General features: G+C 35.6%; 59 protein-coding genes, 9 tRNA genes and 1 riboswitch (2 of these 69 running past the window's edge). Of the genes, 18 read left to right on the forward strand and 50 right to left on the reverse strand.

The window, feature by feature from the left end; all coding sequences use genetic code 11:
- From LMD38_RS24720 to LMD38_RS24765, 10 genes are all read right to left on the reverse strand, one after another.
- Positions 1-51, reverse strand: a tRNA-Arg gene (locus tag LMD38_RS24720) (it extends 26 nt beyond the left edge of the window).
- Positions 52-148: 97 nt separating this feature from the next.
- Positions 149-231, reverse strand: a tRNA-Leu gene (locus LMD38_RS24725).
- Between the two features lie 16 nt (positions 232-247).
- A tRNA-Lys gene (locus LMD38_RS24730) sits at positions 248-320 on the reverse strand.
- A gap of 5 nt (positions 321-325) precedes the next feature.
- A tRNA-Gln gene (locus LMD38_RS24735) sits at positions 326-400 on the reverse strand.
- A gap of 87 nt (positions 401-487) precedes the next feature.
- Positions 488-563 (reverse strand) — tRNA-Asp (locus LMD38_RS24740).
- Between the two features lie 46 nt (positions 564-609).
- A tRNA-Val gene (locus LMD38_RS24745) sits at positions 610-685 on the reverse strand.
- Positions 686-689: 4 nt separating this feature from the next.
- Positions 690-764: transfer RNA gene (locus tag LMD38_RS24750), tRNA-Glu, on the reverse strand.
- An 8-nt stretch (positions 765-772) separates the two neighbouring features.
- Positions 773-863 (reverse strand) — tRNA-Ser (locus LMD38_RS24755).
- 3 nt (positions 864-866) lie between these two features.
- A tRNA-Asn gene (locus LMD38_RS24760) sits at positions 867-941 on the reverse strand.
- Between the two features lie 114 nt (positions 942-1,055).
- Positions 1,056-1,514, reverse strand: coding sequence for a SprT family protein (locus LMD38_RS24765; RefSeq protein ID WP_000344243.1), 459 nt, complete (start codon positions 1,512-1,514; stop codon positions 1,056-1,058).
- Between the two features lie 195 nt (positions 1,515-1,709).
- Here LMD38_RS24765 and cmpA point away from each other — a divergent pair, with 195 nt between their 5' ends.
- On the forward strand, positions 1,710-1,826 hold the full coding sequence (gene cmpA, locus LMD38_RS24770) for a cortex morphogenetic protein CmpA (protein ID WP_001143642.1): 117 nt from the start codon (positions 1,710-1,712) through the stop codon (positions 1,824-1,826).
- Between the two features lie 57 nt (positions 1,827-1,883).
- Here the strand turns inward: cmpA and LMD38_RS24775 are convergent, their stop codons facing one another.
- From LMD38_RS24775 to acpS, 6 genes are all read right to left on the reverse strand, one after another.
- Positions 1,884-4,052, reverse strand: a complete 2,169-nt coding sequence (locus LMD38_RS24775; RefSeq protein WP_061183209.1) for a Tex family protein — start codon at positions 4,050-4,052, stop codon at positions 1,884-1,886.
- 67 nt (positions 4,053-4,119) lie between these two features.
- Positions 4,120-4,470: a type II toxin-antitoxin system endoribonuclease NdoA gene (gene ndoA / locus LMD38_RS24780; RefSeq protein ID WP_000635963.1), complete on the reverse strand. Its 351-nt coding sequence runs from the start codon at positions 4,468-4,470 to the stop codon at positions 4,120-4,122.
- Positions 4,471-4,474: 4 nt separating this feature from the next.
- A complete protein-coding gene (locus LMD38_RS24785; RefSeq protein ID WP_000004570.1) occupies positions 4,475-4,762 on the reverse strand; it encodes an antitoxin EndoAI in 288 nt (95 codons plus the stop codon).
- Between the two features lie 299 nt (positions 4,763-5,061).
- Positions 5,062-6,231 carry an alanine racemase gene (alr, locus tag LMD38_RS24790; protein WP_000390608.1) on the reverse strand — a complete coding sequence of 390 codons (1,170 nt, stop codon included), beginning with the start codon at positions 6,229-6,231 and terminating at the stop codon, positions 5,062-5,064.
- A gap of 118 nt (positions 6,232-6,349) precedes the next feature.
- On the reverse strand, positions 6,350-7,300 hold the full coding sequence (locus tag LMD38_RS24795; RefSeq protein WP_029141035.1) for a LolA family protein: 951 nt from the start codon (positions 7,298-7,300) through the stop codon (positions 6,350-6,352).
- 156 nt (positions 7,301-7,456) lie between these two features.
- The gene (acpS, locus tag LMD38_RS24800; RefSeq protein ID WP_000635037.1) at positions 7,457-7,816 is read right to left on the reverse strand and encodes a holo-ACP synthase; all 360 of its coding nucleotides are present in this window, start codon (positions 7,814-7,816) and stop codon (positions 7,457-7,459) included.
- A gap of 92 nt (positions 7,817-7,908) precedes the next feature.
- Between acpS and LMD38_RS24805 the strand changes: the two genes are divergently transcribed.
- Positions 7,909-8,481, forward strand: coding sequence for a rhomboid family intramembrane serine protease (locus LMD38_RS24805; RefSeq protein WP_016716299.1), 573 nt, complete (start codon positions 7,909-7,911; stop codon positions 8,479-8,481).
- Here LMD38_RS24805 and uvsE read toward each other — a convergent pair.
- From uvsE to LMD38_RS24875, 14 genes are all read right to left on the reverse strand, one after another.
- Entirely contained in the window at positions 8,474-9,436 is a 963-nt protein-coding gene (uvsE, locus tag LMD38_RS24810; RefSeq protein ID WP_074585871.1) for a UV DNA damage repair endonuclease UvsE, read from the reverse strand. The two genes, LMD38_RS24805 and uvsE, sit on opposite strands and share 8 nt — an antisense overlap.
- 95 nt (positions 9,437-9,531) lie before the next feature.
- The gene (locus tag LMD38_RS24815) at positions 9,532-11,109 is read right to left on the reverse strand and encodes a degradosome RNA helicase CshA (protein ID WP_000206582.1); all 1,578 of its coding nucleotides are present in this window, start codon (positions 11,107-11,109) and stop codon (positions 9,532-9,534) included.
- Between the two features lie 305 nt (positions 11,110-11,414).
- Positions 11,415-12,791 (reverse strand): UDP-N-acetylmuramoyl-tripeptide--D-alanyl-D-alanine ligase, encoded by a 1,377-nt coding sequence (gene murF, locus LMD38_RS24820; protein WP_000610682.1) that lies wholly within the window; start codon positions 12,789-12,791, stop codon positions 11,415-11,417.
- 61 nt (positions 12,792-12,852) lie between these two features.
- Positions 12,853-13,938, reverse strand: coding sequence for a D-alanine--D-alanine ligase (locus tag LMD38_RS24825; protein WP_000161446.1), 1,086 nt, complete (start codon positions 13,936-13,938; stop codon positions 12,853-12,855).
- A 234-nt stretch (positions 13,939-14,172) separates the two neighbouring features.
- Entirely contained in the window at positions 14,173-15,444 is a 1,272-nt protein-coding gene (locus LMD38_RS24830; protein WP_208755175.1) for an MDR family MFS transporter, read from the reverse strand.
- Positions 15,445-15,552: 108 nt separating this feature from the next.
- Positions 15,553-16,968 (reverse strand): branched-chain amino acid transporter BcaP, encoded by a 1,416-nt coding sequence (locus LMD38_RS24835; protein WP_000809368.1) that lies wholly within the window; start codon positions 16,966-16,968, stop codon positions 15,553-15,555.
- Between the two features lie 232 nt (positions 16,969-17,200).
- Complete coding sequence (locus LMD38_RS24840) at positions 17,201-18,373, reverse strand: homogentisate 1,2-dioxygenase (RefSeq protein WP_000499917.1); 1,173 nt, start codon at positions 18,371-18,373, stop codon at positions 17,201-17,203.
- Positions 18,339-19,295 carry a fumarylacetoacetate hydrolase family protein gene (locus LMD38_RS24845; RefSeq protein ID WP_016716296.1) on the reverse strand — a complete coding sequence of 319 codons (957 nt, stop codon included), beginning with the start codon at positions 19,293-19,295 and terminating at the stop codon, positions 18,339-18,341. Before LMD38_RS24845 ends, LMD38_RS24840 begins: the two co-directional genes overlap by 35 nt.
- A 66-nt stretch (positions 19,296-19,361) precedes the next feature.
- Positions 19,362-20,480 carry a 4-hydroxyphenylpyruvate dioxygenase gene (gene hppD, locus LMD38_RS24850; RefSeq protein WP_000810913.1) on the reverse strand — a complete coding sequence of 373 codons (1,119 nt, stop codon included), beginning with the start codon at positions 20,478-20,480 and terminating at the stop codon, positions 19,362-19,364.
- A 309-nt stretch (positions 20,481-20,789) separates the two neighbouring features.
- Positions 20,790-20,900 carry a DUF3948 family protein gene (locus LMD38_RS24855; RefSeq protein WP_001083700.1) on the reverse strand — a complete coding sequence of 37 codons (111 nt, stop codon included), beginning with the start codon at positions 20,898-20,900 and terminating at the stop codon, positions 20,790-20,792.
- Positions 20,901-20,942: 42 nt separating this feature from the next.
- The gene (locus LMD38_RS24860; protein ID WP_000664237.1) at positions 20,943-21,050 is read right to left on the reverse strand and encodes a DUF3948 family protein; all 108 of its coding nucleotides are present in this window, start codon (positions 21,048-21,050) and stop codon (positions 20,943-20,945) included.
- Between the two features lie 42 nt (positions 21,051-21,092).
- Entirely contained in the window at positions 21,093-21,209 is a 117-nt protein-coding gene (locus LMD38_RS24865) for a DUF3948 family protein (RefSeq protein WP_000661718.1), read from the reverse strand.
- A 35-nt stretch (positions 21,210-21,244) separates the two neighbouring features.
- Positions 21,245-21,352, reverse strand: coding sequence for a DUF3948 family protein (locus LMD38_RS24870; RefSeq protein WP_000664237.1), 108 nt, complete (start codon positions 21,350-21,352; stop codon positions 21,245-21,247).
- A gap of 41 nt (positions 21,353-21,393) precedes the next feature.
- A complete protein-coding gene (locus LMD38_RS24875) occupies positions 21,394-21,501 on the reverse strand; it encodes a DUF3948 family protein (protein WP_000664237.1) in 108 nt (35 codons plus the stop codon).
- A gap of 449 nt (positions 21,502-21,950) precedes the next feature.
- Between LMD38_RS24875 and LMD38_RS24880 the strand changes: the two genes are divergently transcribed.
- Entirely contained in the window at positions 21,951-22,823 is an 873-nt protein-coding gene (locus tag LMD38_RS24880; protein WP_029141034.1) for a Cof-type HAD-IIB family hydrolase, read from the forward strand.
- A 39-nt stretch (positions 22,824-22,862) separates the two neighbouring features.
- Here LMD38_RS24880 and LMD38_RS24885 read toward each other — a convergent pair whose 3' ends face one another.
- The 6 genes from LMD38_RS24885 to LMD38_RS24910 all read right to left on the reverse strand — a co-directional run bounded on the left by LMD38_RS24885 (position 22,863) and on the right by LMD38_RS24910 (position 30,483).
- Positions 22,863-23,828 carry an ABC transporter ATP-binding protein gene (locus LMD38_RS24885; RefSeq protein WP_016716293.1) on the reverse strand — a complete coding sequence of 322 codons (966 nt, stop codon included), beginning with the start codon at positions 23,826-23,828 and terminating at the stop codon, positions 22,863-22,865.
- Positions 23,825-24,805: an ABC transporter ATP-binding protein gene (locus LMD38_RS24890; RefSeq protein WP_227585575.1), complete on the reverse strand. Its 981-nt coding sequence runs from the start codon at positions 24,803-24,805 to the stop codon at positions 23,825-23,827. Before LMD38_RS24890 ends, LMD38_RS24885 begins: the two co-directional genes overlap by 4 nt.
- Before the next feature lie 10 nt (positions 24,806-24,815).
- The gene (opp4C, locus tag LMD38_RS24895) at positions 24,816-25,739 is read right to left on the reverse strand and encodes an oligopeptide ABC transporter permease (RefSeq protein WP_061183213.1); all 924 of its coding nucleotides are present in this window, start codon (positions 25,737-25,739) and stop codon (positions 24,816-24,818) included.
- A gap of 14 nt (positions 25,740-25,753) precedes the next feature.
- On the reverse strand, positions 25,754-26,710 hold the full coding sequence (locus LMD38_RS24900) for an ABC transporter permease (protein WP_000860737.1): 957 nt from the start codon (positions 26,708-26,710) through the stop codon (positions 25,754-25,756).
- 103 nt (positions 26,711-26,813) lie between these two features.
- Entirely contained in the window at positions 26,814-28,541 is a 1,728-nt protein-coding gene (locus tag LMD38_RS24905) for an ABC transporter substrate-binding protein (RefSeq protein ID WP_061183214.1), read from the reverse strand.
- Positions 28,542-28,779: 238 nt separating this feature from the next.
- A complete protein-coding gene (locus tag LMD38_RS24910) occupies positions 28,780-30,483 on the reverse strand; it encodes an ABC transporter substrate-binding protein (RefSeq protein WP_061183215.1) in 1,704 nt (567 codons plus the stop codon).
- Between the two features lie 237 nt (positions 30,484-30,720).
- Here LMD38_RS24910 and LMD38_RS24915 point away from each other — a divergent pair, with 237 nt between their 5' ends.
- Positions 30,721-30,918 carry a hypothetical protein gene (locus LMD38_RS24915; protein WP_016716287.1) on the forward strand — a complete coding sequence of 66 codons (198 nt, stop codon included), beginning with the start codon at positions 30,721-30,723 and terminating at the stop codon, positions 30,916-30,918.
- Positions 30,919-31,162: 244 nt separating this feature from the next.
- Here the strand turns inward: LMD38_RS24915 and abc-f are convergent, their stop codons facing one another.
- Both abc-f and LMD38_RS24925 read right to left on the reverse strand, forming a co-directional pair.
- Positions 31,163-33,043, reverse strand: a complete 1,881-nt coding sequence (abc-f, locus tag LMD38_RS24920) for a ribosomal protection-like ABC-F family protein (protein ID WP_016716286.1) — start codon at positions 33,041-33,043, stop codon at positions 31,163-31,165.
- A 124-nt stretch (positions 33,044-33,167) separates the two neighbouring features.
- Positions 33,168-33,302 (reverse strand): RAxF-45 family protein, encoded by a 135-nt coding sequence (locus LMD38_RS24925; protein ID WP_000830641.1) that lies wholly within the window; start codon positions 33,300-33,302, stop codon positions 33,168-33,170.
- A 419-nt stretch (positions 33,303-33,721) separates the two neighbouring features.
- Between LMD38_RS24925 and LMD38_RS24930 the strand changes: the two genes are divergently transcribed.
- The gene (locus LMD38_RS24930; RefSeq protein ID WP_003266122.1) at positions 33,722-33,850 is read left to right on the forward strand and encodes a hypothetical protein; all 129 of its coding nucleotides are present in this window, start codon (positions 33,722-33,724) and stop codon (positions 33,848-33,850) included.
- Between the two features lie 134 nt (positions 33,851-33,984).
- Positions 33,985-34,779, forward strand: coding sequence for a DUF4931 domain-containing protein (locus LMD38_RS24935; protein WP_073530332.1), 795 nt, complete (start codon positions 33,985-33,987; stop codon positions 34,777-34,779).
- A gap of 11 nt (positions 34,780-34,790) precedes the next feature.
- Here the strand turns inward: LMD38_RS24935 and LMD38_RS24940 are convergent, their stop codons facing one another.
- Positions 34,791-35,324 carry a transglycosylase SLT domain-containing protein gene (locus LMD38_RS24940; protein ID WP_000713259.1) on the reverse strand — a complete coding sequence of 178 codons (534 nt, stop codon included), beginning with the start codon at positions 35,322-35,324 and terminating at the stop codon, positions 34,791-34,793.
- A gap of 250 nt (positions 35,325-35,574) precedes the next feature.
- On the opposite strand from LMD38_RS24940, the gene LMD38_RS24945 reads away from it, so the two are divergent.
- Positions 35,575-37,224: a DUF2334 domain-containing protein gene (locus tag LMD38_RS24945; RefSeq protein ID WP_073530333.1), complete on the forward strand. Its 1,650-nt coding sequence runs from the start codon at positions 35,575-35,577 to the stop codon at positions 37,222-37,224.
- A 34-nt stretch (positions 37,225-37,258) separates the two neighbouring features.
- On the opposite strand, the gene LMD38_RS24950 is transcribed toward LMD38_RS24945, so the two are convergent.
- The 6 genes from LMD38_RS24950 to LMD38_RS24975 form a co-directional block, all read right to left on the reverse strand.
- Positions 37,259-38,764: a DL-endopeptidase inhibitor IseA family protein gene (locus LMD38_RS24950; protein WP_142238303.1), complete on the reverse strand. Its 1,506-nt coding sequence runs from the start codon at positions 38,762-38,764 to the stop codon at positions 37,259-37,261.
- Positions 38,765-38,977: 213 nt separating this feature from the next.
- Complete coding sequence (locus LMD38_RS24955) at positions 38,978-39,775, reverse strand: TatD family hydrolase (RefSeq protein WP_061183218.1); 798 nt, start codon at positions 39,773-39,775, stop codon at positions 38,978-38,980.
- A 744-nt stretch (positions 39,776-40,519) separates the two neighbouring features.
- Positions 40,520-40,876 carry a YxeA family protein gene (locus tag LMD38_RS24960; protein WP_000728419.1) on the reverse strand — a complete coding sequence of 119 codons (357 nt, stop codon included), beginning with the start codon at positions 40,874-40,876 and terminating at the stop codon, positions 40,520-40,522.
- A 139-nt stretch (positions 40,877-41,015) separates the two neighbouring features.
- Positions 41,016-41,852, reverse strand: coding sequence for a YitT family protein (locus LMD38_RS24965; protein WP_000248047.1), 837 nt, complete (start codon positions 41,850-41,852; stop codon positions 41,016-41,018).
- Positions 41,853-41,970: 118 nt separating this feature from the next.
- The gene (locus LMD38_RS24970) at positions 41,971-42,300 is read right to left on the reverse strand and encodes a PH domain-containing protein (RefSeq protein WP_061183219.1); all 330 of its coding nucleotides are present in this window, start codon (positions 42,298-42,300) and stop codon (positions 41,971-41,973) included.
- Between the two features lie 148 nt (positions 42,301-42,448).
- Positions 42,449-43,426, reverse strand: a complete 978-nt coding sequence (locus LMD38_RS24975) for a LacI family DNA-binding transcriptional regulator (protein WP_001273929.1) — start codon at positions 43,424-43,426, stop codon at positions 42,449-42,451.
- Positions 43,427-43,731: 305 nt separating this feature from the next.
- Between LMD38_RS24975 and LMD38_RS24980 the strand changes: the two genes are divergently transcribed.
- Positions 43,732-43,827, forward strand: a complete 96-nt coding sequence (locus LMD38_RS24980) for a DUF3948 family protein (RefSeq protein ID WP_001060004.1) — start codon at positions 43,732-43,734, stop codon at positions 43,825-43,827.
- 62 nt (positions 43,828-43,889) lie between these two features.
- Here the strand turns inward: LMD38_RS24980 and LMD38_RS24985 are convergent, their stop codons facing one another.
- Complete coding sequence (locus LMD38_RS24985; RefSeq protein ID WP_000277773.1) at positions 43,890-44,495, reverse strand: lysophospholipid acyltransferase family protein; 606 nt, start codon at positions 44,493-44,495, stop codon at positions 43,890-43,892.
- 336 nt (positions 44,496-44,831) lie between these two features.
- On the opposite strand from LMD38_RS24985, the gene LMD38_RS24990 reads away from it, so the two are divergent.
- Positions 44,832-44,927, forward strand: a complete 96-nt coding sequence (locus LMD38_RS24990) for a DUF3948 family protein (protein ID WP_001060004.1) — start codon at positions 44,832-44,834, stop codon at positions 44,925-44,927.
- Positions 44,928-44,987: 60 nt separating this feature from the next.
- On the opposite strand, the gene LMD38_RS24995 is transcribed toward LMD38_RS24990, so the two are convergent.
- Positions 44,988-45,128: a YrzO family protein gene (locus LMD38_RS24995; protein WP_000894067.1), complete on the reverse strand. Its 141-nt coding sequence runs from the start codon at positions 45,126-45,128 to the stop codon at positions 44,988-44,990.
- Positions 45,129-45,149: 21 nt separating this feature from the next.
- The gene (locus LMD38_RS25000) at positions 45,150-46,118 is read right to left on the reverse strand and encodes a DMT family transporter (protein WP_016716280.1); all 969 of its coding nucleotides are present in this window, start codon (positions 46,116-46,118) and stop codon (positions 45,150-45,152) included.
- 127 nt (positions 46,119-46,245) lie between these two features.
- Here LMD38_RS25000 and LMD38_RS25005 point away from each other — a divergent pair, with 127 nt between their 5' ends.
- Positions 46,246-47,112: a LysR family transcriptional regulator gene (locus LMD38_RS25005; protein WP_000423054.1), complete on the forward strand. Its 867-nt coding sequence runs from the start codon at positions 46,246-46,248 to the stop codon at positions 47,110-47,112.
- Positions 47,113-47,367: 255 nt separating this feature from the next.
- Positions 47,368-47,469: a DUF3948 family protein gene (locus LMD38_RS25010; RefSeq protein ID WP_001060014.1), complete on the forward strand. Its 102-nt coding sequence runs from the start codon at positions 47,368-47,370 to the stop codon at positions 47,467-47,469.
- 215 nt (positions 47,470-47,684) lie between these two features.
- On the opposite strand, the gene LMD38_RS25015 is transcribed toward LMD38_RS25010, so the two are convergent.
- Positions 47,685-48,632 (reverse strand): substrate-binding domain-containing protein, encoded by a 948-nt coding sequence (locus LMD38_RS25015; RefSeq protein WP_016716277.1) that lies wholly within the window; start codon positions 48,630-48,632, stop codon positions 47,685-47,687.
- 134 nt (positions 48,633-48,766) lie between these two features.
- Here LMD38_RS25015 and modA point away from each other — a divergent pair, with 134 nt between their 5' ends.
- From modA to LMD38_RS25030, 3 genes are all read left to right on the forward strand, one after another.
- Entirely contained in the window at positions 48,767-49,573 is an 807-nt protein-coding gene (modA, locus tag LMD38_RS25020; RefSeq protein WP_016716276.1) for a molybdate ABC transporter substrate-binding protein, read from the forward strand.
- Between the two features lie 5 nt (positions 49,574-49,578).
- Positions 49,579-50,253 carry a molybdate ABC transporter permease subunit gene (modB, locus tag LMD38_RS25025; RefSeq protein ID WP_016716275.1) on the forward strand — a complete coding sequence of 225 codons (675 nt, stop codon included), beginning with the start codon at positions 49,579-49,581 and terminating at the stop codon, positions 50,251-50,253.
- A 301-nt stretch (positions 50,254-50,554) separates the two neighbouring features.
- The gene (locus LMD38_RS25030; RefSeq protein ID WP_000353544.1) at positions 50,555-51,406 is read left to right on the forward strand and encodes a GRP family sugar transporter; all 852 of its coding nucleotides are present in this window, start codon (positions 50,555-50,557) and stop codon (positions 51,404-51,406) included.
- A 67-nt stretch (positions 51,407-51,473) separates the two neighbouring features.
- Here LMD38_RS25030 and pnuC read toward each other — a convergent pair whose 3' ends face one another.
- Entirely contained in the window at positions 51,474-52,124 is a 651-nt protein-coding gene (gene pnuC, locus LMD38_RS25035; RefSeq protein WP_016716274.1) for a nicotinamide riboside transporter PnuC, read from the reverse strand.
- Positions 52,125-52,311: 187 nt separating this feature from the next.
- Here pnuC and proC point away from each other — a divergent pair, with 187 nt between their 5' ends.
- From proC to LMD38_RS25055, 4 genes are all read left to right on the forward strand, one after another.
- Positions 52,312-53,115: a pyrroline-5-carboxylate reductase gene (gene proC, locus LMD38_RS25040; protein WP_016716273.1), complete on the forward strand. Its 804-nt coding sequence runs from the start codon at positions 52,312-52,314 to the stop codon at positions 53,113-53,115.
- A gap of 1 nt (position 53,116) precedes the next feature.
- The gene (locus LMD38_RS25045) at positions 53,117-53,950 is read left to right on the forward strand and encodes an aldo/keto reductase (RefSeq protein ID WP_000060176.1); all 834 of its coding nucleotides are present in this window, start codon (positions 53,117-53,119) and stop codon (positions 53,948-53,950) included.
- A gap of 151 nt (positions 53,951-54,101) precedes the next feature.
- Positions 54,102-54,209, forward strand: a riboswitch (SAM riboswitch).
- Positions 54,210-54,341: 132 nt separating this feature from the next.
- Positions 54,342-55,982: a peptide ABC transporter substrate-binding protein gene (locus LMD38_RS25050; RefSeq protein WP_000726477.1), complete on the forward strand. Its 1,641-nt coding sequence runs from the start codon at positions 54,342-54,344 to the stop codon at positions 55,980-55,982.
- Positions 55,983-56,368: 386 nt separating this feature from the next.
- Positions 56,369-57,671, forward strand: the 5' portion of a protein-coding gene (locus LMD38_RS25055) for a peptide ABC transporter substrate-binding protein (RefSeq protein ID WP_227585576.1). Its footprint extends 338 nt past the window's final position; the window shows 1,303 of its 1,641 coding nt (coding positions 1-1,303); the start codon lies at positions 56,369-56,371; the stop codon falls past the right edge of the window.

Below are 57,671 nucleotides of genomic sequence, written 5' to 3' on the forward strand. Positions count from 1 at the left end.
CTAACCTCTTGATCCGTAGTCAAACGCTCTATCCAATTGAGCTACGGGCGCTTATTCATGATGTTTTTTCGTCGTTGTATTTTGGCGACTCAATTATCTTATCATACTACATTTTCAAATGCAAGTACTTTTTTAAAAAGATTTTTGATGCGGCCGAGAGGACTTGAACCTCCACGGGGTTTCCCCCACTAGGCCCTCAACCTAGCGCGTCTGCCGTTCCGCCACGACCGCGCGGAAAAAACAAAAGTGAGCCATGAAGGACTCGAACCTTCGACCCTCTGATTAAAAGTCAGATGCTCTACCAACTGAGCTAATGGCTCGTAAATGGCTGGGCTAGCTGGATTCGAACCAGCGCATGACGGAGTCAAAGTCCGTTGCCTTACCGCTTGGCTATAGCCCATCGAAATACTTATCTTATTTTCAAAGACAAATGTTATTGTACCATAATGACCAATAAAAAACAACTGCCAATTAGCAGAAGTTAAAATGGCGGTCCCGACCGGGGTCGAACCGGCGATCTCCTGCGTGACAGGCAGGCATGTTAACCACTACACCACGGGACCATTTAATCTTTACATTAATGTCATTTTACTTTTCATTATAATATTATGGTGGAGGATGACGGGATCGAACCGCCGACCCCCTGCTTGTAAGGCAGGTGCTCTCCCAGCTGAGCTAATCCTCCGAAGTGGTGACCCGTACGGGATTCGAACCCGTGTTACCGCCGTGAAAGGGCGGTGTCTTAACCACTTGACCAACGGGCCAATATGAATGGCAGAGAAGAAGGGATTCGAACCCTCGCACCGCGTTCGCGATCTACTCCCTTAGCAGGGGAGCCCCTTGAGCCACTTGGGTACTTCTCTGTATGGCTCCGCAGGTAGGACTCGAACCTACGACCGATCGGTTAACAGCCGATAGCTCTACCACTGAGCTACTGCGGAATAATAAAGACAATTTGTATCTTATAAAAATTCTCATCGTAAGTCAAGAAGTTTTTTCACAACATCTTGTACAAACGTGACATGTTTATAATATACTGGATTGCGTTTTCACTGTCAAGATGTTTTCTTTATCAAGATTAGTTTCCCTTTACACTTTCCGCAGACATATCTTTTTGTATTAATTTGACGTCTTCTTACATATTGAAGTGAGCATCCCATACATTCATACATATAAACCTTTTTTTCCTTCTCTTCATTCATCATTCGTTTACAAAACCGCGGCGCATCAACTGCCTTTAACAGTTCGCGAAAATCCTTATCCCGGTGCTTATACCCTCTTCCTGTAATATGTAAGTGATAATGACAAAGTTCATGTTTAACAATTCCAACTAATTCTTCTTTCCCATACATTTCGTAATATCGATAATTCAGTTCAATATTGTGTGTATTCAATAGATAACGTCCACCAGTTGTACGCAACCTACTATTAAACAGTGCCTTATGTAAAAACGGCATTCCGAAATATTGTAGCGATACTTCTTCCACTAGCCGCTGTATTTCTTGCTCATCCATTTTCATTCCTCCTAAACAAAAAAATATTTTTACACTTTTCTCCTCTCTTATACATATATTAAATAGTACATATACCCATCCTCATTCAAGAAGCGTGGTTTCTAAAAACATAGCAAAAATAGAAATCCACTCACCAACCTCTCATCAATAGTACTTTACATTTATGAGAGTAGGATTAAACAAGGAGGGATTCCTATGCCTACATGGCTCAAAAAACAAATGCAACGCGCATATTTTGAAAAAAACCGGTATCAAATTAAATTACTAAATGAATGCTGGTTTTATTATAGCAAAATCCATCAAAGTTCCTAATCCATTACACGTTTTATCCTATAAAAAAAGAGCAGTTTCATCTGCTCTCTTCTCTTACTATTCAATCGGCAACATAGATAATGCAACGCGACCTTTTTTCGTATCAATATCATCTACCCATACTTTGACGATTTGTCCGACAGATACAACATCTAACGGATGCTTCACGTATTGTTTGCTTAGTTTAGAAATATGTACTAAACCATCTTGTTTCACACCTACATCAACAAAAGCACCGAAATCAACAACGTTACGAACTGTTCCTTCCAGTTCCATACCACGTTTTAAATCTTCTAATTTCAAAATCCCTTTTTTCAGAAGCGGTTTAGGCAACTCATCCCTCATGTCTCGCTCTGGACTAATGAGTGCATCTATAATATCAACTAATGTTGGTTCTCCAACTCCCGTTTCTTGCGACAACTTAGAAATCTCTACTTCTTCTAAACTCTTTTGTAATTGCGGTTGCCCTACGTCATCTTTTGATAATCCTAGACTCTTCAATAACAATTCAACATTTTTATATTGTTCTGGATGAATACCTGTACGATCTAACGGATTTGCCCCTTCTAATATACGTAAGAAACCTATACATTGTTCATATGTCTTCGCGCCTAGACGTGGTATTTTCTTTAAGTCTGTTCGTTTTGTAAATTTCCCTTCTTCTTCACGCTTTGCTACAATATTTTTCGCAACAGTTTTTGATAAACCCGAAACATATTGCAACAACGCAACTGAAGCTGTATTTACATTCACACCGACTTGGTTAACTGCCGTCTCTACTACAAACGTTAATGATTCATTTAATCTTTTTTGAGATACATCATGTTGGTATTGTCCAACCCCAACTGATTTCGGATCAATCTTTACAAGTTCAGCAAGTGGATCTTGCAGACGTCTACCGATAGAAACCGCACTTCTTTCTTCAACCTGTAAATCTGGGAATTCCTCACGTGCTAAATCAGAAGCCGAATACACACTCGCACCAGCTTCGTTTACAATAATATAGAAGACTTCTCGTTTCACATTTTGTAATACATCAACTATAAATTCTTCCGATTCTCTAGAAGCTGTACCATTCCCAATTGCAATCATTTCAACTCGATATTTATCTATAATAGAAAGAACTTTCGCTTTTGCATCTTCATATTTACGCACTGGTGGATGCGGATAAATAACATCAATATATAGAACTTTCCCCGTATCGTCTACGATAGCTAATTTACAACCCGTTCTATATGCAGGGTCTACAGCTAACACAACCTTTCCTTTCATTGGAGGCTGTAATAATAAATTACGTAAGTTCTCAGAGAAAATATGTATCGCTTGTTCCTCAGCTGTTTCTGTTAATTCTTTTCGAATCTCCCTTTCAATAGAGGGTTGAATTAATCGTTTATAACCATCCTCTATTGCTAATTTTACATACTGTGCACTTTTTGAATCGTTATCACGAATTACTTTCTTATATAAGAAAGTTACTATCTCATCTACTGGTGGAACAACAGAAACTCTCAATATATCTTCTTTCTCACCTCGATTCATCGCTAATACGCGATGCGGCACGACTTTCTGCAACGGTTCTTCATAGCTGTAATACATTTCATATATATTTTTTTCATCTTTCTCTTCATCTTTTACAGCCGAAGACATAACACCTTTTCTAAAAGTCACGTTCCGAATCCAACTACGATATACCGCTTCATCTGAAACGATTTCTGCAATAATGTCTTGAGCACCTTGCAATGCTTCTTCTGCAGATTGCACTTCTTTCTCGGCATTTATAAACTCTATTGCCTTCTGATTCGGATCTTCTTTCGTATATAACAATAACCATTCAGCTAATGGCTCTAATCCTTTTTCTTTTGCAATCGTTGCTTTCGTTCTTCTCTTCTCTTTATACGGACGATATAAATCTTCTACTTCTTGCAACTTTGTAGCTTTCACAATTTGCTGACGTAATTCTCCTGTCAGTTTCCCCTTCTCATCAATAAGACGAAGAACCTCTTCTTTCCTATCTTCAAGCTGCATCATATATTGCCATCTCTCTAAAATCGTACGAATTTGCACCTCATCTAAAGAGCCTGTCCATTCTTTTCGGTAACGAGCAATAAATGGAACTGTGTTACCTTCTTCTGTTAATTGAATAACATGACGAACTTGCTTTTCGGTAAAGCCTAATTCCTTCACTAACATTTTCATTAACGCTTGTCGATTATCTACCATTTCCATATACAACCGCAACCTCCTCTATAATAAAAAAAGTTGCCCTTCAAAGAGAGCAACTTAAACTGCCGATTTAAAAATCTATTAGTCCTAAACTAATTTGTAGCGCTTCATCTACACGAATCATCATCACTTCATCTAAGTGAGTGATTTTGTCCGTTAAGCGCTGCTTATCGATTGTTCGAATCTGCTCAAGTAAAATAACAGAATCTCTCTCAAAACCGTACTTTTTCGCATCAATTTCCACATGAGTGGGTAATTTCGCTTTTTGAATCTGTGCAGTAATAGCCGCTACAATCACCGTTGGACTAAAACGATTTCCGATGTCATTTTGAATGACAAGAACCGGACGAACGCCTCCTTGCTCAGAACCAACAACTGGGGAAAGGTCTGCAAAATACACGTCGCCGCGTTTTACAATCAAAATATTACCCCCCGCTAACTAAGCGTTCTACTGTATGAGCTGCTTCATACTCTGCTAAGAAAGCTTCAGATGCAATACCAAGATTAATTTTTCCCATTTCAATGTACCCACGTCGCATTGATTCATGTTGGTAGCGTTTCTTCGTCTTATGTTGACGCAATAACAGTTGTGTTGCCTGGCAAATTAGTTCATGGCGATTCTTATTCTCTTGTTTTCCAATTCCGTCCAATTCCGTTACCATTTGCTTTGGCAACCGAACCACGATTTCAGTAGTTACACTTGATTCGGACACAAAAATACACCTCCACCGTCAACTACACACCCAAATATATATATGACACCTATTGTAATAATACCATTGTATGGAGCCTGTTGCAAAGACTTCCTTATTCCTTGCTTATGTTTTCCAATTCACAAACAAAACATTCATATTCTTTTATTTTTTATCTCATTACAACAAGAAACGGAAGAGTTTCCACGTTAAATTATGTTAAAAGTAATGATAAGTAAAAAGCTTCTCGTCAAAAAACGAACTTATTCTTAGCCACCGAAAAGTCCTCTCACATGACAAGAAGCAAATCATACTACATTCTATATATCATTCAAATAATTGATTACTTCCACAACTTTACCGTTCCGTATAAATATTCTCGGCACACGGAAACTAATCGTTGTAATAATTTCATAATTAATAGTCCCTGAATATTCCGCAACCTCTGTAGCGCTAATATATTCATCTCCTTGCCTTCCAATGAGTGTAACTTTCGTGCCAAGTGGCACTTCACAAGGAAGGTGAATCATGAATTGATCCATTGTTACTCGCCCTACAATCGGTACCCTTTTACCATTTACAAGCACTTCAAATCCTTGTAATCTTCTAAGCCAGCCATCTGCATAACCAATTGCAACAGTCGCAATCCATTCTTCAGTTTTCGTTCGATAAGTGACGTTATAACTAATTCCATCCCCTTTAATCACCTGTTTAATATGAGCAACTTTCGTATGCAATGATAGCGCTGGTTCTAATTTAAACGGTAAAAAAGGGCGTATTTCTACAGATGGAGATAACCCATACATCGCAATGCCAATTCGTACTGCATTAAATGTAATCCCTTGAAAACGTAGCGTTGCAGCACTATTAGCTGTATGAACAAACTTAGGATCCACTCCGAATTCTTTCAACCAACTTAACTGCTCCAAAAATGTGTTATATTGCTTATCAAAGTAAGAAGTCTCCACCTCATCTGCCGTTGCAAAATGCGTATAAACTCCTTCCAATTCTAAGAATGGTGCACCTTCTAAGCTTTTTAAAAATCCTTTTAATTCTTTACGTTCACGTATTCCAATTCTCCCCATACCACTATCGAAATTAATATGGTATTTCATCGTAGACGAACCATCCCAAAGTTTGATTGCTTCATCTACCCATTCCTTTTGAAAAACAGTTAATGCTACATCATTTTCAGCAGCTACATTTATATCACGAGGAGGAGAAGGACCTAACACTAAAATCGGCGCAGTAATACCAGCTCTTCGAAGCACTAAAGCTTCATCTAAGAACGCAACTGCTAACCTTGTCGCCCCCGCTTCTAATGCTGTTTTAGCCACCGGTACATAATCGTGCCCATATGCATTCCCTTTAACTACGGCAAAAATTTCTACACCACTTGGGATAAATTCTTTAATATGTGTAACATTGTTATAAATCGCATCTAAATCCACTTCCACCCAAGTGTCACGGTAAAATGGCGCTTCTTCCATAAACACACTTCCTTATACACGATATGCGAAGCTTATTCTTTTATATGCTTCTTTTATGAAATCCACCCTTCAAACTAAGAAAAGACGTGGTGCACATATATCACCACGTCTAAGAAGTTTACTTCACTTGCTTCTCTGTAACTGAACGAGCAACCATTAACAGCTCCTTCGGCTCTAAACCTTTAGACACGAGCATATATTCTACTCCGTTATGCGACCACGTTAAAGAGTCTTTCGTCAATGCTCCAATTGTAAAGCCAAGATCAACCAATTCTCCGCTCACACTTATCGCTGACGAAGCCTCTGCAACTTTTGCCTTTTCTTGTATTAAAGTAAAGGATTTCTTACTTCCAGTGTATGTGAGTATCGCACGCTTGCCACTGTCTGTCTTCAACTCTTTTTCATCTTTCAAAGTCATACCTTGCGGCGTATCACGCGGATACAAAATAGCAAATGGTTTGTCTTCTTTCGCTGTCGTTTGAACATCTACTTGCGCTCTAGACATATTTTGTTTCGTATCAAATGCACCTTTATCAAATTTCGCATCAAATTTCACTTTAGAGAAATCTACTTTCACAAGAACATTTTGATCATTATCCATTAACTTCACCGAAACTGGTGTTAAATCACTTTTCTTCAATGTAATCTCTTGTTTCGGCAACATGTTTTGGTGTTGATAATTTGTTTTTGTTTTAAAGATATAATACTTATCTGTTTTTTCAAAAGTAAGGTTTTTCTTATCCTGCAAAATATCCCTCACAAGGGATTCGTATAAATAAGCCTGGCTACTATTTTGCGGCCAATCACTTTGGAAACGGAAACTCTTATTAAGCGCTGGTGTTAATACAAATACACCTTCTTCATTCCTTAAAATAATTTGACTTTGATCTTTTTTCGCATTCTGCAAATTCACACGATAAAAAGAAGGTTCCTTATGCCATATTTCTACCTTATACTCCTGAGGCTCATTCCCTGTTTTAATAGATAATTTCGCTTCAGCTTGATAGCTTTTCAACCCTTTTACTTTCGCCTCTAAATCTCTCACAACATCATCTTGTTTCTTTTCCATACAACCGGCCAACACAAAAACGGTTAATAAACCGACAAGAACTAAAAACAGACGCCTTTTCATCACTTCAGCCCCTTTGCCCCTATAAATGAATGGAAGATGTACCTTCCTTATCGCTACCACAAATATATGAGACAAAGATATAAAATATGCAGACTAGCGTGACGAGCTTTCTAAAACAACTTGAGCAACAGCAAATTCCTTACTATGACTAATTGATAAATGAACAATATGCTCTGTACTTGTAATAAGAATCGGCTTACCTCTATCATCATTTCTTACTTCAATATCTAAAAAACTCACTTCTTTCCCGATACCAGTCCCTACCGCTTTGGAATACGCCTCTTTCGCTGCAAATCTTCCAGCTACAAACTCTGTAAGGCGACTTCCCTTCAGCCCCTTAGCAACATTACGTTCACTTTCAGTTAAAATACGTTCCATAAATTTAAGCTTTCCATCTATCATTTTTTCAATTCGATTCAATTCAATAATATCGATTCCAATCCCTACAATCATTTCAAAATCCCCTTCTTCTATTTAGCTTTCTTTTTTCATATTGTAAGAATAACAGAGAATCTTTCTGATGCAAAAGGAGTGATACTCACAACATGCTAATACCATCCGCCCGCATTTCCTTACAACCAATCACCATCGCTTTACTTCTCATACAATTAATCATGATTATATTAGGTGATTTTCCCCTCTTTCCTATGGCAGCTTCTAATGAATATATCGCTAAAGGAGAATGGTGGCGTCTCCTAACTTCCCTGCTCGTACATGTAGACTTACAACATTTTCTTTTTAATAGTATTTGTTTATTCGTGCTTGGCTCTTCTATTGAAAAACAACTAGGGCACTTGTCTTTCATCATTATTTTTTTCCTTTCTGGCATTCTCGGAAATATGTCCTCTTATCTTATTATGCCTCATGAATATATTCATGCCGGGGCATCTGGTGGCATTTTCGGATTGCTAGGCGCACAGTTATTTCTATTGTATAGCCGATATCGTTCTTCCAATCCAAGAGACATCGCTATTTTTTCAATTATGATATGTATATTGCTACTATTCACTTTCTTCAATCCCTCTGCCAACCCTATCAGCCATTTAACAGGATTGATCATTGGTGGTATTTGCACTCCTCTATTAATAAAAAAACTCGATGGTGCAGAGCTCATTTAATATAAAAGCTCGCACCATCGACAATTTCCACATCTGTTTGTTCACTTAAATCTCTCATGAGTTGAAATAAAGACTCATCCTTCTTCTTCGCTTCAATCATACAATCAATTTGCGGAACACTTCCTTTTATCTTTTTTAAAAAAGATAAAAAAGTATCTACATTAATAAAGTCCGCATGTGCCCTTGGGTCTTTTCCCTCTTTAGGACTAGAAATGTGCATTTTCACCGGTAACAAAGACGATTCCCACGTATGTACAACACGCGCCCAATCTTCATGCCAATCTTCTCGATCATGATTCATCATATGATGATGTAAATCAAATACAACGGGAATGTCCAACTTTTCTCCTAAATATAATGTGTCCTCGAGCGTAAAAGTTGTATCATCATTTTCTAACATAATCATTTCCTGAATACCTCTTGGGACGTTAGACCAATTCTCTATAAAACGCTCTAATGCGAGCTCTTTATCTTTATATCCGCCACCAACATGCATTACACATCGTTGCTTATGCTCAATTCCCATACCTTTTAATAATTTTCTATGCATTTGTAATGTCTTGACAGATTGTTTAAAAATATTCTCCTCGGGTGAATTAAGTACAACAAAATGATCTGGATGAAAATCAATACGCATATTCATTCGAATAGCGTAATCACCTAGCACTTTTAAATTTTCTTTTAAGGGACGAATGTAGTTCCACTCTAACAACTCCTCATGATTCGCTAAAGGAATCAACTTAGAACTAAGTCGAAAAAAGGATATATCATGGCCTTTGTTATGTTTTAATAACCGTAAGCAATTTTCCAAATTCGAATTAGCAATTCTTTCAAGTTTACGAATCGCCGCTTCCCGATCATCTATTTTTTGAAACTGCGCGTACGTCATCGTTTGAGATGGGGATGCGTTTTTCAAATGTACACTCATCGCAACATACCCAAGTCTTACAAGCATGTAGCACCTCATTTCTACACAAGTTATTATGTAGTATGTACAATTACAGAAATAAAAAAAGAGAATGCCGGAAAAGGGCATTCTCTTTTTTACTATTAAGCTTGTGGCTTACGGCTATGATGTTTTCTTTCGCCGCGTCCGTTTGAAGATCCTGGGCGACCTTGACCTTCTCCACGACGACCACGGTTGCCGCCATCACGATTGCGATCACGGTTACCGTCACGATTACGACCATCACGATTGCGGTCACGGTTACGACCATCGCCACCGCGTCCATCACGACTACGATTACGGTTACCATCACGGTATCCGCCTCCGTTACCGCCGCGTTTTTTAGAACCGCCACCTCTTGCAACAACTGGTGGTTCTGATGTTAAAGCGATTGGAGTTGTATCTGGCTCTTTTGTCATCATTTTTAAAGCAGCAGCTACTACTGTTACAGAGTCGTTCTCTTCTAACATTTCTTCCGCAATACGCTTGTAGTATGCTAAGTTTTCATTTTCAATTGTGTTTTGAAGTTTTTCAGCGATTAAACGTTGTTGACCTTCTAGTGCCTCGTCAAGTGTTGGTGCATCCATGCGGTCCATTTTACGTTTTGTTGTACGCTCGATATTTTTTAATTGTCCAGATTCACGTGGTGTTACAAATAGCATTGCAATACCTTTTTTACCTGCACGACCAGTACGGCCAATACGGTGAACGTATGATTCTGGATCTTGTGGAATATCGAAGTTGTATACGTGTGTTACACCTGAAATATCAAGACCACGCGCAGCAACGTCTGTTGCAACAAGAACTTCAATAGAACCTTCTTTGAACTTACGTAATACAGACATACGTTTCGCCTGAGTTAAATCACCGTGGATACCTTCCGCAGCATAACCACGTAAATTTAATGCTTCTGATAATTCATCAACACGACGCTTTGTACGACCGAATACAATCGCAAGCTCTGGAGATTGAATGTCTAATAAGCGTGTCAATACATCAAACTTTTTCTTTTCTTGCACTTCTAAATAGAACTGCTGAATGTTTGGCATTGTTACTTCTTTTGCTTTTACTTTAATGTGTTGAGGCTCAGTCATGAAACGCTCAGCAATACGACGGATTGGATCCGGCATTGTCGCTGAGAATAGTAATGTTTGGTGTGTTTCTGGCACATCTGTTAAAATTGCTTCAATATCTTCAATGAAGCCCATGTTTAACATTTCATCCGCTTCGTCAAGAACCACTGTCTCTACGTTTTGTAAGCGAAGTGTTTTACGGTTAATATGATCTAAAATACGACCCGGCGTACCAACAATAATGTGTGGATGTTTTTTTAGAGCACGAATTTGGCGGTTAATATCTTGACCACCGTAAATTGGTAAGATACGAACGCGTTTATGTTTACCAATTTTGTATAGCTCTTCTCCAACTTGAATTGCTAATTCACGCGTTGGCGCGATAACAATACCTTGAACCGATTCTTTATGTGTATCCACTTTATCTAATAGTGGTAATCCGAATGCTGCTGTTTTCCCTGTACCTGTTTGTGCTTGCCCAATAATATCCTTACCTTGCAATGCATGTGGAATTGTTTCAGCTTGAATTGGCGTAGCCTCTTCAAAGCCCATACTTTCAACAGATTGCAGTAAAGAATCACTTAATCCTAATTCTCGAAATGTTGTCAATGTTACTTCTCCTTTTCTATCCTATACTTATCATTTAAAAAAAGGCGTTTTCCGAATTTGCGGAAAAGCCCTTTTCCTGAATGCTCACGTATATAAACGGGCGTATATTCTTCACGAAAATACTTCTAAACGTTATTACACTTTATCAATTATAAGTTTTGTATGTGTAAAAAGCAAACCCAACTGTTACCTTATTTTCATATTCAGAGGTTTTTTCTTCACTTTTATTTTTTTATATTTACTGTAAGCGCTTATTATAAGTTTCTTCTTTTTTCGTTGCTATCATCCCTATTTATATACACCAATTATTTCAACATCGTAATTACTTCTTCCAATTTCATACCGCGAGATGCTTTTATTAATACAACATCTTTTGCATCGACTACTGCTTGCAACTCTTTTACTAACTCTTCTTTATTATCATAAGCCTTTACACGTTCGTTAGGGAAATTAATTTTCGCTCCTTCAGCAATTTGAGCCCCTAATTTACCATATGTGAACACATAGGAGATTTTTGCTGGATCGATTAATTTACCTACCTCATAATGAAACTGTACTTCTTGATCTCCAAGCTCTAACATATCGCCGAGAACAACAATTTTTTTAGAGAATCCATCTAAACCATTCATTAGGTGGAATGCTGCTTCCATAGCTGTTGGACTTGCATTATAAGCATCGTTGATAATTGTTAATCCACTATTTGTTTTTACAATTTCCATACGCATGCCTGTCATTTGAAGTGTTACTAAACCTTCTTTCATCTCTTCCCACGTTACACCAAAATGTTTCGCAATTGCCATAGAAGCAAGCGTATTATACACATTGTGTTTCCCTAATACCGGTAGATAGAATGAAATGTTTTCTTCTCTATTCATTTTAAAGTGTGTCCCAGTTGCTTGTAACGTTACAGTCGTTGGATAGTAATCATTTGCTCTAGCATCACCAAACGTAACTGTTTCAGCTATTAAATTCATTTCAGGAACACGATTCGTTAATAACGGCTCATCTCCGTTATATACGAACACTCCACCTTCTTGTAATCCTGTCACAATTTCTAATTTCGCTTCAGCAATTGCCTCACGAGAGCCTAAGTCCATTAAATGCGCTTCACCAATGTTCGTAATGATAGCTGCATTTGGACGAGCTAACTTAGATAAGAATTCAATTTCCCCGCGGCTTGACATTCCCATTTCTAATACAGCTACTTCTGTATTTTCTTCTAAGTTTAAAATAGTAAGAGGTAGCCCGATATGATTATTGAAGTTTCCTTCTGTTTTTTGAACTTTGAATTTAGTCGCAAGAAGACTTGTTACAATATCTTTTGTAGATGTTTTACCGTTACTACCTGTCACACCAATCACTTTAACGTCCAATTGGTCGCGATAGTTTTTTGCTAACATTTGTAATGCTGATAGCGTGTCTTCCACAAAAATAACCGGAAGATTCTCAGGTGGATTTGCTACATCTTTCATCCATAATGTCGCCACAGCTCCATTTTCAACAGCTTTATCTACAAAAGCATGTCCATCGAAACGTTCACCTTGAATCGGAACATATAAGTTTCCTTTTTCGATTTTTCTCGTATCAATAGACACTCCTTGTATAGTAATTCCCTCATACTGCTCTGCTAATCCCGTACCATTTGTCATTTGTTCTACTTGTTTTAACGTTCGATTTATCATAAAAACACTCCTTACATAGAGGAAGCACTATTCCTTCGAATAGTGCCTCCTCCTTTTTTTGTTAGATTGTATATTTAATTTTTTGTTTTTCTTCGTGACGCTCCATTGCTAAACGAATTAGCTCTTCAATTAATTCCGGATACGGTAATCCAGTATGTTGCCATAGTAGAGGGAACATACTAAACGGCGTAAATCCTGGCATCGTATTCACTTCGTTAATATATACTTCTCCATCTTTCGTTAAGAAGAAATCAGCTCGCGTTAAGCCAGCACCATCTAACGATTGGAATGCAACAATCGCATCTCGTTTAATAACATTAGACTCTTCTTCTGTCATTTCAGCTGGAATAATTAACGCTGTATCACCATCGATGTATTTCGACTTATAATCATAGAAGTCTTTTTTAGGTACGATTTCACCTACAACTGAACATTTCGGTTCATCATTACCTAGTACACCAACTTCTACTTCACGTCCAACGATATTTTCTTCCACAATAATTTTACGGTCAAATTGGAATGCTTCTTCAAATGCATTCTCAAGTTCTTCACGATTTTTACACTTATTAATCCCAACACTTGAACCAAGGTTTGCTGGTTTTACGAAGCAAGGGTATCCTAATACTTCTTCTACTTTTTCATATGCTGTTTCACGATCTTTTTCCCATGCACTACGAATAAATGATGCATATTTCGCTTGTTTCAATCCAGCTTCTGCAAAGATGTTTTTCATAACAACTTTATCCATACCAGCAGCAGATGCTAGAACACCATTTCCTACATACGGAATATTCATTAATTCTAATAATCCTTGCACCGTTCCATCTTCACCATTTGGTCCATGTAGTAATGGGAAAATAACATCGATAGCATTTTCCTCAGCATTTGTAGATGGAATGATTTCTGTGCTTAATGATAACGGAGAAATCGCATTTTCTGCACCGCTCATTTTTAGAACTTCAACATCTGTTACTTCACCTTCAATACGCTCACCGCGTACCCATTGACCTTGTTCTGTAATATAAATTGGATGAATCTCGAATTTATCTTGATTTAATGCTTTAATAGCAGCAAGAGCCGTTTGTAGCGAAACTTGATGCTCAGCTGATTTTCCACCATATAATAAACCTAATTTAATTTTTGTCACTGAAATCACCCTAACCAATTGTTTTCATTTTTCTATTTTAGCACTTTTTATAAAAATAGGTAGTTCCTATTTGAAATAAAATGCAACTTCCACAAATAATTAAATGACACCACTTATTGGTTTTCTATACTTTTTCCACTTATAATTTCTTCATAGATATATAAAATTGCAACTCAATCTAGTTATGTACCTAAAATATGTAGAAATCCCCTTTTTGTGTATGTCATCTAATTATTAAGAAGATTGTTTGGTTAGTGTGCTTTTTTGCCTTTGTTCAACAAGGCGGTCTAAAGAAATATATACAATACCTGCAACTACACAACCTACAGCTAAAATTGTAAATAGAAAGTGGCCAAGTAATCGGTCTAATAAAAAACCTCCAAGAAGTGGGCCGAATGCACTTCCTGTAATCCACTGCAAACTTGCAGCTCCCATATAAGTCCCCCTCAAATGCTCAGGGGCCAAATTCGCTACAAACGTCATCTGTACAGGCGACATAATCATCTCACCTAACGTATATATGGCATATACAAACAGTAAAGTTATTAAAATAATCGTAGCATTTGTATCAAGTCCTCCAAACCACTTCGGTAACCACCCTATGAAAAATAACCCAATCCCAAACAAACATGCACCATATAACATCGTCTTTCCAACAGGTTTATCTGTGACCCATTTTGAAATTTGAAATTGGAACAACACAACTAATAGTCCATTTAAAGCCATTAAATATGGATATGGATTGTTAGTTCCAAAAATATCTTTCATTTCATTGTCAAAGTGCAGTGGCAACATGCCTTCTGTTTGAGAAAATCCCATCGAAATAATGATACCTGCTAATAAATAAATCATGAGTGCCTTATCTCGCAATACAATTTTCCACACTGCTCCTGATTCTTTTTCTGTATCACCTTCTTTATTCGTACTCTTTGGCATTGTCTCTTGAATAAGGACGAATACAAGTAATGCATAAAATAACATCGTAGATACGGCAATAATAAACACAAGGTTCTTCGATAACATAACTACTGAAGCCCCCATTATCGGACCAATTGCAGCACCTATATTGTGTCCCATTCGCAATAAACCATATGCTTCTGTTCTTTTTTCTGGCGCCGTTACATCCGCAACCATCGCTGATGCAGCTGGATGAAATAACGAATTACTTAATCCTAAAAAAATAGATAAAATCGCATATGGAATAAATCCTTCTATAAATAAAAAACCGAGCATGAATACCGCATTGCTCGCCATCGAAAATATCATAATCGGTTTTCTTCCATATATATCAGCAATTCTTCCCCCTATAATTGATCCAAAGCTTGCAGCAATTGGAGACAGTGCCATAATCACTCCGACCTGTAATAATGAATCTACCTTATCTTTTAAATATAATGCAAAAAAAGGCATCAACATCATCATTGCAATTCCATTTAACGTCTCACCAATAAACCGAATCCATACGTTACGATCCATCTCCCTTAACTCACGCCACGTATTTTTCATTATTTCACCCCTTTTGTTCACCAATAATTATCTTATAACAAGTTTAGAATAATGTAAATTTTCAAAATTAAAAATCCATTCTAACAGAATTAGAATGGATTTTTCTACTTATAAATTGGCTGCATCGTCTTCTTCTTTACTATTATTTAAAGCACTATGTTTTCGGCTATATAAGAAGTAAACCGCAATACCGATAATCATCCATACACCAAAACTAATCCAAGCCGTCCCGGATAATTGAAGCATTAAGTATAGACAAAAAATTACCGTTAACGCTGGTAAAAACGGTACAAGCGGCGCCTTAAATGCTCTTGGTAAATCAGGATGCGTTCTTCTCATTACAATAACAGCAACAGCTACAAGTGCAAAGGCTGATAAAGTCCCCATATTTACAAGATGCGCTAACACATTTAAATCTATTAATCCTGAAATAAGTGCTGCAATAATTCCCGTTGTCCACGTATTTAAAAACGGTGTTTTAAATTTCGGGTGAACTTTAGCAAGACGTTTCGGCAACAATCCGTCTCTACTCATTGCATATGAAACTCGTACTTGTCCATACATCATAACTAACATTACTGTTGTGATTCCTGTAATTGCGCCTACTGAAATTACTCCCGCTAAACTATCTTGTCCAATAAATTGAAGTGCAAAAGCGACTGGATCTGATATATTCAACTGTCCGTATGGAACAATTCCTGTCAAAATAAGCGAAACAATAATATAAAGAGCCGTACAAATTAATAAAGATGCAATAATACCAATTGGTAAATCACGTTGTGGACGTTTCACTTCTTCTGCTGCCGTTGAAACTGCATCAAACCCTATGAATGCAAAGAACACTGTAGCAGCTCCAGCCATTACACCATCTAAGCCAAATGGCATAAAAGGCGTCCAGTTTTCGGGTTTCACATAATTAAAACCAGCAAAGATAAAAATAAGAACAACCGCTAGTTTAATAAATACCATAATATTATTTACACGTGCACTTTCACGAACACCTCTAGATAAAAGAACTGTCATCACTAAAATAATGAGAACTGCTGGCAAATCAATTATTCCACCCTTTCCTGTACCAGGGGCTGAGGAAAGAATGGTAGGAATATGAATTCCAAATCCCTTTAATAAAGATTGGAAGTACGCGGACCAACCATTTGCCACAGCAGATGTAGCAAGTAAATACTCAAGCATTAAGTCCCATCCAATTAAAAATGCGAATACTTCTCCCATCGTTGCATATGTGTACGTGTACACACTGCCTGAGACAGGAACTGAAGAAGCAAATTCAGCATAACAAAATGCAGCAAAGGCACATGCTAACGCGGCTATCGCAAATGATAATATAATAGCTGGTCCAGAATGTTTCGCTGCTACCACGCCCGTTAGAACAAAAATACCCGTTCCAACAATTGCCCCGATTCCAAGCATCGTTAAATCTAGTGCGCCCAATGTTCTTGCTAACGTCTTTTGTTTACTCTCTTGCATTAACTTTGCAATAGGCTTCTTTTGAAAAATTTGCTTCATAGCATGCTCCTCCAAGTTTTAAATTTTCTGAAAATTTTTGATTCGCTTTTTTATTTTACTCATAGCACTTTTCCCAGTCAATACTTTTGTCGAAATAAGTAGAAACTCTTATGAATATGCACGATTTTTATCATTCTTTCTATATATCTTTCTATAATTTTTTTTGGTATTATTATACATGTCGATTCCATGAAAAAGGCATGCTCTGTTATTGAGCATGCCTTTTTCTTACTTATTTCACAGTATATGATCCCTCTTCAATCCAGCTATACATATATTTTTCATCTTCTGTTTCATGTGCTTGTTTTACAATACGAAGCGGACGGAATGTATCTATCATAACAGCTAATTCAAGCGTTTCTTTTTTCCCTATACTCGCCTCTGTTTTCCCAGGATGTGGCCCGTGAGGAATGCCGCTCGGATGAAGTGTAATAGACCCTTCCTCCACACCTTTTCGGCTCATAAAGTTACCTTCTACATAGTACAGTACTTCATCACTATTCACGTTACTATGATAATACGGTGCCGGAATAGATTCTGGATGATAGTCATATAAACGTGGTACGAAAGAACAAATAACGAAATTGTGACCTTCGAACGTTTGATGTACTGGAGGTGGCTGATGAATACGACCTGTAATTGGTTCAAAATCCTCTACATTAAAGACCCACGGATATAAATAGCCATCCCAACCAACAACATCTAACGGATGATGTCCTAAAACATGTTTATGCATATATCCCCTCGACTTTGTCATTACGACAAACTCACCTTTTTCATCATACGTCTCTAATTTTTCAGGACCACGAATATCTCTCTCACAAAACGGGCTATGCTCTAACAATTGTCCATATTCATTACGATAGCGACGCGGTGTTGTAATTTGACTATTTGCCTCTACAACAAGAAACTTAGTCTCTCCTTCATCTGGAATAACACGATAAATCGTTCCAATTGGAATTGTTACATAATCGCCTTTTCTATAATGAACCGTTCCAAACATCGTTTCAATTTTTCCTGTTCCGTAATGGACAAACAACATTTCATCGCCATCACCATTACGGTAGAAATAGTCCATTTTTTCTGTTGGGCTCACTACTCCGATTAATAAATCCTCATTTCCAAGTATAAAGTTTCTTCCGCTTACTGCATCACCACTTTTTTTATTTTCTTTCGTGCGAAAGTGACGATGAGAAAGAGCAACATCTTCTTCATACTGCAACTGACAAGAATGAGATAATGCCGCATGCCCTACTTCCGTTGGCATATAATGATGGTACAAAATAGATTGCGTACCAGAAAAACCTTTTGTTCCCATTACCTGCTCACGATAAAGCGACCCGTCTTTTTTACGGAATTGTACATGTCGTTTATGAGGTAGCTCCCCCATGTGACGATAAAACATGCCCATCACCTGCTTCCCTTTCTATTTTGACCGTATTACGTAATGTACCTAAACCAGTAATCGTAAGTTCTACCACATCACCATCTTGTAGCCACTCTTCTGTGCCTAGTTCTAAAATGCAACCTGTTCCTACTGTTCCAGAACCAATCACATCGCCTGGATATAACGTAACGTCTTCCGAAGCACGTTCAATCATTTCAGCAAATGTATAGTAAATATCTCGGAAGTTCCCTTTTGATAATAGCTTTCCATTTACATGAGCAGTCATCTCTAACTCATAACGGTCACCATTACGATAAATATCTAGTTCCTCTTTCGTAACAAGGTACGCTCCTAATGAAGTTGCAAAATCTTTTCCTTTCGCTGGACCAAGTCCTACCTTCATTTCTGTTGCTTGTAAGTCCCTTGCACTCCAATCATTCATAATACAATAACCAAAAATATATTCCTCTGCTTGCTCACGAGAAATATTTCTTCCTTCTTTCCCAATTACGCAAGCAATCTCTAACTCATAATCAAGTTTTTTAGATTTCTTCGGACTAATTACAACATCATCTGGACCAATTACAGCACGATGGTTCGTAAAATAAAAAACCGGGATATCGTACCATTCAGGTACAACATCTAACCCTCTTCGGCCACGTGCCGTTTTTACGTGCTGTTCAAATGCATAAAAATCCCTAATACTACTCGGATTAGGAATCGCTGCTACTAATTGCACTTCCTCTAAAGAATATATGCCCTTTTCCGGCTTGTTAATATTACGCAACACTTCTACATACTCATCCACTTTCTCTAAAAAGGCGAACATAGAAGAAGGTAATTTTCCACCACTAGCAAGATTCATATCGATTACTTTGTCACCTTCAAGCCATCCAGCTCGCATTTCTTTTGAAGGAAGACGAAATGTAACAAATTTCATCATGATTCCTCCTTATGAAAATGAAATTTCCACCAGCAAAAGAATCCCTGCTGGTGGATATAAATTTTATAAATTTCCGCGACGCTCTTGTTCTCTTTCAATTGATTCAAATAACGCTTTAAAGTTTCCTTCTCCAAATCCACGAGACCCTTTACGCTGAATGATTTCAATAAATAAAGTTGGACGATCTACAATTGGTTTCGTAAAAATTTGTAGTAAATAGCCTTCATCATCGCGATCTACTAAGATCTTTAATTCTTTTAACTTATCAATTTCTTCATCAATTTTTCCAACTCGTGCAGTTAATTCATCATAATAAGTATCTGGTGTATCTAAAAACTCCACACCATTTGCACGAAGCGCTTCTACTGTTTTAACAATGTCATTTGTTAGTAAAGCAAGATGCTGTACACCTGCTCCATTGTAGAATTCTAGATATTCTTGAATTTGTGATTTTCGCTTTCCATCTGCTGGTTCGTTAATAGGGAACTTAATACGACTTCCATTTGTCATAACCTTCGACATTAATGCTGAATACTCTGTACTAATATCATCATCATCAAAATGGATCATTTGTTTAAAGCCCATAACGTTCTCGTAATAACTAACCCACTCTTCCATCTTTTCAACATTACCAACTACATGGTCTACAGCAATTAAACCTGACTCTTCAAATGGAATATCAAACTCAGCCTTTTGGAATCCTGGCATAAATGTTCCTTTATAATTTTTACGCTCTACAAGCGTATGAATTGTATCACCATACGTACCAATAACTGCTTTTTTCAATGTACCGTTCTCGTCTGTTAACTCTACAGGTGGAGCAATTGCGACGGCACCACGTTTCACCGCTTCCGAGTATGCTTTATCAACATCGTCAACAAGTAACGCCACATCTTTCACGCCATCACCATGAGTCTTTACAAATTCTGCAATACGATTGTCGCTACTTAAAGCCCCAGACACAACGAAACGCATATTTTTTTGCACAAGAACATAAGATACTTTTTCACGATTACCAGTTTCTAATCCAGAGTAAGCCACAATTTTGAATCCGAATGCTCTCGCAAGGTAATAGCTTGATTGCTTTGCATTTCCTACGTAAAATTCCAAATGATCTACATCACGTACTGGAAAAAAGTCCTCCATTTGTGCAGCTAGCGTATCCATAGATTTTTGTTTCATAAAATCCTCATCCCCCTGTAAATAGATTAAATGGTCCATACTTAAAACCAACCGAAAACGCTTCCAACATCAATTAATAGAAATTAGTTAGCAAGCTAACTAATTCTGACCTTTAAAATTTTCTATCTTTTCTGTCAAATTCCTCTTTTTTTCTTACATATAAAATTCGACTTTTTTCTCTTTAAAATAAAGGGGACTATTCATACTTGAAGGGATATATAGAAGAAAAATAAAAAAGACCCCAACATATTAATTACTTACTAATATGCTAGAGTCTTTATTTTTTTTGAATAATTGTATTTATATGTCTCATACTAATACATTTGCAAGGAATAGAATAAATGATGTTAATACTACCGCTCCACCTAATGATCCTAATAAATCTGTTTTTGTTACTTGTAACACTTGTTCACTGTTCATATTCCTCATTCTCCTTTCATTTTGTATAATGTAAAACTTCTATTACACTAATACACTTGATAGAAATACGATTAATGCTGTTAATACTACCGCTCCACTTGCTGATCCTACAAAGTCACCTTTTGTTACTTGTAATACTTGCTCTTTCATTTTGCATTCTCCTCTCATTTTTCTTTTGTTACAAAGTTTTTATTATACTAACACGCTTGATAGAAATACGATTAATGCTGTTAACACTACTGCTCCACTTGCTGATCCTACGAAGTCACCTTTTGTTACTTGTAATACTTGCTCTTTCATTTCTTTCATTCTCCCTTCATTTGTTTTTTGTTACAAAATTTTTATTATACTAACACGCTTGATAGAAATACGATTAACGCTGTTAATACTACTGCTCCACTTGCTGATCCTACGAAATCACCTTTTGTTACTTGTAATACTTGCTCTTTCATTTTGCATTCTCCTCTCGTTTTCTTTTGTTACAAAACTTCTATTATACTAATACGCTTGATAGAAATACGATTAATGCTGTTAATACTACTGCTCCACTTGCTGATCCTACGAAGTCACCTTTTGTTACTTGTAATACTTGCTCTTTCATATTATGTATCCTCCTCTTAATAAGTTATCTATATGTAATTTCTAAGAAATGTTTATTTCATAGTTTTTATGTTGACGTTACATTAAATTTAATAACGTAACGTTTGTAACATTAATGTAACATAACTATTGTTACGTTGCAATATAATTACGTAAATTTTATTACACTTTTTTTACGTTTTTTTATAAACATCCTAAAAAACCTTGATTTAATGCATTTTCTACTAACTTCATGTTTGTAACATTCATGTAATATTACAGTCATATAACGAAACATCCCCATATCCACCTCTACTTTTGTTACAAATTAACATAAATCTTTCATTAATAAAGTGGAATCTATCAAATTCTTACTGATAGTTCATGAGAGGTAAAATACAATCTTTCCAAGATAAGTTTATATGTTTCCTCCATATAACTATGTATAATAAAAACAAAGAGGTGGTCATTTTGAAATTAATCGCATTAGATATGGATGGAACACTACTATCATCTAGTCTTGAAATCTCCAAAGAGAACTTACAAGCTATCCAAACTGCAAAAGAGGCTGGTCATATAGTCATGATTTGTTCTGGTCGTGCAAAAGAGGACGCTTTGAAATTATTGGAAGAATATAAACTATCTCTTCCGGTTGGAGCGAGCAATGGGGCAATTGTTTATGTGGATGGAAAAGTAATTAACTCGCGTTGTTTACAAAACGATAAAGTATACAAGCTTGCAAAATTACTAGAATCTGAAGGTTTTCCTTATAAGCTATATACGAATAAAGGAGTTTATTCTCCATATACATGGCAAGATCAAGTCATGCAAGCGTTCGAAGAGAACAAGCATGCACTAGATGTTACACTTGAGGAACTTGAAAGAATTACAGAAAAACAAAAGAAATCAAACTTAATTACTGATTTCCAAAAAATCGAAGATGTTGTAAATAATCCAGAATTAGAAATATCTAAATTCTTCATTTTGACGTTTAACGCAGAGCATCGTACACAGCTATTAAGCGTGTTACAAGAAGACACCGATATTTCAGTTACAGCATCCGCTCCTACTAATGTAGAAATTATGGATAAGCATGGTCATAAAGGGAACGGTCTACAAGAAATGGCCGCTTATTTCAATATACCAATTGAAGATACTATTGCAATCGGGGACAACTTTAATGATGTGCCAATGTTACAAGTAGCTGGCTTATCAGTGGCAATGGGAAATGCTGAAGAAGATGTAAAAAAACTATGTGATGTTGTCACATTAACAAATAATGAACATGGTGTTGCTCATGCAATCGAGCAATTTGTATTAAAACAAACTTCATCTAGTAAATAAAAAAAGGACTCTTTCAGTTTCTGAAAGGGTCCTTCTCTTTTATACATGATGACAAGCAACAAAGTGCTCTTCACCAACATTACGGAATTCTGGTACCGTTTGTTTACAAATATCTGTTGCAAATGGGCAACGTGTATGAAAGCGACAACCTGAAGGTGGATTCGCTGGACTTGGAATATCACCCTCTAGTATAATTCGCTCTCGCTTCACTGTTGGATCTGGTATTGGCACAGCGGATAACAATGCTTTTGTATACGGATGAAGTGGATTTATAAATAACTCATCACGTGGCGCTGTTTCCACAATCGTTCCTAAATACATAATTCCAATCTTCGTACATAAATGCTCTACTACGCTTAAATCATGTGAAATGAATAAATAAGATAGTCCTTTTTTCTCCTGTAACTCACTAAATAAATTAATGATTTGTGCTTGAATAGATACATCTAGTGCTGCCACAGGTTCGTCAGCTACAATAAATTCTGGATTTAATACCATAGCTCTTGCGATAACGATACGTTGACGTTGTCCACCAGAAAACTCATGAGGGTACCGGTCAATATGATATGGAGCTAAGCCACATAACTCTAATACTTCTGTCACCTTCTCACGAACATTTTCTTTCGTCGCTAATCCGTGAGCTAACATCGGCTCACCAAGCGCTTCCCCAATTCTCATTCTCGGATTTAATGAGCTAAATGGATCTTGGAAAACAAGTTGCATATTAGGACGATGTTTTCTCAATTCGTCCTTAGATAAAGAGTGAACATCTTGCCCTTTAAACTTCACTTCCCCTTCCGTTTTTTGAACGAGACGTAAAATTGTTTTTCCTATCGTCGTTTTTCCGCTTCCCGATTCACCAACGAGGCCGAACACTTCACCTTTATTAATAGTAAAACTTACCCCATCAACTGCTTTTACATGTCCAACCGTTCTACTAAATATGCCGCCTTTAATTGGAAAATATGTTTTTAAGTTTTTTACTTCTAGTAATGGTTCACTCATTGTTCCGCACGCTCCTCATATAACCAGCAAGCAACTTTATGATTCTCATCATGTACATTCAAACTTGGCACTTCTTCTCTACATATTTCCATACAATGCTCACAACGGCCGCTAAAGTAGCAAAACTCATCTAAACCAACTAAATTAGGAACTTGCCCTGGAATAGAATATAGTTTATCTATTCGTTTACCCATCACTGGTTTTGATTTCAACAAACCTTTCGTATACGGGTGTTTCGGATTTTTGAATATCTCTAGTACTGGGGCTTCTTCAATAACTTTCCCGCCATACATAACGACAACATAATCAGCCATTTCCGCTACGACACCTAAGTCATGTGTAATTAATAAAATCGACGTTTTAAATTCTTCTTTCACTTGTCTTAGTAGATCCAATATTTGAGCCTGAATCGTAACATCAAGAGCCGTTGTCGGTTCATCCGCAATTAATAACTTAGGATTACAACTAAGTGCAACAGCAATCATAATACGTTGTAACATACCACCACTTAGTTCGTGTGGATAAGAATGGACGATTTCATCCGCACGAGCTATGCCGACTTTACAAATTAACTCAATCGCCTTCTTATATGCTTCATTTTTACTAAGCAGTTCATGCTCCCTTAACGTCTCTACAATTTGTTCCCCTACAGTAAATACTGGATTTAGCGATGTCATCGGTTCTTGGAAAATCATCGCAATATCATTCCCTCGTAAACTACGAAGCTCTTTCTCTTTCATTCCTAAAAGACTTTTTCCTTCATATAAAATATCTCCACCTACTACACTGCCTGATTCAGCAATAAGTCCCATAATAGATAAAGCCGTTACACTTTTCCCGCAACCAGATTCACCTACAACACAAACAGTTTCACCTTCTCGAACTGTAAAACTAACATGATTCACAGCTTTTACTGTTCCTTCTTCTGTCTGAAAGTGTGTTTGTAAGTCTTTCAACTCTACTACCGCTTTACTCATATTCCCTCACCTACCGTCTCATCTTTGGATCTAACGCATCACGAAGTGCATCACCAAGTAAATTAATGGATACAACTGTTATAAAAATTGCAAAACCAGGCGGAATCCATAACCACGGACGCTTTTGGAAATCAATTAATGAGTTCGCTGCACTAATCATATTCCCCCATGACGGTGTAGGCGGGACGACCCCGAGACCTAAGTAGCTTAGTGCGGACTCCCCTAAAATAGAACCTGCAACACCTAATGTGGATACAACAATTAATATTGGTAAAACATTAGGAATTAAGTGATATATAATTTTCCGGTAATCTTTTATCCCTAGCACATCAGCAGCTTGCATAAATGCTTGCTCTCTAAGTGATAAAATTTGACCTCTTACAAGGCGTGCAAGCCCCGGCCAACCTACTAAACTTAAAATAATCATAATGACATATAGACGATAATCAGACGGTACTTTCCACTCCGATAAAATCGCACCCATTATAATAAGTAATGGTAATCCTGGCATCGACATTAAAATATCGGCAAGACGCATAATAATATTATCAACGATGCCACGATAAAATCCTGCAATAGCCCCTAATACAGCTCCTAATATTACTGATAAAACCATAGAAGCTAGGCCAATCGTTAATGAAATTCGCCCTGCTTGCATAAGCCTCGTTAAAATATCTCTCCCTAATTGATCTGTACCGAGCCAATGAGAAAAACTAGGTGGCTTGTTAATTAACGCAACTTGTATTTTCCCTGATGCATATGGTGAAAAGAACGGACCGATAAAACAAAATAAAAACATAAAAATTAATGCATACAATCCTACGAGCGCCATCTTATTTTTCTTTATCTTTTTAAGAGCTTGTCGCCACGGTGATGATTCATTTTTCCTTCTCTTTTTTTCTTTCTTCTCTGCAATCGCTGTAACAGTTTCCATCTCGTTTCCCCCCTTTACTTCAACCGAATACGTGGATCAACAACTGCATATACAATGTCTGCGAAAAAGTTTGAAACAATCGTTAAACAAGAAAGAAACATCGTAAATGCCATCAATACTGTATAATCACGGAAATTAAGCGCCTCTAATTGAATATTACCGATACCTGGCCAGTTAAAAATTTGTTCTATAATAATGGCTCCAGAAAACAATCCAGGTAACTCGAACGCAAGCAATGTAATCGCCGGTAAAATTGCATTTTTTAATGCATGCTTATAAATAACAGTCTTCTCCTTTAAACCTTTCGCACGTGCTGTTCGTATGTAATCTTGTCTAACAACCTCTAACATACTTGTTCTAAAATAACGAGTTAATGAACCTACTCCAAGAAGTGTCAAAATAAATACCGGTAAAATCATATGTTTTGCAACTTCTATCACATAAGCAAACCCAGTAGAATTACTGCCAACATCAATCATCCCACCTATCGGTAATAATTTAAAATCAACTGCGAACACTTTAATTAAAAACAAACCGATAAAGAAGGAAGGAAATGACATCGCTGCAAAAACACCAATTGTTACAAGTTTATCGAATAAAGAATGTTGCTTCGTTGCTGAGAATACACCGATAATAAGTGCAATTAGCCAAATAAAAAATAATGCAATAACTGCTACACTAAACGAGTTCCAAATAAACTTATTTAATAGTGATGTTACAGGTTCTTGATATTGAAGCGAAAAACCAAAGTCTCCTTGCAATGCATTACCTAACCAATGAAAATAGCGCTCGACAATTGGTTTGTTCAATCCATACAATTCCCTAAGCTCAGCTGCTCGTTCCGGTGTAATCTTTGGATTTGAATCAATATAATCACCCGGAAGAAGTGCGAACAGGAAGAAGATAATAATTGATGTTCCAAACAGTGTAGGAATCATTTGTAGCAACCTACGAACGATATATGTTTTCACCCTTTTTCTCTCCAATCTAATGCTTAAAATAGAAGAACATTTTTTCAAATCGGCACATTACTAACCGAATGAAAAAATGTCTTCTACTTATACATTCTTCTCGTTATTTTTCAAATGATAATACTGGTAAGTTTGCACTAATACTATTGTATTTTTCAGGATCAATTCCTTTTATATTCCCGTTATAACCAGTAATTGTTCTGCGATAGTTTAAGAGAATTACTGGTGGATCATCACTTAATTCTTTATAAAGTTCTTTATAGATTGGTTTACGTTTTTCAATATCTACCGTTTCTATACCTTTTTGAATTAACTCATCTACTTTTGCATTTTTATAACCAAGACTCTTCTCATTCGCACTAGATAAATATTCACCAGCTGTTTCACTTGGGTCACTTGTAATCGGTGTTGAAACAGAAGCTAAGTCATAATCACCTTTATTAACTTTTGAAAGCATTGTATTAAAGTCCATGAATTCAGGGTTAAATTCTACACCTATCTCTTTATAATTCTCTTTAGCAATTGGAATTAATAAATCACTATCTTTAGCCGAACTTGGACCGAAATACGAAAGTTTTAATTTTTGACCATCTTTTTCCCGAATTCCATCCGAACCAACTTTCCACCCTGCTTCATCTAGTAACTTTTTCGCTTTTTCTTTGTCATACTCATATTTATTAACGCCTTCTTCTGTGTAAGCCCAAGAAGTCGGATGAATTGGTACATTCGCTACCGTACCGTATCCTTTGTATGCTGTATCAACATATTTTTTACGATCTAATCCGTAGATAAGCGCTTGGCGAACCTTTTTATCCTTTAAATACGGCTTATTATGATTCATATAAACATAACTAAATGATGGTGCTGTTTCGATTTGGATATTTGCGAATTGTAAAGCTTTAGCCTGTTCAAGAACTTCGTCACCAGTACCTAAGCCTGTGTGGTCAACCTCACCTGTTTGAAATAACTGCAACTTCGTATCGCCAGAAGTAATTTTATAAATGAAGTTTTGAATTTTTGGTTTACCCGCATAGTAATTTTCATTTGCTGTAAAACGAACTTCTTGACCTGGAATATACTTTTCAAATTTATATGGACCCGCAGCTAGTGGTTTACCATATAGATCTTTTAAGTAATCTAAACTTGTATTTTGTTTGTAATCTTTTCCGTAATAAGCTTTTGATAGTACCGCGTTACCAAAAACAAATATAGCTTGTGAATTAACCTTTTCAGTCGTAATTTTTATTGTTTGTGGATCGACAACTTGAATACCTTCAATTGAAGTTGCTTTTCCTTCTTTATATTCTTTACCACCTTTAACTGCATATTGAGAGATGTCCACTTCGCCTTCATATGCCTTATCGTGTAAAAGCGTCAATGTAAACGCTACATCATCCGCTGTTAATGGCGAGCCATCGCTAAATTTCAAATCTTTACGTAAATGGAATGTATATGTTAACTGATCAGAAGAAACGTCCCACTTCTCAGCTAATTCTGGAATTGGTTTCCCTTGTTTATCGGTTGATATGAGAGATGCAAAAATAACTGAAGTTACGTTTCCGTCCCAACCATTTTGTTGGAAATATGGTAAAAATACGCCTCCTGGTTTGTTAATCCCAACTACTAACGTATCTTTTCTATTCTTCGCTTTATCTGGCACTTTCGTTTTATCTGTCGCAGCGATCTTTTCAATTTTTATATTTTTTAAATCCTGCTGTTTAACTGGCTCTGTAGAAGCCGTCTCTTCCTGTCCCCCACAAGCAGATAACACAAGCGAACTACTCAGTAATACCGAAAATACACCAGCCCATTTTTTTGTCTTTTTCTTCATTGTCCCCACCCTAACTTTTTAATAGTGATACCCTTTGAACTTATTAGCTTATGTATGCCTCCCACAGCATATTTATAGCCAATCGGAAAAGTCGGTTTTAATCGTAAAAAAATAGATGTTTTTGAGGGGTAACAATCATATTCCGACCTTTCCGGTAGACTTTATGGTTATTAGCTTATATCGTCCGTTATATTTTGTCAATTCTTTCTAAATAAATATTTTGAGAATTTTTTCAAAATTATTGTTCTATCTTTAATTTAGGTAAACTTAACAAGATACCGTTATAGTTATCTTCTTGTAATCCTTGAATGCGTGCATGATGTGCAGACACAACTTTACTATTATTTAAGAAGATTACAGGCGGATCTTCACTCAACTCCTGGTACAACTTTTTATAAATTTCTTTTCGTTTTTCAATATCTAATGTTTCTAGTGCCTGCTTCGCTAATTCATCTACTTTCGGATTATGGTATCCATCATAGTTTCGTTTACTTGTTGAAACAAACTCTTCAATCGTTCCACTCGGATCATCAATCATTGGCGTAGATACCATTGCTAAATCATAATCACCTTTTATCACTTTTGAAATCATCGTATTAAAGTCCATATATTCTGGGTTAAACTCTACACCAAGCTTTTTATAATCCTCTTTCATCACCGGGATCATTACATCATTTATTTTACTTGCAGAAGAAGCAAAATAACTTACCTTCAATTTTTGACCATCTTTTTCGCGGATTCCATCTGAACCAGCTTTCCATCCAGCCTCATCCAATAATTTCTTTGCTTTCTCTAAGTTATACTCATATTTATTAATACCTTCTTCTGTATACGCCCAAGAAACTGGCGTAATCGGTACATTAACGAGTGAAGCATAACCTTGGAAATACGTATCAACAACTTTTTGACGCTCTAATCCGTAAATAAATGCTTGGCGGACACGCTTATCTTTAAAGTATGGTTTCTTATAATTCATTTTAATGTAGCCGTAAGAGCTTCCTGTATATACATTAATATTGGCAAAACCTAAATCCTTTAACTGTTCAATCGTCTCCGTATTTGTCGTAAAACCATCATAATCTACTTCCCCGGCTTGAAATTGTTGTAGCTTTGTATCACCTTTTGAAATTTTATAAATAAAGTGCTCAATCTTCGGTTTTCCTTCAAAATAATTTTCATTAGCTACAAATCGAACCTCTTGACCAGGAATATATTTATCTAACTTATAAGCTCCTGCTCCCACCGGCTTCCCATACAACTCTTTTAAGTACTCCAAGTGTCCTTGCTTATACTCTTTCCCGTAATAAGCTTTAGATATAACTTCTCCACCGATTAATGATAGTGTTTGGGCATTTACCTTTTCAGTCGTAATCGTAATTGTTTTCGGATCAATGACTTGAATTCCCTCAATAAAGGTTGCCTTTCCTTCTTTATACGCTTGCCCACCCTTTATTGCTGTTTGACTTATATCAGTCGCTCCACTATAAGTTGGATCGTGTAATAGCGTTAATGTAAATGCTACATCATCTGCAGTTAGTGGTGATCCATCACTAAACTTTAAACCATCTTTCAAATAGAACGTGTATGTAAGCTGATCCTCCGAAATATCCCACTTCTTCGCTAAAATTGGAATTGGTTTTCCTTCCTTATCGAGTCCAACAAGAGGTGCAAAGATAGCTTGCGTTATATTACCATCCCATCCATTCTCCATAAAGTGCGGAAGGAATATCCCTCCAGGACTCGGCATTCCAACTACAAAAGTATCTTTTCTTTCTTTTGCTTTTACGGGACTTTTTGCTTTGTCGCTCGCCTGAATAAATTCATCTTTTACTTTCGGTACGTTCCCAGCTTCGTTTGTACTCGCTTCTTCTTGACCACATCCGGCTAGTAATACTGATACACTCAAAAATGTAGCAATTGCTCCTTTAAAAACATTTTTCATTGCACTATCACCTTTACCTTCTTAATTTTTAACGATGTAGGAACATAGGACTCCTTTCTACAACTATATTCATTATTCCTATAAAAATAGTATGAATTAATTTCAAGATTATTCCTTTCCTTTAAATATGTCAACCGTTCTCTTTTATTTCTTATTAAAAAATTAAAAATTCACTTCTATTCGTTCCGTATGAAACATAGAATACTAATAACCAATAACCAAAAAGGGGGCGAAAACATGGACAACCTATTCCAATACGTCCTGCACTACGTATTATTAACAATTATGATAGTCGGGGCGCTATTACTATTCCCATTCTTCCCAAAGTTCGTCCTCTTTTTAGCTTTTTTTATTATGCTCGGGATCGCTATTATCATTTCGACAAGAGAAGATACGACACAACAAGAAAACAGAGTTCAGCGTGTAAAGCTGTAACTCTGTTTTTTTTGTTTTCAATCATGCTTTGCTGTTACACATACTTATGTCTCGGGAAATAATTAACCGATCTAAAAAGCTCCTAATACTATTTATGTTTCACAACCTATGCAAGTTACGAAACAAAGATTTATCAAATTTACTGTTTCACGTGAAACACAACTTTTATTTATCTCTTAAAGCAAAACAGCAGTATAAAAAGCGAACCCCTTCAGTAAAACTGAAAGGATTCGCTTTTTATTTTTCACTCCACAATATTCTCTAACTCATTATATAACTCCGCTCGTAACAACTCTTTCTTCGTTTTTTCTTCATACAATTGTTCAAGCATTTCAACATCAACTACTTGTTCCATCTTACACTCAAGCGTATATATATCTTCTTCAACATGCATTAACTCGGTTTCAATCTCCTCAATATTCCTAACTTCTTTCTTTTTTACAGGGACTGTTTCCATACTTTTTCTTCCTTGGCGTCGCTGCTTTATCACTTGCGTCTCGAGCTTTTCCTCCCACTTTTGACGCGCCCATGCATAGTTCCCTGCAAACTCAAATAATTTACACTCATCAATCCAATACGTCTTTTCAAATAACTTATTTAAAAAATAACGATCATGTGAAACAGCTAAAATCGTTCCATTATATTGTTCAAGAGCTTCCTCTAAAACTTCTCTTGATTCAATGTCGAGATGATTTGTTGGCTCATCTAAAATTAAAAAATTGATATCTTGATACATAAGTTGCGCAAGTCTTAACCTCATTTTTTCTCCACCGCTCAGTTGCGTTACTTTCTTAAACACCGCTGGACCATAAAATAAAAACTTAGCTAATATATGTCTCGCTTCTCCCTCTGTTACAGCTACACATTCCCTGAAAGCCTCCAATACATTACTCTTCATATTTCCGTACGCATGCTGGGATAAATAACCGATTTTCACACTACTTCCAATTCGAATTTCTCCAGCGTCTGGTTCTATTTCTTCTAATAATAACTTTAATAGCGTTGTCTTTCCTGTACCATTACGACCAACGATAGCTGCACGCTCTTGAAAACGAACATGTAAATTTGCTTCGTTAAATAAAAGATGTTCCGCAAATCTTTTACTCACTTCTTTCATTACAACAACATCTTTTCCACTTCTCTCTTGCCCTTCAAACTGAAGTCCCATTTGTTTTCGTTCTAAAATAGGTTTCTTTAGTTTTTCCATACGTTCCAGTGCACGTTCCATACTTCTTGCTCTCTTATGCAATCCTTCATTTGGAGGATTCGCCTGATTTGCCCATTCACGTAGTCGCTTAATTGCTTCTTTCATTTTCTTTATTTTCTTTTGCTGTTCTTGATAAGCCTGAAACTCCTGAAGCAACCTTTCTTCCTTTTCCTCAACAAACTGAGAATAGTTTGTATGATACACGTGAATCTCTCCATCTTCTAAATCAAAAATCTTCTTTACAACTTCATCAAGAAAATAGCGATCATGTGAAATAACCATAACTGTTCCGTTGTATTCTTTTAAAAATTGCTCTAACCATTCGACTGCAAATAAATCTAAATGATTGGTTGGTTCATCTAATAAAAGTAAATCTGGTTTCTGCAACAGCATGTATGCAAGGCTTACTTTTGTTTGCTCCCCACCACTTAGCTCCAGAAATGATCGATGGAATAGTTCTGTCACCTGTAAACCATTTGCTACCTTCATAATGTTCGCTTCGATTTCATAACCACCAAGAAACGCAAACTTTTCTTGGATGATTCCGTATCTCTCCATTAATTTTTGTAAAACAGAAGATTCCTGTTCTTCCGCCATATGTTTTTCTAAAGTACGCATTTCTCTTTCTAATTCCTTTTCTATTTTAAAAGCGGAACTCAATACTTCATATACAGTCATACTTTCATCAAATTTCGGAATTTGTGCTACATGCCCAATACGTGTACCTTTCTTTATATGAATGGCACCTGCATCCAAACTTTCCATTCCAGTTAAAAGCTGAAAGATTGTTGTCTTTCCACTACCGTTACGACCAACTAATCCAACACGTTCACCATTCTTTATTTCAAGCGATATATTTTCAAATATGATGTTTCCACCAAAAGATTTCGTTACATTATTTACACTACAAATTGTCATTTTCCGTACTCCTTTCAATATAAAAAACCATGGGGAAGAAACACTCCCCATGGTTTTCGGCATAGAAAAAGGAAGCTAAATAGCTCCCTTTTCACACGTTTATTAAAAATGGGTGAAGAGATTTCTATCGTTCTATAGCTACTATGCAATTGTTAAAAAAGGGCAGACGTATCCCGTTAACAACTACATCATGAAAAATCGCACGACAAAAATAGATAAAATCTAAAAATTTGGCACGTGCAGCTAAAGAACGTTTCATCTCATTCACCTCTTTCGTACGGAATTTAATACTTACTTCTTTATTATACTTTCCCATTCCATGTTTGAATAGTCATTTTTCTGAAAATAATGAAGATAGACTAAACATTTCGATAAGTGACATCAAATCTTACAAAACTGTTATGTTCACGTAATGGAAAGCGATAGTACGAAAAGATGCCTCCCTATACAATAAAGATGTAAACAAAAGAGACACCAAAAGGAGGAAACAATCATGATGAAGGAAATCGTAAAAGCAATCTTTGAGGTATTAGTGAACGGACAAGCAGTTGTAAAAGAACTAAACGAACTATAAAAAGGAGTGAAAGAATATGATGAACATGGTAAAAATGATTTTACACGCTTTAGTTGATGCAAAAGCAGTTAGCCAAGAATTAAACCAACAATAAAAAGGGGTAAATGAATATGAAGAAAGCCATTATTGTAATCGCAAGTACAGCAATTGCCTTTTACACAATAAAAAATAGAAAAAAGAAGCACAATAAAAACGATCTATATTATCCATACACATTATTAAAGAAAAAATAAAAGACAAGGTACCCTATCTTAATGAGGATATCTTGTCTTTTATTTTTCCTATTCCCTTTAAAGGATTTTCCTCTTCTTTTCCCGAATGTATTAAGCGGGATTTTTACACATATTTTAAAGGGGCATATATACAAATGGATACACAACAACTATACTTTTTAAACGATATCGGCAAACAAAAACCAGAAAGCATCCGGAATAGAAGCGCTGCATGTCCTTTTTGTGACAGAGAAAATTTAACGGATATTTTAGCAACTGAAGGCTCAATTATTTGGCTAAAAAACAAATTTCCTACATTAAAAGATACATTTCAAACGGTGCTAATCGAAACAGATAATTGTGAAGATCATATTGCGACATATACAGAAGAACATATGCGATCGTTAATCCGTTTCTCCATTAAACATTGGTTAAACTTACAGAAGAATGAAGAATTCACATCTGTAATTTTATACAAAAATCATGGTCCATTCTCAGGTGGAAGTTTGCATCATGCACACATGCAGATTATTGGAATGAAATATGTAAACTACCTCGATAACGTAGAACAGGACAATTTCCAAGGAGTAATTGTACAAAAGAACGAACACATTGAACTCAACATTTCAGATCGTCCCATTATCGGTTTTACTGAATTTAATATCATTATTGAAGATATTGGATGCATAGATGAACTAGCAAATTATATTCAGCAAACTGTACGTTACATACTGACAGATTTCCATAAAGGATGTAGTAGTTATAACTTATTCTTCTATTACTTAAACGAAAAAATCATTTGTAAAGTTGTTCCTAGATTTGTCGTTTCACCGTTATATGTAGGATATAAAATACCGCAAGTTTCCACAAAACTAGAAGACGTAAAAATACAACTAGCAGCGTATTTCACAAAACAAAACGACGCGATTATCCATAAAAAAATAGAGTAGGTATCAAAAACCTACTCTTTAATTACACCTTTATTTCGATAGTACACATCTTCTAATCCGATGTTATACTTCATGTTATTATCCGTCCACTCTGGCCCTAAATTCCCTGGCCATCCAGATGTATTTGCTATATATTTTAATAACGCAAAATCCGTCAAACCTTTTTGCACCCCGCGCTTATATCCTTTCATTAAATGCGGCATTGCAATTTGCGCATTTGTACGTGGATCTTTCAGCTCGTCATCAGTTAAATGATCCGGTGCAAGTCCACCACCGCGATGCAATTGAAACAATCCGAATGAAGTTCCGTTATCTCCAACACTTCTTGGATTTAATCGACTTTCATGTTCGGCAATTGTAAGAGGTATCCATTCTGGAAGATTGACTTTCTTTGCTTCCTCTATAATAATTTGTTTCATCTGTTTTGCTTCTTCTGAGTCAACATAGCTTGTCTCATTTACTAATTTGCCCATTCCTTCAGACTTTCCTTGGAAATATAAGTACACTCCAAGAACAACTAAAAATCCTACAAAGAATTTCTTCACTACCTCTACCTCTTTCTCCGCTGAAATTTGTCCCCTTTCAGCCTTCTTCCCTTTACAATTACCCACATTCTATCATTCTCTTACTCTTTTATCATAGCAAATAACTATACATATTATCATCATGCTTTAGACCGATTTTGTGAAAAAACAGCTGGTAAATACGTGCAAAAATGTAACTTCCATAGACTACAACGTATTTCTTGTATATAATTGTAAATTGAACTCTACATATAGAATAGGAGCAGACCGAATGAAAAAGTGCATAATACTCTTGTTCAGTATTTTACTTCTTATCCCTATCCACACCTTTGCACAAACGTCATCAAAACCAAAAGTACTTGTTTTATATAGTACAAAAGAAGATAAAATTACAAATAATATTCAAATTCTTAACACTCAATTAGGACATTTTACAAACGATATAACTACGAAAAGTTTAAACAAGGCTCATGAAATTACTAATTCATCTTCTTATACACATATCGTCTATATCGGTGAACAAAAAGAAGAGTTTCCTACTGAAGCAAAACAACTTATAGAAAATTTCTCAGGTCCAGTATTAGTTTTAGGGCAAAATGTTGAACAATTATCTAATCGCTTTTCATTCATTACCCTAAAGGATAATGATATACGAACTAATAAAATCGAATATCCAAGTAATAAATTAAAAAACACTCTAGAAGAAGAACGTTTGATTCAATCTTTTGATACAAACGGAACTATTCTTGCTAACGCTTTAAGCTCAAATAACAAGAACCCACTAATCGTTCAACATGAAACATCTTACTACGTTGCAACACCAAATCTCTTTGACTGGATTTCTCATTACGTCGGTGAAATGCTATTTTCTTACTTTGGACAAAAACCAACGACAAATAAAGTAGAAGCTTATTTACGTCTTGAAGACGTTCATCCAGCCGCAGATATAAATCAATTAAAAGAAATTGCTGAATTACTAAAAGAGAAAAAGATCCCCTACATGATGACAGTCATACCAGTATATAAAGATCCTGATACAGGAAAGACAGTACATTTAAAAGATAAACCCGAACTAGTCGATCTTTTACGCTCTATGCAAGACGATGGTGCAGCAATTATTATGCATGGTTATACTCACCAATTTTATGATAGTGAAACCGGTGAAGGTTTTGAATTTTGGGACGTAAAAACAGACCAGCCAATTCGTCAACCAAATCATGAACAACCAAAATCAAAAAATGACTTTCCTACTATAGATGCCTATAATGCATACGTAAAAAAAGGGGAAGAATTTGAAGAAAAATATACAACTGATCATATTGAAAAAGGCATTCAAGAACTTGTAGATGCCAAATTATATCCTGTCGCATTTGAAGCACCACATTACACGATGTCTCAAAAAGGATATGAAATACTATCAAGATACTTTTCAACTTATGTAGGACAACTACAGTTAAGTGATACAACTTGGAAATCCATGCACTCACCATTTTATACAAGTACCCCATCCTTTTTACATGGCATGAAATTAATGCCTGAAACAGTTGGATTTATTGAAGAAGATAAGCCACATGCTATCGCTAAAATGAAAGAACGTGCTGTATCTGTTGCAAAACTATCTGACGGCATTATCGGTGCATTCTATCATCCTTACTTAGGTGTGAAACCATTAAAAGAAGTACTAAAGGATCTAGAAAGTATTCCAAATATAGAATGGATTGATTTACAAAAAGAAACAAATGAAGTGAAAATGAAGGATATTCATATTACTACTAATAAAGATGGCATTCACGTTGAAAAACCAACGAGCGCAAGCGACGTAATGGATTATGTAAAACAATATGGATTCTTCCTTATACTTGGTTTCTTCATCATTGTCTTTCTATTGTTATTAAGACGTGCAAAAAAATTAGAATCCTAAAATAAAACCACCAAGCAAAATGCTTGGTGGTTTTTTAACTTAAACCAAAACGCGGCATATTATTAATAACCCATTGATTATTTTCATAAATAAATTCAACTTCCACTTTTTCCGTTACATTATCATAGTCATTATACGTTTCTACCTGCGCTTTTATTTTTCCATCCTTTAACTCGGCAGAAATAATTTTTGTAAATTTAGTTGCTGCTTTTGATCCTGGATCTCCAATAGCATAGTACATTTTTCCATTTAACTCTTTCATATACTTACTCTTCATATACTCTGCTATAAATGATTTTGAGAAATACGTAGATAGCGTAGTCTCTAAATTATCCTTCGTATTATAAATAGGGGTCACTAATTCCCCGTATGAAAAATCCCCTACTCGTTTTGGATTTCCTGTTAGTGCAGCCATTTGAACATTAGTAAGTTCCTTCTGTGCATTCCATACTTTCTGTAACATAACATCATCTGCTAATTTCTTATCTTTTACTTCATTTGATTTCTTTGTATCTAGATTCATGATAGTGCCATTATCCGTATAGAGGTACATATCTCCTGCTACAAAATATAAATAAGATTTAGTTGGTTCAACCGCTTTATTATAAATTACTTTTTCATTTCCTCCATTCATTCTCTTCTTATATACTCCATCCTTTTTTATATAATAAAAAGTGTCCCCTTTCACATTCATCTGCAAGGCATCCTTTACCAATAACTTTTCATTATTTTGTTGAACGTCTATTTCATATATGCCATGCTCAGCTTCATTTGTTTCAAAAGGTAACGAAAAGTCGACAACAGCATATAATTTTTCATTATCATATGTAGCACTAGATATTGTTGCATAATTTTCTTTTGACCAAGTTTTATTATCTTTTGTAACTTGTGTTCCACGATTTTTATTCCAATGTAGAATACTATCATCTATCGTTTGAGACCAACCAGAATTTTTAAATGCCGCTTCTTCTTCCTGTCCCGTTTTCAAATCCATTTTTACAATCCCTACAATATCAAAACCACCATGCTCAGAATATTTTTTCGGATAAAATAAAGTTTGGTCTTTTATATAAACATAATTTGTATCCGCTTTTAACGTGTCTAGCTTTTTGTTAGATATATCATACTTCATTAAAGAAGATAATCCCGCATTCTTATCTTCATCCGTATGAATAAAATATAAAACCTTGTTTTTTATATTTATGTAAGAAGCATTTACACCTTCCACTACACGTTCCGAAGTCTGAAATTGATCTTTCGTACGATAAATGCCTCCTGTATTTTCATTACCATTTACTGCATAGTAAACCCATCCATCACTCTCTGCCATCTTCCCTTTATTAGAACTGTTTCCAACCGTATTGCCATTTTTCTCATTTTCTTTCATCTGTTTTTCAACTACTGGATCAATTTGTTCTTCTTTATTTTCTTGTGTTACGTTTGAATTGATAGCCTTTTTTTCTACTTCACATCCAAACGCTGCAAGTGAAAGTGTACCGATCATCATTGTAATAGCTATTTTTTTATATGCTCTCCCCATTTTCTTCCCTACTTCCTTCATCAAATTAAACACATCATAAATTATAGAAAATATTAGAAAAAATATCCATAATAAAAAGGATAAGAATAACTCTCCTATCCTTTTAAATAAAGTAAAACTTTAATTAGTGGGGTTTTGTCCATCCCCCACTGGTTATTAGTTGAACCAATCAGGCTTTTACGGGCAGTTGATCTCCCACCTAACTCCTCCGCATTAGTCGAATTTTGAGGTGGGAGTCTTATTGCCCGTTAATGTGGGGTAAAATTGAATCGTATTTTCATATATCGTTTTCATAACCTTATCAACAGACATGTTTTTTATAACACTAATTTCCTTTAGTACCTCTCTAATCATTCCCGGATGCGTCATAACATCGTCTTGAAACTCCCACGGTCCATCTGTTTCTACCATCATATATTCAAGAGGATAATACGAAACAATTTTTCTAATCTTATCCTTATGTAAAACATCTGGTGTAATAGAAATATAATAACCGTTCCTCATCATACGTTTCATTGTTGTTTCACTTCCTTTAAACCAGTGAAAGTGTGCACGCGAAACTTTATATTTCTCCAATAAATCACATACAATATCAGCATCTTCATACACTGCATGCAATATAATTGGTAAATCATATTTACTAGCTAGTTCAACAAACCGTTGTAACACTGATATATACGAATTGACAGCAATGCGCTCATCTTCTTTTCTTAAATAATACGGTAAGCCAACTTCACCAATCGCAACTATATCCTCTACATGCTCTTCAATTAATTTATAAATTTTCTCACATTCTTCTTTATGAATCGGTTGCTCCGGATGAAAACCTATTGCTGGATGTACAAAAGGATATCGCTTTGCTAAGGATAAAGTTTCTTTACTTGATTGATAATTCATAGATACTGCAATAAGCCCCTTTATCTCTTTACTATGCTCCACATCTTTAAGTAATTTACTTTTCTCTTCATCCTTATATTGGTCAACATGTATATGACTATCAATCCACTTCACCTTTATTCCCCCATAAAAAAAACAAGAAAGGATCTCCCTTCTTGTTTTGTCATCTATATTATTTAACAATTAAGTTTGTTATGATATCAAATAATCCAATACATACTACGGCAACAGTAAAGTAGCTACAGAAATCTTTAATTGGAAACTTCACTACTTCTTCTTTACGCATCCCACTCTTCTCCCTTCTTACTATATCCCTAATTATTTTTATCTATTTGTATCTATTATGCAAAAAATATGACAAATTTACTATCGAATTAACTTACGTAAACCTTACAATGTTGTAAGGTTTATAAAAAGGGCCTCATCTCCATACAGATGAGGCTATTAAAAAGTAGTTGGTTTTTCATTCTTCATTCATATTACAAACAGAAAGTAATACAGTGAGACTTTCTAATTACACTATATAAAATTCACTATCTTTTAACCATCGAATTACATTACAGAATACTTACATGTTTGTAAGCTATGTGTAATGTAATTCGATAGTTTCTCTTACTGACATCTCGTACAATAAAGTTAGCAAGTAAGCCAAATAAGAAGAACACTCACATAACCAAATTACATTGCTAGTAGCTACTCTTCTTATACCTTTCACTCATGCTACTACAATGTACCCCCTTCCCCTTTATATATTAAAAAAAGCCTTAGTCCATATGGACCAAGGCTTTTTTGTACACATCAAAATACCCCTACCCAGTATTTTTATTTTCGACAAAAAATAGGTGGGGGTATAATTCGCTATCTCATCGCTAAAAGTTTACTCTTTGCATTAATGGGAATATTTACAGCTTCAATTTCTTCAATTGACTCGCCGTAGCGTCCTTTTGCGTACACTTTTAATGTTTCATCTCTCTTTAACATATGCTTAACAGTCTTCTTTATTTTTTGTTCTCTTCCACGTTCGTCAAATGCAATAAATTCATATTCATACCACTCATCGCCAATATGCTGACCAATTGTATTCACAACCGTATAGTATTCTTTCGTCTTATAAAATGGATTATATTTATCGATAACCGGTCCAAGTTTCGTAGGTAGTAACATTATTACTATGACTATCATCGCTATTATAGTAGTGATCATTTTTTTCTTCATAATAAACATTCCTCCTCTGCAGGATATATATACATCCATTTTAAAAAGAAGGAATACAATCTACTATTGAATCTCATTACATTACACTTACATTTTTGTAAGAATTAAAAAAAGGTGAACGAATTTACTCGTTCACCTTTTAGCTCGCTTTAAAGCCTCCGCCAAGTACATCACGTACATCATGGATAACGACGAAAGCATCGTCATCTACTCGACTAATAACTTGCTTTAACTTAACAAGCTCTTGTTTATTAATAACAACATATAAAACTTCTTTATTTTTACCAGTATATCCGCCGCGCCCTTCTAATACAGTAACGCCGCGTGTCATGTTTTTCGTAATAGCCTCACGTATTAACTCTGGTTGATTTGAAATAATTGTAACAGCCGTTTTTGTGTCCATTCCTTCTACAATAAAATCAATTACTTTCGCTCCGATGAATACTGCAACAAGTGTGTACATCGCTTTTTCTTGCCCTATTATAAATACAGAACCAGCAATTACAACGATATCAATAATAAGTACACCTTTTCCGACACTCCAACCTAAATATTGATTTGCTAACCGTGCTAAAATTGCCGATCCCCCTGATGTACCTCCAGCTTTGAACATACAGCCTAATCCGATACCGACAAATACACCAGCAAATAGTGCCGCTAATAACGTATCACTATTTACATGGTACTCAATATGTTCCGTAACATATAAAAACAAAGATGTTTCTACAATCCCTAAAATTGTATAAACCATCGTTTTCTTATCAAAAAATTTATAACCAACAGCTAGTAAAATTGCATTTATAGCAAAATTCACAATCCCCGGCGACCAATCAAATAAATAGTACGTAACAACCGTTAAACCAATAATTCCACCCTCTGATAGACGGTTTGGAATTGCAAAGTAATTAATACCAATTGCGAATAATAATGAACCAATTGTAATTAGTGTTATTTCCTTTATACGTTGATTAACCATAGTTCATACCCTCCCCCCATTTGACATTGTATCACTATCTCCTAGAGGTTTAGAAGTTGTTTTTATTCAGCATTTTTCCTCATAAAGACCAGGATATTATGTTTAAACAGAGGGGTGATTAATTATTCACATTTGCTCTAACTATACGGACAAATTGCTCCACATTCCCCTTCTGAATATACTTAGCTCGGATGGTTTCATGATTACAAGTAAATTCAAAATACGGACGGAAATCTATGCTTTCTATATGCAAATATGAGTATTCTTTAAATGTTGAAGGATAGTAAGGAAATTTCCCGTAAAACAGGAGACGTCTAGTAGTCGCAACAAAAATCCCATGTTGATAACATAACGTGAAATGTTCCTTCTCAAAAACCCCCACCACAAAGGCTAAAACATTTTCGTCATTCCCTAAAAACTTTTTTATACTTAATAAAAGTTCATTCATGCATTCCCCTCCAAATACTATTCTTGAAAAGAATACATGGATTGTTACAAACCGGTTTAACCCCTTTATAAAGTATGAAACGCGTTTCCTGTCAAAGGTATTTCAAAAAAATAATCCGTTATGCACTTATACACATAACGGATTAAAACTACACTGTAGATCGCTCCACAAGTTCATATGGAATTTCCACCTTTTCTTGTTTAGAACTCTCGTCACTTATTTGCCGATAAAACATTTCAAAAGCCGCTTTTCCTATTCCCTTCAAATTTTGATCAATGGTTGTAAGTTGTAACACTTGCGAAATAGGTTGGTTATCCAAACCAATAATCGCTAAATTCTCAGGAACTTGAATACCCAATTTCCCAACTTCCGTCATAACCCCAATCGCAACTTCATCTCCTGCTACTATTAATGCTTCAGGAAGATGCTGCATCTTCTTTAATTTATGAGCCACTCTCACACCATCTTCTAACGTAAAACATTCTGTGAAAATCCATTCTTCATTCACTTCTTCATCTATAGATTGCAATTGACGCTTATACACATCAAAACGCTTTTGACTACTCGGTCCTAGCTTTCTCCCCGTGCAATAACCAATTTTTTTATAACCTTTTTCAATAAGGTGATTCATTCCTAGCTGGAAAGCTGCCGAATGATTTGTATATACACTTGAGATATTTGAAATATCATTGTCTTCACAAGCAATGATTGTGCCGTACGAAGCATACGGTTCTATCATTTCCCAATCATTTGCACGCGAACAAATAATAAGGCCATCCAATTGTTTCGTTTTTAACATATGTAAACTTTTCATTTCTTCTTTTTTATTATAGTTTGTTTGGCAAAGTAGCACCCTGTAGTTATGAGTTAACGCTCCCTCCATCATTCCCCCTACCATTGCATCGAAGCTCGGGTGATTAATGTAAGGGAGAATTACACCAACAATATTCGTCTTTCCTTTTGATAAATGAACAGCATTTGCGTTTTGTGAGTAATTCAATTTCTCAACTATTTCTAAAACAACTCTCCTTTTTTCTTCACTTACGTATGGATGATCATTTAGCACCCTCGAAACAGTTGTAACTGAAACCCCAGCCATCTTGGCGATATCTTTAATATTAGCCATACACTCACCTCTACTTTTAAATTAATAAATTCCATGAACATATGTCAAACCTTCTCATCATTACACCTTCATTCGTTTTTCTTACAAAAGTGTAATTTTCCTGTAAGCTAATTCGATAGTTACTTCTTGCGATATTTCATACAATTAAGTCAGAAACAGGGCAACCATTATTCGAAAAGGAGCGGATCAATATGATGAACAAGATGAAAACGAACAATCTTTTAAATACAATGGGCATGGTATTTTCCGCTCTTATCGATGCAAAAGCTGTTGCTTCTACATTAAACAAGTAAGGAGAATATACGATGAACAACATTACTTTTAACAAATTAGATTTTTTAGGATTAGCTAGCGGCTCGATTCTTCTTACTACTTTGATTTACGCTGCTACGCTTGTATAACTTTGTGTCCCCTTTCCCCTTTATATAGAAGAAGACGACCGTCTATGCCCGGTCGTCTTTTCTTACTTTTGATTTGATTGCAAAGCTTCCTTTAGCTCCTCAAACCTCTCATTTAATTGATCTGTCATCATTTTCATAGCTGTTTTTCGATCTATTTGTTCTTCAGCATCAATTTGAATTGGGTCTCCAAAAATTAATTGTGCTCTTTTTCCTTTTATTAATTCTTTTACACTTGATGGACCAATATAAGCTGCCGGTATTAATGGAACGTTAGAACGCATCGCAATTGTCACAGCACCAGCTTTTAACGAAACGTCTTCTGTCGATCTTGTTCCACTCGGGAAAATCCCTACCACTTTTCCTTCTTTTAATAAGCGTGATGGAATTTTAAGTGTACTCGGTCCTGGATTTGCACGATCTACAGGGAATGCATTTACATTTTTAAAGAACCAATTTTTGAATTTCCCTTCAAATAATTCTTTTTTGGCCATGTAATGAATCTCTGTTGGGTACATCCCTGTAGCTAACATTAATACATCCATAAAACTTGTATGTGTACACGCAACAACATACGGGCCACCTTCTGGTAGCTTTTCTCTGCCTTGCACTTCTACTTTCCCAGCTGTTTTAAATATATATTTCAACAAAAATGTAATTGGTTTATACATTTGTTTCGTTCCTTTCTGAACATCCGAAGTATAATCATTTCCTTACCATAATTATAACACTAAGTTTTAGGAGTTGGTAATAATTTTAAGGTTTAAATATTAAATTTCAATTCTTACAAAAGTGTAATTATCTTGTAAGCTAATTCGATAGTTACTCTCCACCATTTTTCATACAATTAAATCAGAAAGAAACAACAACCATTCGAAAAGGAGCGGATCAATATGATGAACAAAATGAAAACGAACAATCTTTTACATACAATGGGCATGGTATTTTCCGCTCTTATCAATGCAAAAGCTGTTGCTTCTACATTAAACAAGTAAGGAGAATACATGATGAACAACATCACATTTAACAAGTTAGATTTTTTAGGATTAGCTAGCGGCTCGATTCTTCTTACTACTTTGATTTACGCTGCTACGCTTGTATAACTTTGTGTCCCCTTTCCCCTTTATATAGAAGAAGACGACCGTCTATGCCCGGTCGTCTTTTTAAATGTTTTTTTCTTTTAACTCTTTTAAAAGCTGTATCATTTCAGCTTGTTGTTTTATCTTCTTACGACCATTTCGATTAATTGCTGCAAGCTCACAAGCAACTCCAACGGCGAAGAAAAACAATAAACTTTCTAACATATGAAATCCTCCAATTGCCTATTAAACAGCTTGACGTAATTGCTCTTCTTGTAACATCTTCTTATTTATATTTTCTTCTTTTCTCTGACAAACATTATTGCGAATAAGCGCTGCAATAACAAATAAAGTCCCTACAATATCAAACATCGTGATTTGATATCCTTGCATCATCATAATAACTAAAGTCGTAATAGGTACAAAGTTAATAAATAAAATACCATTAATAGATGATAAAATTTTCACACCGTAATTCCAAGCAAGTAATGCTACAATGCCTGGTAATGTCATCATAAACAATAAATCATATTTCACGATAGAAATCGTTCCCATACTAGGGACTGAAACATATCCAAGTGCTGTAATAATTATCGTTATAATTCCTGTAACGGTCGTACCGAATACACACGTCAACGTAGAATAACGTAATGTCGACCAATCGCTACACGTTTGACCACCCATCGTATAAATAACCCAGCCCACAACTCCAACAAATATACATGCTAGTGAAAACATGTTATCTTTCAATGTTAAAAAGAAACTCATGTCGCCCTTTGTAATAACAAATACAGCCCCTACAAAAGCGATAATCATGCTCGTTATCATATATTTTTTCGGTTTTACATGCTTATATCCCCATAAAATACAAATAGAAATCATCGGCATAAGTGCTTCCATAATGGAGGCTACCATGACGCCTGATTTCCCCATTAACATTTGACCTAAAAATATAAGTACATTATATACAGTAAACGCCATCGTTCCGAAAAAGACGAGTAGCCTTCCTCTTCCTTCTAAACGAAATGCCTGTTTCCCTTCTTTCATTAACAACAATACAATCAGCATTATCGCCACCGCTCCATAGCGAATAAGAGAAAAATAAAACGGATCTATGTATTCTAACGCATGATCAGCAACTGGAAACATTGCTCCCCATGACATACTTGCAATTAAACACGTAAAAGCGCCTATTATCATTTGACCTTTTCTCACCACAATCCCCCGCTTCTTTCTATTTGCACAAAGAGAATTGTAAAAGAAAAAATATATCACGTAAAATGATTCAAAATGATGTTAACTATCATTTATAATGATAGTTAACATCAAGGAGGACAGTATCATGGAATTAAGAGACTTGCAAATCTTCCAGAGCGTTGCCGACCAAGGTAGTGTAAGTAGCGCAGCAAAGGAATTAAATTACGTACAATCAAATGTAACTGCACGTATTAAACAATTAGAAAATGAGCTGAAAACACCGCTCTTCTATCGTCATAAACGAGGTATGACTTTAACAGCTGAAGGAAGAAAAATGCTCGTTTATGTTAACAAAATTTTGCAAGATGTTGATGAGCTAAAACAAGTATTTTTAGATAGCGAGACACCCTCTGGCATATTAAAAATCGGTACAGTCGAAACAGTAAGTACATTACCTACCATTTTATCTTCTTACTATAAAAGCTATCCGAACGTCGATTTGTCATTACAAGCAGGTTTAACAGAAGAATTAATTAGAGAAGTACTCGATCATCAATTAGATGGCGCTTTTATATCAGGACCAATAAAACACCCACTTATTGAACAATACGATGTTAGTACAGAGAAATTAATGCTCGTAACTCAAAATAAAGCTTTTCATATAGAAGAATTTACAACAACGCCTCTACTCGTTTTTAACCAAGGTTGTGGATACCGTTCCAAACTAGAACGATGGCTGAAAGACGAAGGTTTGCTTCCAAAAAGAATTATGGAATTCAATATATTAGAGACAATATTAAACAGTGTTGCACTCGGCCTTGGAATTACACTCGTACCACAGTCTGCTGTCCACCATCTTTCTAAAGCAGGGAAAGTGCATTGCCATGCAATTCCTGAAAAATATGGTAGTATTTCAACAGTTTTCATACGCCGTAAAGATAGCTATATGACGAATTCAATGCGTAGCTTTTTAAAAACAATCGAAGAGCACCACCACATTAATATGCTTTAAAAGACATTCTTACACGAATGTCTTTTTTTCTTACAAAAGTGTAAGTCTTCCGTAAGCTAATTCGATAGTTGCAGGCGATCATATTTCCTATAATTAAGACATACAGCAGGGCAACAACAACTCGAAAAGGAGCGGATACGCATGATGGACAAAATGAAATCAAACAAATTTTTAAATACAATGGGCATGGTGCTATCCGCACTTGTCGATGCAAAAGCCGTTGCAACTACATTAAACAAATAAGGAGAGATTATAATGAACAACATTACATTTAACAAATCAGACTTTTTCGGACTTGCAAGTGGAGCGACTCTTCTTACAGCTTTCATTTACACACTTGCTCAAAGTCTTGTTTAACACTTTGTTTCCCCAAACCCCTTTATATAGAGAAAAAGCTGCTCGTCTTATAGACAAGCAGCTTTTTAGTTTGTCCCGCTTTAATGGGCAGTAAGACCCCCACCTCAAAATGCAGCGAAAGCAAAGAAGTTAGGTGGGGGTCGGGCTGCCCATTAAAGTCCGATTGGTTCAACTAATAATCAGTGGGGGATGAAGCCCCCTCACTGATTAAAGTTTCACTTTATTTCATATATAATTTGACCTGTTTTCGTCATATCATATCCGCCAATCGCCTTTAATTCATTATGAAATTCTTCCGATTGCAGAATGTCTTTCACAACTTCGATCAGCTCTTCATTTTCTTTATTCTTCAAAATCACTAAATCATACTGTTCTTTCATGATTGGAATAAAGTCTACATTTACAATTTGCGAAAACTTTTCTGACCCTACTCCGACGTCAGCTTTTCCATTCGCGACTTGCGTGGCAACACCAAGATGGTTCGATTCTTCCCACTCATATCCGCTAATACGTTCTTTATTTAACTTTTGAATGCGCAATTGTTCATCAACTAACACCCTAATACCAGAACCTTTTTCTCGATTTACAAATCGTATAGATGATTGAGATAAATCAGCCCATGTTTTTATATTTTTTGGATTTCCCTTTTGCACATAAAACCCAACGTTCCTTACTAATAAATTAATCATCGTACATGGTTGTCCTACTAAAATACGTTTTACGTAAGGAACATTATATGTACCCGTTTCGCCATCAAACAAATGCAAGCTAACGATACTTCCTTCTCCTTGATACATTTTTACTAGACTCGTTAAACTACCTTGATATGCCCTTAATATATTTGAACTTGGCAGGCGATTTTCTATACGTTTTGCCAACATGTCTAACGTTAGTTCTTGTCCGCTAATAATACATGTATTCGAGATACTATTACTGTCATTCTTTACAGGAGTAACTTGTACGTTACCTGTTTTCATTTGCTTAATATATTGTTCTAAATCTGCTGAATCAATGCGCATCTGTCTACCAATTCTATAAGAAGGCAGTTCTCCTTTTTTAATTAGATCGTATACAGTTAATTTTGATACTTTTAATCGCTTCGCTACTTCTTCCGTTGTGTAGGAATGATGATCCATAGACGATTCCTCACTTTCTTCCTTCATTGTAACAAAGAAAAGAATATTTCTCCTATATTTTAAGAGCAACCACATCTTTCAAATTATATTCAATTATAACTAGTTATATTTAGTTATAATTAGTTATAATTAAATATGTCAAAACGAAAGGGGATTTTCTTATGAACAAGTTTACATTACGATCCATAGGGGCGCTTATATTTTCTTTTCTTCTTATATTTAGCGTTGCATGTACAAACGGAGATAAGAAAGAGAAATCAACCGCTAAAGAAGAAAAAACAGTTGAACTTACTATATCCGCAGCTGCAAGCTTACAAGATGCATTAAAAGAAATTGAAACAAAATATAAAGAAAAAGAACCTAATATTAAACTTTCTTTTAATTTCGGTGCTTCTGGTGCACTTCAACAACAAATCGAACAGGGCGCACCCGCTGATTTATTCTTCTCAGCAGCAGAAGATAAATTCCAAACTCTTGTTAAAAAAGGATTCATTAATGAAAAGGAAGGGAAAAATCTTCTTGGAAATGAACTAGTTCTAGTCATCCCTAAAGATAGTTCTCTTACAAAATTTCAAGATTTAAAAGATGAGAAAATCAAAAAAATTGCACTTGGTACACCTGAATCTGTACCTGCTGGCAAATATGCAAAAGCTTCTCTAACACACGAAAACCTTTGGAATGATGTTCAAAATAAAGTCGTATTTACAAAAGATGTTCGCCAAGTGTTAACATATGTAGAAACAGGGAATGTCGATGCTGGTATTGTATACAAAACAGATGCTCTTATTTCAGACAAAGTGAAGATTGGTGAGACAGCAGCTGCTACTTCTCATGAGCCAATTCACTATCCTTTAGGTGTTATAAAAGAATCTAAGCATAAGAAAGAGGCGACTTCATTTTATGAGTATTTGCAGTCAAAAGATGCACAATCTATCTTTAAGAAATATGGATTTACCGTCCTATCATAATTGCCATGAGCTTTGATACTATTTTATCACCAATCTTTCTATCTTTACGAGTAGCCGCATGTGCCACCATTATCGTTACCATTTTAGGAACGATAATCGGAAGAGCGCTAGCACGTTCCTCATGGAGATATAAAGTAATACTAGAAACGATTTTCTTATTACCAATGGTACTTCCGCCAACTGTAATCGGCTTTTTTCTCATTATTATTTTTGGAAATAACAGTCCCATTGGAATGTGGATAGAATCAATATTTCAGCAATCTATTATGTTCACATCTACTGCTGCAATCATTGCTTCTACAGTTGTTGCTTTTCCGCTTATGTATCAATCAGCAAAAACAGGATTTTCTATCGCGAATGTACAAATTGAAGAAAGTGCTCGTGACCTTGGTGCAAGTGAATATCAAGTTTTTCTACACGTCACACTTCCGCTTGCATTTCCTGCTTTACTAAGCGGAATGATTTTGAGCTTCGTTCGTGCGCTTGGTGAGTTTGGTGCTACACTCATGTTTGCCGGAAATATTCCTGGTAAAACACAGACTATCCCAACTGCAATTTACATGGCGATTGATGCAAGTAATATGCAACTCGCCTGGACACTTGTCGTTATCACTATTAGTATGTCCCTCCTATTTTTGCTATGTATTCAGCTTATTAATAAAAGAATTACTAACTCTTAAGGCAGCTCTTTTTGAAGCTGCTTTTTTATTTCTTAGGAAATAAAAATATACCATCGGGAAATAACTGAATTTTAACTTTTATTTAAATATACATTCTATTTGAATTTACTTTCTAAAATAGGCAATTTCCTGTTATTATATGGAGGTGTTTGAAAAAATGAAGAAATGAAAACGCATTTATATCGTGAATTCTTCATCCTGTTTTAGCGATCGGTAATCTTCTACTCTAGTAGTGGGGCATTACCGATCGTTAGAACGATATGTAATTATATTGGTATAGCAAAACGAAGGGAGTCTTGTAATGGACATTTTATTAGCGCTTCTTCCTGCAATTGCATGGGGAAACATCTTATTAGTAAGCGTAAAAATGGGCGGTGGTGCATATAGCCAAACGGTAGGTATGACAATCGGTGCTCTATTCTTCGCAACAATTATGTATGTATTTACTCAACCAGCTTTAACAATGACAATCTTGATTGTTGGTTTTATTTCAGGTTTATTCTGGGCTTTAGGACAAGTAAACCAATTAAAAACAGTTGAAAAACTAGGTGTTTCAACTACTGTAACAATTTCTACTGGTATGCAACTTGTTGCAACTTCTATCTTTGGGGTTATCGCTTTCCGCGAGTGGACTACTACTACAACGATCATTCTGGGAACGATTGCAATCCTATTAATCGTAGTTGGTGTTGTATTCACATCATTAGATGATAAAGAAAATGCTCAGCCACCAGGACAATTGAAAAAAGGACTTCTTACTTTAATTGTTTCTACTTTTGGCTATCTTGTATATGTAATTATTATTCGTTGGTATAACATCGATGGTTGGTCTGCTATTTTACCACAAGCAGTTGGTATGTTTGTTGGTGCGGTTGTACTGACATCTAAACATAAACCTTTTAACAAATATGCAATCCGTAATGCTTTATCTGGTTTACTATGGGGAACTGGAAACTTATTCTTACTTCTTTCACTACCACGTGTCGGAGTAGCAACAAGCTTCCCATTATCTCAAACTGGAATCGTTATCTCAACATTCGGTGCGATTGTCTTCTTAGGTGAAAAGAAAACAAAACGTCAATTGATCTTTATTGCACTAGGTAGTGTTTTAATTATTGGTGGCGCTGTATTGTTAGGTATGACAAAAGCATAAACTTATATTCTATTAATAAACCCCTGAAGCGTATGTGCTTCAGGGGTTTTCCAACTCTAATTATTTTCTAGATATAATTATTTGTATGTTTTTGTCCCTTATAATTGTTCTTCCACTCTAGTAAACCAGCTATACATATAAAGAGATTAATAACAGCTAATATTAGCATAACGTATAACCCGGAGGAAATATAAATTGAAATACTAACTACATTATATAAAATCCATAAATGCCAGTTTTCTAAGATTTTTCGACTTAGCATAAATTGAGCTACTAAGCCTAATACAGCATTTAAAGCATCTAAATATGGACTTGTTGATTCTAAATAATGAACTTGATAATAACCCCAACCAATCCATGCAGCTAAAATAAAGACTATATAGAAAATCCAACCTTTCAAATCTAAACGAACTGTTGCTTTTACCTCTTCTTCACCACTGCGTGCAATCCAATAATACCAACCATATACATTAAAGATAAATTGAAAGGCTGCCAATACTGCCATTGCATATAAACCTTGTGTAATAAAAATATATAGAAATACCGCAACAGTAATCATACCGAATAAAAAGTTGGATACTTTTTCTCTTGCTAATAGCCAAACATTGATAATTCCCATGACCGATGCAAAGATTTCAATATAGCTCGATTGAATATACAATCCAACCAATACACAAATAATACTAGTAATGAGTAAAAAGAGCGGACTTCTAATCATAATCATCTCTCCCCAGATGTGTAATAAATTCCCTATCACCAGTATAAGGAATCACTCTCCCTTTCACCATTAATTTCCTACTTTTCATTATCTATTCCATCTACAATAAGCCTTTTCTTTTTACAAAATTCTCTTAAAAATGGTATCGTTTTTTATAACATATCTCCACTAGAAAGGAATAGAGGATATGCTAACTAAACATCGAATTCTATTTATTGGTGCTGGTCGTATGGCAGAAGCTATATTTTCCGGATTACTGAAAACAAGCAAAGAATACATCGAAGAAATTATCGTTTCTAACCGAAGCAACGTAGAAAAGCTAGAACAATTACAAACGCGATATAATGTGTCTACTACAACAGATTGGAAGCAGCATGTTACATCTGTTGATACGATTGTTTTAGCAATGCCGCCTTCTGCACATGAAGGTTTATTAGCGGAATTATCTCCGTTACTATCGAGTCAACTTGTCGTAACGGTAGCTGCTGGCATTGGCCCATCTTATTTAGAAGAAAGACTTCCTAAAGGAACACCTGTTGCTTGGATTATGCCAAATACAGCTGCTGAAATCGGAAAGTCTATCTCCTTATATACAATGGGACAATCGGTAACCGAGATGCATCAGGAAACCTTGCAACTGCTTTTAAGAGGTATTGGTACTTCGCAACTTTGCACTGAGGAAGAAGTTCATCAGCTTACTGCAGTTACGGGAAGTGCACCGGCCTTCCTTTATTACTTTGCTGAAAGCTTAATTGAAGCAACAAAAAGTTATGGAGTTGATGAAGCGACTGCCAAACACCTTGTCATTCAAATGATTTCTGGCTCTGCCTCTATGCTCGAACGAACGCAAGATCCAGCTAACCTCCGCGAACAAGTAACAACACCAGGTGGTTCCACAGCTGAAGGTCTCAAAGCTTTATATGAATATAATTTTTCAGGGGCAATTCAAAAAGCAGTAGAAGCAACAAACAAAAAAGCTAGGGGGAAATAATATGAGTTTAACAAGTTTAAAAGACTATACAACATTACATAACGGTGTAAAAATGCCTTGGTTCGGCTTAGGTGTTTTTAAAGTAGAAGATGGTTCAGAAGTAATTGAGTCTGTGAAAGCAGCAATTAAAAATGGCTACCGCAGTATAGATACTGCAGCAATTTATCAAAATGAAGAAGGCGTTGGCCAAGCAATTCGTGAATCAGGTGTTTCACGTGAAGAATTATTTATTACATCAAAAGTATGGAATAGCGATCAAGGATATGAAACAACACTTCAAGCATTTGAAACTACATTAGAAAAATTAGGACTAGAGTATTTAGATTTATATTTAGTACATTGGCCTGTAAAAGGGAAATATACTGAATCATGGAAAGCGTTAGAAAAACTTTATAAAGACGGCCGTGTTCGTGCAATTGGCGTGAGTAATTTCCATATTCACCACTTACAAGACGTATTTGAAATTGCTGAAATTAAGCCAATGGTCAATCAAGTGGAATACCACCCACGTTTAGCACAAGAAGAGTTACACGCTTTCTGTAAAGAACATAATATCCAGCTTGAAGCTTGGTCACCATTAATGCAAGGACAACTATTAGATAATCCAACGTTGCAAGAAATTGCGACAAAATATAATAAATCAACTGCGCAAATTATTTTACGCTGGGATCTACAAAACGAAGTTGTAACAATCCCTAAATCTATTAAAGAACATCGCATTATTGAAAATGCAAACATCTTCGACTTTGAATTAAGTGCTGATGATATGAAAGCAATTCAAGCTTTAAATGAAGACCGTCGCGTTGGTCCAGATCCAGATAACTTTAACTTCTAGTAGAAAAACCACTGCCATATGCAGTGGTTTTTCGTTAAAGAAAACTGAAAATTTAAACTATATTTCATTCAGTTGACACTTCATCATCCAAGGTGTAAGATTTTGAATTATCAAAGAAACACAAAAATTAATAAAGTTTATTCGTTTACTCATTGTATCAAGAGAGGTGGAGGGACTGGCCCTTTGAAACCTCGGCAGCAGGTTCATTTTTTGAATACTGTGCCACTTCCTGCAAGCTTTATAGCTTGAAAGATAGAATGAGGGACTTCGTTTATATACGGGTGCATAACTTGTACGTAAAAATCCCTCTTTCTCAATATGAAAAGAGGGATTTTTTATTTTTCATTTCCCTCATCATCATCCAAACTTAATTATTTAGGAGGAAAATCAAATGAAAAAAAAGTTTGTACCCGGTATTGCGTCAGTTGTAGGAGTAAGTATTTTATTAACTGGTTGCGGTAGTTATAAAAACGAAGCAAGCGGAGCAAATGCAAAAGACGAGGCACCTAGTAAACAGGTTTTAAACTTATCTTCACCTACTGAAATACGAACAATGGATACAGCTCGTGCTACAGATACTGATTCTGGTCAAGTAATGAGAAACGTATTTGAAGGTTTGTATAATCTTGGTGAAGGTAATAAACCTGTCCCTGGTGTTGCAAAATCTCATGAAGTAAGTGGCGATAAAACGAAATACACATTCCACCTGCGAGATTCAAAATGGTCAAACGGCACTCCTGTTACAGCGAAAGATTTTGTCTTCGCTTGGCAAAGAGCTGTCGATCCAGCAACAGCCTCTGAATATGCATTTCTATTCTTTGATATTAAAAATGCAACAAAAATTAACAACAAAGAACTTCCAGCCGACCAACTTGGTGTAAAAGCAGTTGATGACCATACGTTTGAGGTAGAATTAGAACGCCCTGTTCCATATTTTATTAGCTTAACAGCGTTCCCAACATTTCTACCAATTAACGAGGAATTCTTTAAAAAACAAGGTGATAAGTACGCTTTAGAAGACAATACAATCTTGTACAACGGCGCTTTTACACTAAGCGATTGGAAGCATGAACAAAGCTTTAAATTCAAGAAAAACCCTACCTATTGGGATAAAGATACTGTCAAACTAGAGGAAATCAATTTTAACGTCGTAAAAGAAAAATCAACAGAAGTAAACCTATTCGAATCAAAACAATTAGACCGTATAAAATTAACATCCGACTTCGTTGATAAATATAAAAAAGATGCGAACTTTAAAGAACGCCCGAACGTAGGCGTACAATTTTTACGTATGAACCAACAAAACAAAGTACTACAAAACGTGTCTGCACGCCAAGCAATCGATCAAACAATTGATCGAAAATCCTTTGTAAATACGTTATTAAATGATGGATCTACACCAACCTTTGGTCTCGTTCCAAAAAACTTTGCAAAAGGGCCTGATGGAAAAGACTTCCGTACTTTAAACGGAGATTTAACCAAAGTTGATACAAAATCTGCACAAGAGTTATGGAAAAAGGCGAAACAAGAGCTTGGTTCTGAAAAAATAACATTAGAATTATTAACAAGTGATGCTGACCTTGATAAGAAAACTGGTGAGTTCTTAAAAGGACAACTAGAAAAGAATTTAGATGGATTAACAGTAAATGTGAAACCACAACCACGTAAACAACAAGTTTCACTTTTATTAAAAGGTGACTATGAAATTGGTATTGACGGCTGGAGCCCTGACTTTGCTGATCCAATTACATTCCTTGAATTGTTTACAACGAATAACCCTTACAACTTGGATCATTACTCTAATAAGGAGTTCGATGAAACAATTGAAAAAGTGAAAACGACTTTAGCTGGTGATGAAAAAGCTCGCTGGGAAGCATTACTAGCATCTGAGAAAATATTATTTAAAGACTCAGTTATCGCTCCCCTTTACCAAAAAGGCGAATCTTATTTAGAACGTTCTTATGTGAAAGGAATTGTGCAAGTAGACTTTGCAGGCCAATTAAACTTCAAATGGGCACAAATTGAAAAATAAAAGGCAAGCTGAATTGAAGTTTTTCTATCTACAACAATTATTTTATTGAAAAAATGTATTAAAAGCGGATTCTCAATAAGAGAAAATCCGCTTTTTTAATATATTATTTTAAAAAATTAATACTCCACTTTTTATTATTGACATATAGTTCTTCTCAGTGTTAATATTCTAAATAATCAAAGAAACGAAATATTTCACCATCAAAATATAACGTCTCCTATGTTGAAACATATAACGATACATTATATTTCAACATGTATATACATATAGAACACCTGATTACCTACATATACATATTTATAATAGGTTTTCTCTTCTTCTATAAATACACTTCAAGACATGGACATTATGACGTTACGAACAACACATTTAGGGAGGAACGAACAATGAAGAAAAAAGTTGTACCTGTTGTTGCATCTGTTTTAGGGGCAAGTCTATTACTAACTGCTTGCGGGGGAAATAAAGATCATGCAAGCGGAGCGAAAGCAAAAGATAAAGCACCTGATAAGCCGGCAATTAACTTATCATTCGCTTCAGAAATTCCAACAATGGATGTTGCAAAAGCAACGGATGGGGAATCCATGAGCGTAATGCGAAATGTTTTTGAAGGTTTATACGCAATGGGAGAAGATAATAAACCAATTCCTGGTGTTGCTGAGTCGGTTGACGTTAGTCCCGATAAAACAAAATATACATTCCATCTGCGTGATTCAAAATGGTCAAACGGTACTCCTGTTACAGCAAAGGACTTCGTCTTCGCTTGGCAACGTGCCGTAAACCCTGACACAGCAGCTGAATATGCATTCTTATTCTTCGATATACAGAATGCGAAACAAATAAACCAAAAACAATTACCAGTTGATCAATTAGGTATTAAAGCTGTTGATGACAAAACGTTAGAAGTACAACTAGACCGTCCTGTTCCTTACTTCTTAAGCTTAACGACATTCTCAACATTCTTACCAATTAATGAAGAGTACTTAAAGTCTCAAGGCGATAAATACGGTTTAGAAACAAATCATTTAATTTACAACGGTGCTTTCACATTAGATAACTGGAAACACGAACAAGGCTTCCAATTGAAGAAAAACCCTAACTATTGGGATGCTAAAACGGTAAAATTAGAAGAAATCAACTTCAATATCGTTAAAGATAAGTCTACAGAAGTGAACTTATATGATTCAGGACAAATTGATCGCGTTGCTTTAACTGCGGAGTTTGTTGATAAATATAAGGGCGATCCAAACTTCAAAGAACGTGCTGAAGTTGGCATTCAATTTTTACGACTCAATCAAAAAAATGAAACATTAAAAAATCAACACGCACGCCTTGCTATTAACGGCGCAATGAATAAAAAAGCATACGTAGAAACAATTTTAAATAACGGCGCTGTTCCAGCTGAAGGAATGATTCCTGCGAAATTTGCAAAAAGCCCTGAAGGCAACGACTTCCGTAAAGAAAACGGAAATCTAGTGAAAGATGATGTGAAAACAGCGAAAGAAAACTGGAAAAAAGCGAAGCAAGAACTTGGTACTGACAAAGTAACAATTGAACTCTTAACAAGTGATAACGCTTTAGCTAAAAAGACTGGTGAATATTTAAAAGGTGAACTAGAAAAGAACTTAGATGGATTAACAGTGAATTTAAAACCACAACCACGTAAACAACAGTTAAAACTACTATTAAGTG

Source organism: Bacillus pacificus, assembly GCF_020861345.1.
In the GTDB taxonomy this organism is placed as follows: Bacteria; Bacillota; Bacilli; order Bacillales; family Bacillaceae_G; genus Bacillus_A; species Bacillus_A pacificus.

Excerpts from the sequence above, each read along its gene's own strand:
- acpS (WP_000635037.1), bottom strand. The coding sequence starts at position 7,816 with ATGATTGTAGGGATTGGAATCGATATTATTGAATTGAATCGAATTGAA.
- LMD38_RS24915 (WP_016716287.1), top strand. The coding sequence starts at position 30,721 with ATGGACAACCTATTCCAATACGTCCTGCACTACGTATTATTAACAATT.
- LMD38_RS24945 (WP_073530333.1), top strand. The coding sequence starts at position 35,575 with ATGAAAAAGTGCATAATACTCTTGTTCAGTATTTTACTTCTTATCCCT.
- LMD38_RS25010 (WP_001060014.1), top strand. The coding sequence starts at position 47,368 with ATGAACAACATTACATTTAACAAATCAGACTTTTTCGGACTTGCAAGT.
- LMD38_RS25050 (WP_000726477.1), top strand. The coding sequence starts at position 54,342 with ATGAAAAAAAAGTTTGTACCCGGTATTGCGTCAGTTGTAGGAGTAAGT.
- LMD38_RS24960 (WP_000728419.1), bottom strand. The coding sequence starts at position 40,876 with ATGAAGAAAAAAATGATCACTACTATAATAGCGATGATAGTCATAGTA.
- LMD38_RS24965 (WP_000248047.1), bottom strand. The coding sequence starts at position 41,852 with ATGGTTAATCAACGTATAAAGGAAATAACACTAATTACAATTGGTTCA.
- proC (WP_016716273.1), top strand. The coding sequence starts at position 52,312 with ATGCTAACTAAACATCGAATTCTATTTATTGGTGCTGGTCGTATGGCA.
- LMD38_RS24875 (WP_000664237.1), bottom strand. The coding sequence starts at position 21,501 with ATGAAAGAGCAAGTATTACAAGTAACAAAAGGTGACTTCGTAGGATCA.
- opp4C (WP_061183213.1), bottom strand. The coding sequence starts at position 25,739 with ATGGAAACTGTTACAGCGATTGCAGAGAAGAAAGAAAAAAAGAGAAGG.
- LMD38_RS24860 (WP_000664237.1), bottom strand. The coding sequence starts at position 21,050 with ATGAAAGAGCAAGTATTACAAGTAACAAAAGGTGACTTTGTAGGATCA.
- LMD38_RS24975 (WP_001273929.1), bottom strand. The coding sequence starts at position 43,426 with ATGGCTAATATTAAAGATATCGCCAAGATGGCTGGGGTTTCAGTTACA.
- LMD38_RS24835 (WP_000809368.1), bottom strand. The coding sequence starts at position 16,968 with ATGAAGCAAATTTTTCAAAAGAAGCCTATTGCAAAGTTAATGCAAGAG.
- LMD38_RS24805 (WP_016716299.1), top strand. The coding sequence starts at position 7,909 with ATGCTAATACCATCCGCCCGCATTTCCTTACAACCAATCACCATCGCT.
- LMD38_RS24935 (WP_073530332.1), top strand. The coding sequence starts at position 33,985 with ATGGATACACAACAACTATACTTTTTAAACGATATCGGCAAACAAAAA.
- LMD38_RS25030 (WP_000353544.1), top strand. The coding sequence starts at position 50,555 with ATGGACATTTTATTAGCGCTTCTTCCTGCAATTGCATGGGGAAACATC.
- modB (WP_016716275.1), top strand. The coding sequence starts at position 49,579 with ATGAGCTTTGATACTATTTTATCACCAATCTTTCTATCTTTACGAGTA.
- LMD38_RS24925 (WP_000830641.1), bottom strand. The coding sequence starts at position 33,302 with ATGAAACGTTCTTTAGCTGCACGTGCCAAATTTTTAGATTTTATCTAT.
- LMD38_RS24870 (WP_000664237.1), bottom strand. The coding sequence starts at position 21,352 with ATGAAAGAGCAAGTATTACAAGTAACAAAAGGTGATTTCGTAGGATCA.
- LMD38_RS24845 (WP_016716296.1), bottom strand. The coding sequence starts at position 19,295 with ATGAAATTTGTTACATTTCGTCTTCCTTCAAAAGAAATGCGAGCTGGA.
- LMD38_RS24885 (WP_016716293.1), bottom strand. The coding sequence starts at position 23,828 with ATGAGTGAACCATTACTAGAAGTAAAAAACTTAAAAACATATTTTCCA.
- LMD38_RS24930 (WP_003266122.1), top strand. The coding sequence starts at position 33,722 with ATGAATATGAAGAAAGCCATTATTGTAATCGCAAGTACAGCAATTGCC.
- cmpA (WP_001143642.1), top strand. The coding sequence starts at position 1,710 with ATGCCTACATGGCTCAAAAAACAAATGCAACGCGCATATTTTGAAAAA.
- LMD38_RS24865 (WP_000661718.1), bottom strand. The coding sequence starts at position 21,209 with ATGAAAGAAATGAAAGAGCAAGTATTACAAGTAACAAAAGGTGACTTC.
- LMD38_RS24775 (WP_061183209.1), bottom strand. The coding sequence starts at position 4,052 with ATGGAAATGGTAGATAATCGACAAGCGTTAATGAAAATGTTAGTGAAG.
- LMD38_RS24910 (WP_061183215.1), bottom strand. The coding sequence starts at position 30,483 with ATGAAAAATGTTTTTAAAGGAGCAATTGCTACATTTTTGAGTGTATCA.
- LMD38_RS24950 (WP_142238303.1), bottom strand. The coding sequence starts at position 38,764 with ATGGGGAGAGCATATAAAAAAATAGCTATTACAATGATGATCGGTACA.
- uvsE (WP_074585871.1), bottom strand. The coding sequence starts at position 9,436 with ATGCTTGTAAGACTTGGGTATGTTGCGATGAGTGTACATTTGAAAAAC.
- LMD38_RS24795 (WP_029141035.1), bottom strand. The coding sequence starts at position 7,300 with ATGGAAAAGAAACAAGATGATGTTGTGAGAGATTTAGAGGCGAAAGTA.
- LMD38_RS25005 (WP_000423054.1), top strand. The coding sequence starts at position 46,246 with ATGGAATTAAGAGACTTGCAAATCTTCCAGAGCGTTGCCGACCAAGGT.
- LMD38_RS24990 (WP_001060004.1), top strand. The coding sequence starts at position 44,832 with ATGAACAACATCACATTTAACAAGTTAGATTTTTTAGGATTAGCTAGC.
- LMD38_RS24890 (WP_227585575.1), bottom strand. The coding sequence starts at position 24,805 with ATGAGTAAAGCGGTAGTAGAGTTGAAAGACTTACAAACACACTTTCAG.
- LMD38_RS24855 (WP_001083700.1), bottom strand. The coding sequence starts at position 20,900 with ATGAACAGTGAACAAGTGTTACAAGTAACAAAAACAGATTTATTAGGA.
- modA (WP_016716276.1), top strand. The coding sequence starts at position 48,767 with ATGAACAAGTTTACATTACGATCCATAGGGGCGCTTATATTTTCTTTT.
- LMD38_RS25045 (WP_000060176.1), top strand. The coding sequence starts at position 53,117 with ATGAGTTTAACAAGTTTAAAAGACTATACAACATTACATAACGGTGTA.
- LMD38_RS24905 (WP_061183214.1), bottom strand. The coding sequence starts at position 28,541 with ATGAAGAAAAAGACAAAAAAATGGGCTGGTGTATTTTCGGTATTACTG.
- pnuC (WP_016716274.1), bottom strand. The coding sequence starts at position 52,124 with ATGATTAGAAGTCCGCTCTTTTTACTCATTACTAGTATTATTTGTGTA.
- LMD38_RS24765 (WP_000344243.1), bottom strand. The coding sequence starts at position 1,514 with ATGGATGAGCAAGAAATACAGCGGCTAGTGGAAGAAGTATCGCTACAA.
- abc-f (WP_016716286.1), bottom strand. The coding sequence starts at position 33,043 with ATGACAATTTGTAGTGTAAATAATGTAACGAAATCTTTTGGTGGAAAC.
- LMD38_RS24830 (WP_208755175.1), bottom strand. The coding sequence starts at position 15,444 with ATGAAAAATACGTGGCGTGAGTTAAGGGAGATGGATCGTAACGTATGG.
- alr (WP_000390608.1), bottom strand. The coding sequence starts at position 6,231 with ATGGAAGAAGCGCCATTTTACCGTGACACTTGGGTGGAAGTGGATTTA.
- LMD38_RS24970 (WP_061183219.1), bottom strand. The coding sequence starts at position 42,300 with ATGAATGAACTTTTATTAAGTATAAAAAAGTTTTTAGGGAATGACGAA.
- LMD38_RS24840 (WP_000499917.1), bottom strand. The coding sequence starts at position 18,373 with ATGTTTTATCGTCACATGGGGGAGCTACCTCATAAACGACATGTACAA.
- LMD38_RS24985 (WP_000277773.1), bottom strand. The coding sequence starts at position 44,495 with ATGTATAAACCAATTACATTTTTGTTGAAATATATATTTAAAACAGCT.
- LMD38_RS24995 (WP_000894067.1), bottom strand. The coding sequence starts at position 45,128 with ATGTTAGAAAGTTTATTGTTTTTCTTCGCCGTTGGAGTTGCTTGTGAG.
- LMD38_RS24980 (WP_001060004.1), top strand. The coding sequence starts at position 43,732 with ATGAACAACATTACTTTTAACAAATTAGATTTTTTAGGATTAGCTAGC.
- LMD38_RS25015 (WP_016716277.1), bottom strand. The coding sequence starts at position 48,632 with ATGAAGGAAGAAAGTGAGGAATCGTCTATGGATCATCATTCCTACACA.
- hppD (WP_000810913.1), bottom strand. The coding sequence starts at position 20,480 with ATGAAACAAAAATCTATGGATACGCTAGCTGCACAAATGGAGGACTTT.
- murF (WP_000610682.1), bottom strand. The coding sequence starts at position 12,791 with ATGATAAATCGAACGTTAAAACAAGTAGAACAAATGACAAATGGTACG.